The 57671-nt window shown below is 70.3% G+C and carries 49 protein-coding genes and 1 pseudogene (1 of these 50 only partly in view); 39 read left to right on the forward strand and 11 right to left on the reverse strand.

The window, feature by feature from the left end:
* Positions 1 to 471, reverse strand: the start of a protein-coding gene (locus SHK19_RS02250) for a PLP-dependent aminotransferase family protein (protein ID WP_322938666.1). The gene continues 795 nt to the left of window position 1, outside the view; 471 of the gene's 1266 nt are visible here — the first part of the coding sequence; it begins with the start codon at positions 469 to 471; its stop codon lies off the left edge, out of view.
* Positions 472 to 912: 441 nt separating this feature from the next.
* On the opposite strand from SHK19_RS02250, the gene rplJ reads away from it, so the two are divergent.
* The 29 genes from rplJ to SHK19_RS02395 all read left to right on the forward strand — a co-directional run bounded on the left by rplJ (position 913) and on the right by SHK19_RS02395 (position 36570).
* On the forward strand, positions 913 to 1626 hold the full coding sequence (gene rplJ / locus SHK19_RS02255; protein ID WP_322937720.1) for a 50S ribosomal protein L10: 714 nt from the start codon (positions 913 to 915) through the stop codon (positions 1624 to 1626).
* A 77-nt stretch (positions 1627 to 1703) separates the two neighbouring features.
* The gene (rplL, locus tag SHK19_RS02260; protein ID WP_322457658.1) at positions 1704 to 2099 is read left to right on the forward strand and encodes a 50S ribosomal protein L7/L12; all 396 of its coding nucleotides are present in this window, start codon (positions 1704 to 1706) and stop codon (positions 2097 to 2099) included.
* A 263-nt stretch (positions 2100 to 2362) separates the two neighbouring features.
* Positions 2363 to 3331 (forward strand): ABC transporter ATP-binding protein, encoded by a 969-nt coding sequence (locus tag SHK19_RS02265; protein ID WP_322457659.1) that lies wholly within the window; start codon positions 2363 to 2365, stop codon positions 3329 to 3331.
* 8 nt (positions 3332 to 3339) lie between these two features.
* A complete protein-coding gene (locus SHK19_RS02270; protein WP_322457660.1) occupies positions 3340 to 4122 on the forward strand; it encodes an MlaE family ABC transporter permease in 783 nt (260 codons plus the stop codon).
* 7 nt (positions 4123 to 4129) lie between these two features.
* Complete coding sequence (locus tag SHK19_RS02275) at positions 4130 to 4957, forward strand: MlaE family ABC transporter permease (protein ID WP_322457661.1); 828 nt, start codon at positions 4130 to 4132, stop codon at positions 4955 to 4957.
* A 7-nt stretch (positions 4958 to 4964) separates the two neighbouring features.
* Positions 4965 to 6239 carry an MCE family protein gene (locus tag SHK19_RS02280; protein ID WP_322457662.1) on the forward strand — a complete coding sequence of 425 codons (1275 nt, stop codon included), beginning with the start codon at positions 4965 to 4967 and terminating at the stop codon, positions 6237 to 6239.
* Positions 6239 to 7276 (forward strand): MlaD family protein, encoded by a 1038-nt coding sequence (locus SHK19_RS02285; protein WP_322457663.1) that lies wholly within the window; start codon positions 6239 to 6241, stop codon positions 7274 to 7276. Before SHK19_RS02280 ends, SHK19_RS02285 begins: the two co-directional genes overlap by 1 nt.
* On the forward strand, positions 7273 to 8253 hold the full coding sequence (locus SHK19_RS02290; RefSeq protein WP_322937721.1) for an MCE family protein: 981 nt from the start codon (positions 7273 to 7275) through the stop codon (positions 8251 to 8253). The genes SHK19_RS02285 and SHK19_RS02290 overlap by 4 nt, the downstream gene beginning before the upstream one ends.
* Positions 8250 to 9389 (forward strand): MCE family protein, encoded by a 1140-nt coding sequence (locus SHK19_RS02295; RefSeq protein WP_322457665.1) that lies wholly within the window; start codon positions 8250 to 8252, stop codon positions 9387 to 9389. Before SHK19_RS02290 ends, SHK19_RS02295 begins: the two co-directional genes overlap by 4 nt.
* On the forward strand, positions 9386 to 10825 hold the full coding sequence (locus SHK19_RS02300; protein ID WP_322937722.1) for an MCE family protein: 1440 nt from the start codon (positions 9386 to 9388) through the stop codon (positions 10823 to 10825). Before SHK19_RS02295 ends, SHK19_RS02300 begins: the two co-directional genes overlap by 4 nt.
* The gene (locus SHK19_RS02305; protein ID WP_322457667.1) at positions 10822 to 12138 is read left to right on the forward strand and encodes an MlaD family protein; all 1317 of its coding nucleotides are present in this window, start codon (positions 10822 to 10824) and stop codon (positions 12136 to 12138) included. Before SHK19_RS02300 ends, SHK19_RS02305 begins: the two co-directional genes overlap by 4 nt.
* Positions 12135 to 12908, forward strand: coding sequence for a hypothetical protein (locus SHK19_RS02310; protein WP_322937723.1), 774 nt, complete (start codon positions 12135 to 12137; stop codon positions 12906 to 12908). Before SHK19_RS02305 ends, SHK19_RS02310 begins: the two co-directional genes overlap by 4 nt.
* Positions 12905 to 13831: a hypothetical protein gene (locus SHK19_RS02315; protein ID WP_322457669.1), complete on the forward strand. Its 927-nt coding sequence runs from the start codon at positions 12905 to 12907 to the stop codon at positions 13829 to 13831. Before SHK19_RS02310 ends, SHK19_RS02315 begins: the two co-directional genes overlap by 4 nt.
* Before the next feature lie 278 nt (positions 13832 to 14109).
* Positions 14110 to 17598 (forward strand): DNA-directed RNA polymerase subunit beta, encoded by a 3489-nt coding sequence (rpoB, locus tag SHK19_RS02320; protein ID WP_322937724.1) that lies wholly within the window; start codon positions 14110 to 14112, stop codon positions 17596 to 17598.
* A gap of 148 nt (positions 17599 to 17746) precedes the next feature.
* Positions 17747 to 21604, forward strand: a complete 3858-nt coding sequence (locus tag SHK19_RS02325) for a DNA-directed RNA polymerase subunit beta' (protein ID WP_322457671.1) — start codon at positions 17747 to 17749, stop codon at positions 21602 to 21604.
* A gap of 298 nt (positions 21605 to 21902) precedes the next feature.
* On the forward strand, positions 21903 to 22268 hold the full coding sequence (locus SHK19_RS02330; RefSeq protein ID WP_322937725.1) for a hypothetical protein: 366 nt from the start codon (positions 21903 to 21905) through the stop codon (positions 22266 to 22268).
* A 23-nt stretch (positions 22269 to 22291) separates the two neighbouring features.
* Complete coding sequence (locus tag SHK19_RS02335; RefSeq protein WP_322457673.1) at positions 22292 to 23629, forward strand: M20/M25/M40 family metallo-hydrolase; 1338 nt, start codon at positions 22292 to 22294, stop codon at positions 23627 to 23629.
* Positions 23630 to 23676: 47 nt separating this feature from the next.
* Positions 23677 to 24951 carry a geranylgeranyl reductase family protein gene (locus tag SHK19_RS02340; RefSeq protein WP_322457674.1) on the forward strand — a complete coding sequence of 425 codons (1275 nt, stop codon included), beginning with the start codon at positions 23677 to 23679 and terminating at the stop codon, positions 24949 to 24951.
* 50 nt (positions 24952 to 25001) lie between these two features.
* Complete coding sequence (locus tag SHK19_RS02345; RefSeq protein ID WP_322457675.1) at positions 25002 to 25880, forward strand: NUDIX hydrolase; 879 nt, start codon at positions 25002 to 25004, stop codon at positions 25878 to 25880.
* Positions 25881 to 25889: 9 nt separating this feature from the next.
* Positions 25890 to 27161, forward strand: a complete 1272-nt coding sequence (locus SHK19_RS02350) for a hydroxyacid-oxoacid transhydrogenase (RefSeq protein ID WP_322937726.1) — start codon at positions 25890 to 25892, stop codon at positions 27159 to 27161.
* Positions 27162 to 27241: 80 nt separating this feature from the next.
* On the forward strand, positions 27242 to 27766 hold the full coding sequence (locus SHK19_RS02355; RefSeq protein ID WP_322937727.1) for a SigE family RNA polymerase sigma factor: 525 nt from the start codon (positions 27242 to 27244) through the stop codon (positions 27764 to 27766).
* A complete protein-coding gene (locus tag SHK19_RS02360) occupies positions 27763 to 28599 on the forward strand; it encodes a hypothetical protein (protein ID WP_322937728.1) in 837 nt (278 codons plus the stop codon). The genes SHK19_RS02355 and SHK19_RS02360 overlap by 4 nt, the downstream gene beginning before the upstream one ends.
* A 4-nt stretch (positions 28600 to 28603) precedes the next feature.
* On the forward strand, positions 28604 to 31354 hold the full coding sequence (locus SHK19_RS02365) for an FAD-binding and (Fe-S)-binding domain-containing protein (RefSeq protein WP_322937729.1): 2751 nt from the start codon (positions 28604 to 28606) through the stop codon (positions 31352 to 31354).
* Positions 31355 to 31460: 106 nt separating this feature from the next.
* Entirely contained in the window at positions 31461 to 32714 is a 1254-nt protein-coding gene (locus tag SHK19_RS02370; protein ID WP_322457680.1) for a class I SAM-dependent methyltransferase, read from the forward strand.
* The gene (locus tag SHK19_RS02375) at positions 32711 to 33703 is read left to right on the forward strand and encodes an SMP-30/gluconolactonase/LRE family protein (protein WP_322457681.1); all 993 of its coding nucleotides are present in this window, start codon (positions 32711 to 32713) and stop codon (positions 33701 to 33703) included. Before SHK19_RS02370 ends, SHK19_RS02375 begins: the two co-directional genes overlap by 4 nt.
* Positions 33704 to 33745: 42 nt before the next feature.
* Positions 33746 to 34060: a DUF1905 domain-containing protein gene (locus tag SHK19_RS02380; protein WP_322457682.1), complete on the forward strand. Its 315-nt coding sequence runs from the start codon at positions 33746 to 33748 to the stop codon at positions 34058 to 34060.
* Positions 34061 to 34089: 29 nt separating this feature from the next.
* Positions 34090 to 35088 carry a DNA topoisomerase IB gene (locus tag SHK19_RS02385; RefSeq protein WP_322457683.1) on the forward strand — a complete coding sequence of 333 codons (999 nt, stop codon included), beginning with the start codon at positions 34090 to 34092 and terminating at the stop codon, positions 35086 to 35088.
* A 17-nt stretch (positions 35089 to 35105) separates the two neighbouring features.
* Positions 35106 to 35603 carry an O-acetyl-ADP-ribose deacetylase gene (locus SHK19_RS02390; RefSeq protein WP_322457684.1) on the forward strand — a complete coding sequence of 166 codons (498 nt, stop codon included), beginning with the start codon at positions 35106 to 35108 and terminating at the stop codon, positions 35601 to 35603.
* A 4-nt stretch (positions 35604 to 35607) separates the two neighbouring features.
* The gene (locus tag SHK19_RS02395; RefSeq protein WP_322457685.1) at positions 35608 to 36570 is read left to right on the forward strand and encodes a phosphatase PAP2 family protein; all 963 of its coding nucleotides are present in this window, start codon (positions 35608 to 35610) and stop codon (positions 36568 to 36570) included.
* Positions 36571 to 36609: 39 nt separating this feature from the next.
* On the opposite strand, the gene serC is transcribed toward SHK19_RS02395, so the two are convergent.
* Entirely contained in the window at positions 36610 to 37719 is a 1110-nt protein-coding gene (serC, locus tag SHK19_RS02400; protein WP_405030481.1) for a phosphoserine transaminase, read from the reverse strand.
* 128 nt (positions 37720 to 37847) lie between these two features.
* Between serC and SHK19_RS02405 the strand changes: the two genes are divergently transcribed.
* Both SHK19_RS02405 and SHK19_RS02410 read left to right on the forward strand, forming a co-directional pair.
* Positions 37848 to 38330, forward strand: a complete 483-nt coding sequence (locus tag SHK19_RS02405; protein ID WP_322457687.1) for a GNAT family N-acetyltransferase — start codon at positions 37848 to 37850, stop codon at positions 38328 to 38330.
* A gap of 60 nt (positions 38331 to 38390) precedes the next feature.
* A complete protein-coding gene (locus tag SHK19_RS02410) occupies positions 38391 to 38729 on the forward strand; it encodes a hypothetical protein (protein ID WP_322457688.1) in 339 nt (112 codons plus the stop codon).
* Positions 38730 to 38733: 4 nt separating this feature from the next.
* Here SHK19_RS02410 and SHK19_RS02415 read toward each other — a convergent pair whose 3' ends face one another.
* The 3 genes from SHK19_RS02415 to SHK19_RS02425 are packed head-to-tail and all read right to left on the reverse strand — an operon-like array spanning position 38734 to position 40793.
* The gene (locus tag SHK19_RS02415) at positions 38734 to 38967 is read right to left on the reverse strand and encodes a winged helix-turn-helix domain-containing protein (protein WP_322457689.1); all 234 of its coding nucleotides are present in this window, start codon (positions 38965 to 38967) and stop codon (positions 38734 to 38736) included.
* 9 nt (positions 38968 to 38976) lie between these two features.
* On the reverse strand, positions 38977 to 39882 hold the full coding sequence (locus tag SHK19_RS02420) for an ABC transporter permease (RefSeq protein WP_322457690.1): 906 nt from the start codon (positions 39880 to 39882) through the stop codon (positions 38977 to 38979).
* On the reverse strand, positions 39879 to 40793 hold the full coding sequence (locus SHK19_RS02425; RefSeq protein ID WP_322457691.1) for an ABC transporter ATP-binding protein: 915 nt from the start codon (positions 40791 to 40793) through the stop codon (positions 39879 to 39881). Before SHK19_RS02425 ends, SHK19_RS02420 begins: the two co-directional genes overlap by 4 nt.
* A gap of 167 nt (positions 40794 to 40960) precedes the next feature.
* Between SHK19_RS02425 and SHK19_RS02430 the strand changes: the two genes are divergently transcribed.
* From SHK19_RS02430 to SHK19_RS02440, 3 genes are read left to right on the forward strand one after another with little or no spacing between them, the layout of a single operon-like run.
* On the forward strand, positions 40961 to 42070 hold the full coding sequence (locus SHK19_RS02430; protein ID WP_322457692.1) for a sensor histidine kinase: 1110 nt from the start codon (positions 40961 to 40963) through the stop codon (positions 42068 to 42070).
* On the forward strand, positions 42067 to 42717 hold the full coding sequence (locus SHK19_RS02435) for a response regulator transcription factor (RefSeq protein WP_322937730.1): 651 nt from the start codon (positions 42067 to 42069) through the stop codon (positions 42715 to 42717). Before SHK19_RS02430 ends, SHK19_RS02435 begins: the two co-directional genes overlap by 4 nt.
* A gap of 53 nt (positions 42718 to 42770) precedes the next feature.
* Positions 42771 to 43334, forward strand: coding sequence for a hypothetical protein (locus tag SHK19_RS02440; protein WP_322937731.1), 564 nt, complete (start codon positions 42771 to 42773; stop codon positions 43332 to 43334).
* Positions 43335 to 43337: 3 nt separating this feature from the next.
* Here SHK19_RS02440 and SHK19_RS02445 read toward each other — a convergent pair whose 3' ends face one another.
* The 3 genes from SHK19_RS02445 to SHK19_RS02455 form a co-directional block, all read right to left on the reverse strand.
* The gene (locus SHK19_RS02445) at positions 43338 to 43931 is read right to left on the reverse strand and encodes a GNAT family N-acetyltransferase (protein WP_322937732.1); all 594 of its coding nucleotides are present in this window, start codon (positions 43929 to 43931) and stop codon (positions 43338 to 43340) included.
* 79 nt (positions 43932 to 44010) lie between these two features.
* Positions 44011 to 45354, reverse strand: a complete 1344-nt coding sequence (locus SHK19_RS02450; RefSeq protein ID WP_322937733.1) for an HNH endonuclease signature motif containing protein — start codon at positions 45352 to 45354, stop codon at positions 44011 to 44013.
* A gap of 601 nt (positions 45355 to 45955) precedes the next feature.
* The gene (locus SHK19_RS02455) at positions 45956 to 47059 is read right to left on the reverse strand and encodes a citrate synthase 2 (protein ID WP_322457697.1); all 1104 of its coding nucleotides are present in this window, start codon (positions 47057 to 47059) and stop codon (positions 45956 to 45958) included.
* Between the two features lie 62 nt (positions 47060 to 47121).
* Here SHK19_RS02455 and pdxH point away from each other — a divergent pair, with 62 nt between their 5' ends.
* Complete coding sequence (gene pdxH / locus SHK19_RS02460) at positions 47122 to 47775, forward strand: pyridoxamine 5'-phosphate oxidase (RefSeq protein ID WP_322457698.1); 654 nt, start codon at positions 47122 to 47124, stop codon at positions 47773 to 47775.
* 165 nt (positions 47776 to 47940) lie between these two features.
* On the opposite strand, the gene SHK19_RS02465 is transcribed toward pdxH, so the two are convergent.
* From SHK19_RS02465 to SHK19_RS02475, 3 genes are all read right to left on the reverse strand, one after another.
* Complete coding sequence (locus tag SHK19_RS02465) at positions 47941 to 49236, reverse strand: serine/threonine-protein kinase (RefSeq protein ID WP_322937734.1); 1296 nt, start codon at positions 49234 to 49236, stop codon at positions 47941 to 47943.
* Between the two features lie 141 nt (positions 49237 to 49377).
* Positions 49378 to 50262: a GNAT family N-acetyltransferase gene (locus tag SHK19_RS02470; protein ID WP_322937735.1), complete on the reverse strand. Its 885-nt coding sequence runs from the start codon at positions 50260 to 50262 to the stop codon at positions 49378 to 49380.
* A gap of 14 nt (positions 50263 to 50276) precedes the next feature.
* On the reverse strand, positions 50277 to 51176 hold the full coding sequence (locus tag SHK19_RS02475) for a GNAT family N-acetyltransferase (protein WP_322937736.1): 900 nt from the start codon (positions 51174 to 51176) through the stop codon (positions 50277 to 50279).
* A gap of 101 nt (positions 51177 to 51277) precedes the next feature.
* Here SHK19_RS02475 and SHK19_RS02480 point away from each other — a divergent pair, with 101 nt between their 5' ends.
* The 4 genes and pseudogenes from SHK19_RS02480 to SHK19_RS02495 all read left to right on the forward strand — a co-directional run.
* Positions 51278 to 51877 carry a TetR/AcrR family transcriptional regulator gene (locus SHK19_RS02480; protein WP_322457702.1) on the forward strand — a complete coding sequence of 200 codons (600 nt, stop codon included), beginning with the start codon at positions 51278 to 51280 and terminating at the stop codon, positions 51875 to 51877.
* Complete coding sequence (locus SHK19_RS02485) at positions 51871 to 53616, forward strand: ABC transporter ATP-binding protein (RefSeq protein WP_322937737.1); 1746 nt, start codon at positions 51871 to 51873, stop codon at positions 53614 to 53616. The genes SHK19_RS02480 and SHK19_RS02485 overlap by 7 nt, the downstream gene beginning before the upstream one ends.
* A 95-nt stretch (positions 53617 to 53711) precedes the next feature.
* Positions 53712 to 55721 carry an ABC transporter ATP-binding protein gene (locus SHK19_RS02490; RefSeq protein ID WP_322937738.1) on the forward strand — a complete coding sequence of 670 codons (2010 nt, stop codon included), beginning with the start codon at positions 53712 to 53714 and terminating at the stop codon, positions 55719 to 55721.
* Positions 55722 to 56285: 564 nt separating this feature from the next.
* Positions 56286 to 57392 (forward strand): annotated as a pseudogene (locus SHK19_RS02495) (MFS transporter); the annotation flags it as partial.
* Positions 57393 to 57671 lie beyond the last annotated feature (279 nt).

Genomic DNA, 57671 nt, shown 5'->3' on the forward strand with positions numbered 1-57671 from the left:
GTCCGGGCCGTCGTCGTGCATCGGCACGGTCACCATGTCGATGCCGAGCTCGGCCAGCATCGTGAAGTGCCGGTCGTAACCCGGGACAGGGCAGACGAAGGTGACCTTCTCCTCCTGCGACCACGGCCGCGGGGAGTCGGGAGCGCCGTGCAGGAGCAGCCAGGTGACGACCTGGTACATCATCGTCAGGCTCGAGTTCCCGCCGGCAACGACCTGCGCGGTGTCGACACCGAGCAGGTCGGCGAAGACCTCGCGGATCTCGGTGAGGCCCTCGAGGCCGCCGTAGTTGCGCACGTCGGCGCCGGAGCGGTCCCGGTGACCGGTCGGCAGGCTCAGCAGGCCCTCGGACAGGTCGAGCTGGTCGGCGCCGGGCTTGCCGCGGGTGAGGTCGAGCTCGAGGCCCTTCGCCTGGAGGTCCTCGTAGTCGGCGCGCAGCGCGGTGAGGCGCTCGGCGAGCTGGTCGGCGGGCATCGAGGTCAGCGGCTGTGCGGTCGACGAGGTCACGAGGACCATCGTGCCAGTGCACCCGCATCCCTCGGCACCCGGTTTGTCCTGGTTTCGAGACGGCTCGCTCGCCCCGTCGCTTCGCGCCGGCTCGAGCCGAGGCCTCCTCAACCTCCTCGCTGATCGGTGACCGTCCTCGTGCCTCGGACCGTCACCAGCGCTCGGAGATTTGGAGGGATACGACGCAGCGCCGTACGCTCTGCTTCGAAACCTTAAGACCGCCGGTCGTCCGGGCTGCCTCAGCCCTGACCGAAGGTTCCGCGGAAGCGGATGGCCTGCGCAGGGGATCAGAGCATGACCAGCAGTTGCGCCTCCGGGTGCAGCCGATGTCCACGCCCTGAGTGCCTGCGCTCAGGGCGTTCGCCTTTCCGGGGCCTCCAGCCGGTGGTCAGATCCGGAAGGAGACCCATGGCGCGGGCAGACAAGCAGGCCGCCGTCGCGGAGATCGCTGAGTCGTTCGGCGACGCCGCCGGTGCTGTGCTGACCGAGTACCGCGGTCTCACCGTGAAGCAGCTGCAGGACCTGCGGCGCTCCCTCGGCGAGAACGCCAACTACGCCGTGGTCAAGAACACGCTGGCCAAGATCGCCGCCAAGGACGCGGGGATCGAGGGCTTCGACGAGCTCCTCACCGGCCCGACCGCCATCGCCTTCATCACCGGCGACGTCGTCGAGGCCGCGAAGGGTCTGCGTGACTTTGCCAAGGCCAACCCCACCCTTGTCATCAAGGGTGGTGTTCTGGACGGCAAGGCCCTCGAGCCGGCCGAGATCGCCAAGCTGGCCGATCTCGAGTCCCGCGAGGTCCTCCTGGGCAAGCTGGCGGGCGCGATGCTCGCCTCGCTGAGCCAGGCCGTCTACCTCCTCAACGCGCCGCTCGCCCAGGCCGCCCGTCTCGCGGGTGCGCTCCAGGCGAAGGCCGCTGAGGACCCCTCGATCCTCGCAGGTGGTGCTGGTACGCCGGTCGCCGCCGAGGAGGCCGCTGCGAAGGAGGCGCCTGCTGAAGAGGCAGCCGAGACCGCCGAGGCCCCCGCTGACGAGGCTCCCGCCGAGGAGGCGGCTCCTTCGGAGTCCGCCGCCCCGGATGACACGGCTGCCTCCGACGAGGGCGACACCGCCGACGCCTGACCGGCCCGGCAACCACCACCTGAAACCCGGTCCGCCCGTGACTTGCGGGGGACCACCAAACGGAAGGAAACGCCATCATGGCGAAGCTCACCACTGACGAGCTGCTCGACGCGTTCAAGGAGATGACCCTCATCGAGCTCTCCGAGTTCGTGAAGCAGTTCGAGGAGACCTTCGGGGTCACCGCTGCTGCTCCGGTCGCCGTTGCTGCCGCCCCCGCCGCCGGCGGTGCCGCTGCCGGTGGCGACGAGGCCGCTGCCGCGCAGGACGAGTTCGACGTCATCCTCGAGGCCGCCGGTGACAAGAAGATCAACGTCATCAAGGAGGTGCGCGCGCTGACCTCGCTCGGCCTCAAGGAGGCCAAGGACCTGGTCGAGGGTGCGCCCAAGCCGGTCCTCGAGAAGGCCACCAAGGACGCTGCGGAGAAGGCGAAGGAGGCCCTCGAGGCCGCCGGCGCCACCGTCACCCTCAAGTGACGCACTGACGTCACACCTGCACGTTCCGTCAAGAGGCGGGTCCCCGACCGGGGGCCCGCCTCTTGCCCGTTCTGGCGTCGCCGGGCCACCAGATGTACCGGCGAGTAGGACAACATGTCCCAGATACGGACGCGGCGTGACGTGCACCACGGGTTACGCGTAACGTGCGGCCCGCGACTGCGTTGTTCCCACGCAGCCGCTTTGGGTCTGCGGCGCTCCCCGGTGGGGCGTCGGACCGGCAACGGTGGGAGGAAGAGGGCAGCATGGGCGTCGATGTGGCAGTGACGAACTTGACCAAGCAGTTCGGGAAGCAGCTCATCTGGAAGGGCGTATCGCTCACGCTCCCTGCCGGCGAGATCTCCGTGATGCTGGGCCCGTCCGGCACCGGCAAGTCCGTGTTCCTGAAGGCCCTGATCGGCCTGATCAAGCCCGACGAGGGCTCGATCCTCATCGAGGGCACCGACATCGCCTCCTGCTCCGAGAAGGAGCTCTACGAGGTGCGCAAGCTGTTCGGGGTGCTGTTCCAGGACGGCGCGATGTTCGGCTCGATGAACCTCTACGACAACGTCGCCTTCCCGTTGCGCGAGCACACCAAGAAGACCGAGTCCGAGATCCGCGACATCGTCATGGAGAAGATGGACCTGGTCGGTCTCCTCGGCGCCGAGTTCAAGCTCCCCGGCGAGATCTCGGGCGGCATGCGCAAGCGGGCCGGCCTCGCCCGCGCGCTCGTCCTCGACCCGGAGATCCTCCTCATCGACGAGCCGGACTCGGGCCTCGACCCGGTCCGCACGTCGTTCATCAACCAGCTCTTCATCGACCTGAACGCCCAGATCGACGCCACCTTCCTGATCGTGACGCACGACGTCCACAGCGTCCGGGTGGTGCCCGACCAGATCGGCCTGCTCTACCACAAGCACCTCGCGATGTACGGCCCCCGCGAGATGCTGCTCTCCTCCGACGAGCCCGTCGTGCGGCAGTTCCTCAACGCACAGACGGTCGGCCCGATCGGCATGTCGGAGGAGAAGGACGCCGACCAGCTCGCAGCGGAGAAGGACATGGACCTGCCGCCGCTGCCACCGATCCCACTCCAGCTCGAGCCGTCGAACGGCATTCCCCGGCGCAGCCAGCGGCCGCCCGGTGAATGGTGTCGGCAGAACGGCATCACCCCGCCTCCTGGGTCGTTCACCAAAGAGGCCGAGCACGCGACCGGCTCCCAGCAGGCGCGCGGCTGACGGTACCTATGTCATCGACGGTTGCGCGGGCTCTCAGGCCTGTCGGCACCGCCGGCAAGCTCTTCGCCTTCGCCCTTGACGTTGCGCGCGGACTGTTCCGGCGTCCTTTCCAGCTGCGCGAGTTCCTGCAGCAGGCGTGGTTCATCGCGTCGGTCACGATCATCCCGACGGCGCTGGTCGCGATCCCGTTCGGGGCGGTCATCGCGCTCCAGGTCGGCGGCCTGATCAAGCAGTTCGGCGCGCAGTCGTTCACCGGCACCGCCTCCGTGCTGGCGGTGATCCAGCAGGCCGGCCCGATCGCGACCGCGCTGCTCATCGCGGGCGCCGGCGGCTCAGCCATCGCGGCCGACCTCGGCGCGCGGAAGATCCGTGAAGAGCTCGACGCGATGATGGTGCTGGGCATCGACCCGATCCAGCGCCTCGTCGCGCCCCGCGTGCTCGCGTGCATGCTCGTCGCGGTCTTCCTCAACGGCATGGTCAGCGTCGTCGGCGTCGCGGGCGGTTACGTCTTCAACGTCGTCCTCCAGGACGGCACACCGGGTGCCTACCTCGCCAGCTTCACCGCCCTGGCCCAGCTGCCGGACGTGTGGGTCGGAATGATCAAGGCGCTCATCTTCGGCCTGATCGCCGCGATCGTCGCCGCCTACAAGGGCATGAACGCCGCCGGCGGCCCGAAGGGCGTCGGCGACGCCGTGAACGAGTCCGTCGTCATCACCTTCCTGCTCCTGTTCGTCGTCAACTTCATCATCAGCACGATCTACCTCCAAGTCGTGCCTCCGAAGACGGGTTGACGAGGCCATGGCGAACGTGAAGGCGATCTACGAGCGGCCGCTCAAGGGGCTCGACACCCTCGGGCACGAGCTCTCGTTCTACATCCGCGTCATCCTGGCGGTGCCGCGCACCATCTCGCACTACCCGCGCGAGATCGTGCGGCTCCTGGCCGAGGTCACCCTCGGCTCCGGCGCGCTGGCTGTCATCGGCGGCACCATCGGCGTCATCCTCGGCATGACGTTCTTCACCGGCGCCCAGGTCGGGCTGTCCGGCTACGCAGCGCTCAACCAGCTCGGCACCGCGGCGTTCGCGGGCTTCGTGTCCGCCTACTTCAACACTCGTGAGATCGCGCCGCTCGTCGCCGGCATCGCGCTGGCGGCCACGGTCGGGTGCGGCTTCACCGCCCAGCTCGGTGCGATGCGGATCTCCGAGGAGGTCGACGCCCTCGAGGTGATGGCGATCCCCTCGATGCGCTTCCTCGTCGCGACCCGCGTCGTGGCCGGCCTGATCGCGATCGTGCCGCTGTACGTCGTGGGCCTGCTGTCGTCGTACGTCGCCAGCCGGCTGGTCGTGACCGCCTACTACGGCCAGTCGTCCGGCACCTACGACCATTACTTCAACCAATTCCTTCCACCCGGCGACGTCCTGTGGTCGTTCGGCAAGGTGCTGGTGTTCTCGGTCGTCGTGATCCTGATCCACTGCTACCACGGCTACACCGCGTCCGGCGGCCCCGCCGGGGTGGGAGTCGCGGTGGGCCGGGCGGTGCGGACCAGCATCGTCGCGATCAATGTCATCGACCTGTTCCTGTCGATGGCCATCTGGGGCACCACAACGACCGTCAGGTTGGCGGGGTGATGCGCGGATGATGGACAAGGCCCTCGCGGCGTACAAGACCCTCGGCGTGATCTTCATCTGCCTGCTGATCGTCGGTGTCTGGCTGACGTACGCCATCTTCACCAAGAAGTTCGCCGACTACGAGGAGATCAAGCTGGAGACGACGTCGGTCGGTCTCCAGCTCCCCAGCCGCGCCGACGTGAAGATCCGCGGCGTGATCGTCGGCGAGGTCCTCGAAGCCGACACCGGCGAGCAGGGCGCCGAGCTGAAGCTCGGCATCTACCCGGACGAGCTGGACAGCATCCCCGCCAACGTCACCGGCGCGATCGTCCCCAAGACCCTCTTCGGCGAGAAGTACGTCTCTCTCGTCATCCCCGAGAGCGGACCGCAGGGCCAGATGAAGGCCGGCACCACGATCACCAAGACCGACATGGGCACCGAGGTCGAGGAGGTCCTCAACGACCTCTACCCGCTGTTGGAGGCGGTGCGGCCCGCCGACCTCAACGCGACCCTGTCCGCACTCGCGACCGCGCTCGAGGGCCGGGGTTCCCAGCTCGGCGAGAACCTCGAGACCGTCGACTCCTACCTGAAGCGGATCAATCCCGAGATCCCCGCGCTGCTCGAGGACCTGAGGCTGACGGCCCAGGTCTCCGACCTGTACGCCGACATCCTTCCCGAGGTCGCGCAGATCCTCGACGACACGATCGTCACCACGGGCACGCTGGAGGAGAAGGAGGCGACGCTCAACAGCGCGCTGCGCGACATCCGCTCCTTCGCCGACACGGCGCGGGGCTTCCTCGCCCGCAACGGTGGTCTGATCAAGGAAGCCAACGACCTCACCGCGACCCAGCTCGACCTGCTCGCCCGGTACGCGCCGGAGTTCCCCTGCTTCTTCAAGGGCCTGACCAACATCGCTCCCCGGATCGCCTCGATGTTCCGGGGCTTCGAGCTGCACATCGTGCTCGAGGCGCTGCCCCAGCAGCCGCGGCACTACACCGTCGCCGACCGGCCGAAGTTCGGCGACTTCACCGGCCCCCGGTGCTACAGCCTGCCGAACCCGCCGTGGAGCCAGGAGAACCCCTTCACCAACGTGCCCAACTTCGACGACGGCGTCGACGAGCCGACCGGCAAGGGCACGATGCGCGTCGCGCCGGGCTTCGACAACCCGGTGGGCTACCGCGGGACGCCCGAGGACGTGGCCATGCTGAGGCAGCTGCTCAGGGGGACGTACGGCGAGGGCGCGGACTCCGGGCTCGGCGTGCTGCTGGCGGGGCCGATCGTCGCCGAGGCGGGTGATCGCTGATGGCGCTCACGCTCGACAAGAAGACGACCGGCGACCTCGTCCGGCTGCTGATCTTCATGATCACCACCGGCCTGGCGACCGGCCTGCTGGTGATCACGATCGGCAACATCTCCTTCGGCGCCACGACGACCTACAAGGCCGAGTTCGTCGACGCGACCGGCGTCGTCAACGGCGACGACGTCCGGGTGGCGGGCGTCAAGGTCGGCACCGTCAAGGACATCGAGATCATCAAGAACAACCGTGCGCTGGTGACCTTCACGGTCGACGCGGAGACCCGCCTCGACGACGCGACCCACGCGACCATCCGCTTCCGCAACCTGATCGGGCAGCGCTACATCGCGCTCACCCAGGAGGGCCAGCCCGGTGACGAGCTGGAGGAGGAGGACACGATCCCGGTCGCGCGCACCCAGCCTGCGCTCGACCTGACCGTGCTGTTCAACGGGTTCAAGCCGTTGTTCGAGGCGCTCTCGCCCGACGACATCAACAAGCTGTCCTACGAGATCGTGCAGGTGTTCCAGGGCGAGGGCGGCACCCTCGAAAGCCTCCTCTCGAGCACGGCCTCTCTGACCCAGACCCTCGCCGACCGCGACCAGGTCATCGGCGAGCTCCTGGACAACCTGACCCACGTCCTCGACCACGTCGCCGACCGTGACGAGCAGCTCGGGCAGCTGATCGTGAGCTTCCAGGACCTCGTGAGCGGGCTCAAGGAGGACCGTCAGGCGATCCTCTCCTCGCTCGACGGGATCTCCTCCCTCGCGGTCGAGACCGCCGGCCTCATCGACGACATCCGCGAGCCGTTCGTCCGTGACATCAAGGTGGCGCGCGAGCTGCTGGCGCGACTCGACCGCCAGAAGGGGGAGATCGACCGCGTGCTCCAGGTGATGCCGATCAAGATCAACAAGTACGGCCGCACCGGCACCTACGGGTCGTGGTTCAACTTCTACCTGTGCCACTTCAAGGGGGAGATCCAGATCGGCGGCGACGTCGTGGTCCCGATCCCCTACTCCACCAACGCGGGCAGGTGCTCGCTGCCATGAGCATGAAGCCGTTCCGGGAGCGCAACCCGGTCGTCATCGGAGCCGCGAGCTTCGCCGTGCTGGCGCTGCTCTTCGTGGTCGCGTTCCGTGCCCAGGACCTCCCGCTCATCGGCGGGGGCGACACCTACTACGCGGAGTTCGAGGAGTCCGGCGGCCTCAAGGTGAACGACGAGGTGCGGGTGGCCGGTGTGCGGGTCGGCAAGGTGAACTCGATCGAGCTCGAGGACGGCAAGGTCAAGGTCGGTTTCCAGATCAAGACCGATGCGGAGTTCGGCGACGAGACCCGCGCCGCGATCAAGGTGAAGACCATCCTCGGCTCGATGTTCCTCTCCGTCGAGCCCGCCGGCGACGGCGACCTCGAGGAGGAAGGCACCATCCCGGTCGAGCGGACCAGCTCGCCGTTCGACGTGGTCGAAGCGTTCGAGGGCCTGGCCGAGACGTCCGCCGACATCGACACCGACCAGCTCGCGGCATCGCTGACGACCCTGGCCGACCTGACCCGCAACACCCCGGAGGAGTTCCGGGCGGCGCTCGAGGGCGTGTCCGCGTTGTCGGAGGTCGTTGCCTCCCGCGACGAGGAGATCAACACCTTGCTCGTCAGCCTCCGGCGGGTGTCCACCGTGCTCGACGCGCGGGACGAGGACATCATCCAGCTCATGGCCGACGCCGACGTCCTGTTCCGGGCCCTGATCCAGCGCCGCGCCGCGATCCACAACATCCTGGTATCGACGGTCACGCTGAGCCAGGAGCTCACCGCGCTGGTGCGCCAGTCCCGCGCCGACCTCAAGCCGGCCCTGCGTCACCTGGAGTCGGTGCTGGCCGTGGTCCACAAGAACGAGGACAACCTGGACCGGTCGCTCGAGCTGATGGCGCCGTTCTACCGGGTCTTCGCCAACGTCTTCGGCAACGGCCCCTGGTGGGACACCTACATCGCGAACTTCCCGCCGGTGCCGAACGTGGTGGGTGGTCGCCCGTGAACCCCACGCTTCTGCAGCGGGTCGTGCCCCTCGTGGTGATCGGTCTGCTCATCGTCGCCGGAGCAGTGTGGTTCTTCGGCACCGGCACCGAGACGAAGACCGTGACGGCGTACTTCCCCCGCACCGTCTCCCTCTACGAGGGCAGCGACGTCCGCGTGCTCGGGGTCCCCGTGGGCAAGGTCGAGGAGGTCAACCCGGAGGGCACCCAGGTCGAGGTCGTCATGCACTACGACGAGGAGGTCGAGATCCCCGCCGACGCGCAGGCCGTCATCGTGTCGCCGTCGGTCGTGGGCGACCGATACGTCCAGCTGACGCCGGCCTACGAAGACGGCGCGGTCCTCGAGGACAACACGGTCCTGGAGGCGGACCGCACCGCGATCCCGCTCGAGCTCGACGAGATCTACGGCAGCCTCGACGAGCTGACCGTCGCGCTCGGTCCCAACGGCGCCAACTCCGAGGGCGCGCTGACCGACCTCCTGGAGCAGACCGCCCGGAACTTCGGTGGCCAGGGCGCCACGTTCAAGCAGACGATCGAGGACTTCGGCGACCTCAGCACCACCCTCGAGAACAACAAGGAAGAGCTGTTCTCCTCGGCCGAGCGGCTCCAGGCCTTCATCGAGACCCTGGCCGACAACGACACCACCGTCCGCCGCTTCAACCAGTCCCTGGGCAACGTGTCCGAGCTGCTCTCGGCCGAGAGCGACGAGCTCACCGCCGCGCTGGCCAACCTCGGCGTGGCGCTCGACGTCGTCGGTGACTTCGTCCAGGAGAACAGGGCATCGCTCGGCCGCAACATCCGCGGCCTCAACCGGGTCGCGAAGGTCCTGGTCAGGCACCGCGAGGACCTCAACATGATCCTGCGCGCCGGCCCGTTGGCCCTCAACAACCTCGGTCTCGGGTACAACCCGCAGGCCGGCACCCTCGACTCCAACGCCAACATCGGCAACCTGTTCGAGCAGGACCCGAAGGAGCTCCTGTGCGCGCTGGTGTCGGCGAACGACCCCAATTCCACCATCTGCGACCTGATCAACAACCTGCCGCTGCCGCGCAGCGCGCCGTTCGGTCCAGGCACCGGTTCGCGGACCGACGACACCTACGACCCGACGCTCAACGGTCTGGTGGAGGCGTCCCGATGAACCGCCGTCTGCGCGCAGGCGCCACCCTCCTCGCCGGAGCGATCCTGCTGACCGGCTGCGACTTCGACGTCTACGCGCTCCCGTTGCCGGGCGGCGCCGACGTCGGCGACGACCCGATCACGGTCGAGGTCGAGTTCGAGGACGTGCTCGACCTGGTGCCGAAGTCGTCGGTCAAGGTGAGCGACGTGACCGTCGGCCAGGTCACCGACATCGACCTCGACGGTTACCACGCCGTGGTGAAGCTGGAGCTCCGCAACGACACGGGCCTGCCGGACAACGCGGTCGCGACGATCCGCCAGACCAGCCTGCTGGGTGAGAAGTTCGTGTCGCTCGCGCCGCCGGACACGGGGGCGTCCGAGGAGCCTCTCGGCGAGGGCGACGAGATCCCGCTCGAGCGCACGGGCCGCAACCCCGAGGTCGAGGAAGTGCTCGGCGCGCTGAGCCTGCTGCTCAACGGCGGCGGCGTCGCCCAGCTGAAGACGATCGCCACCGAGCTGAACCTCGCCCTCGAGGGGCGTGAGGACTCGGCGAAGTCGGTGTTCCGCCAGGTCGAGTCCCTCATGTCGCAGCTCGACGACCACAAGGCCGACATCGTCAACGCGATCGAGTCCCTCAACCGGTTGGCCATCAGCGCCCGCGGCCACCAGGACAGCATCGACGCCGCGCTGGAGGAGCTGCCGAGCGCGCTCGACTCGATCGGGCGTCAGCGGCGCGACCTGGTGCGGATGCTGGAAGGTCTCGACCGGCTCAGCACGGTGGGCGTGCGGGTGATCCGCCAGACGAAGTCGTCGACGGTCGACGTCCTCCAGCAGCTCTTCCCAGTGGTGACGGCCATCAACGACGCCGGTGACGACTTCGTCGAGTCGTTCCACCTCTTCGCGACCTTCCCGTTCTCCGACGACGTCATCGGTCGGGACCCGGCCCTCGCCAAGAGCCTGCACTTCGGCGACTACGTGAACCTCTCGATCGAGCTCGACATCAACCTCGACGACATCACCGGGCTGGCCTGCATCCCGTTCAGCCTGCTGCCGCCCGACACCCCGCTCAAGAAGCTGGTCAACCTGCCGGGGCTGTGCGCCGGCGTCCTGACCGCCCTGCAGGACTGCCTGGGTCCGCCGCCGCAGCTGGCTGCCTGCACCCGGTTGCTCCCCCACCTGGGAGAAGCGGTCTGCGACTCGGTGCCGATCCTGGCGCCGGTCCTCTGCCCGGGTGGGAGGGCGCCGTCCGGCACCGGCGGTACCACCGGCCAGACGGACAACCCGGTCGGCACCGTCGAGGACCTGCTCGACGGGGTCGTCGGCAACCTCGGCCTGCCCCGTTCCGCGCCGCTCACCGGCGACCAGCGTGAGCAGTGGGACGAGCGGTTCGGTCCGTACGACGCCGACCTGGCGCTGTTCCTGGCCGCCCCTGTGCTGGAGCAGGAGGTAGCGCCGTGATCACCCGCCGCACCAAAATCCAGCTGCTCGCGTTCGCGATCATCACGCTGCTGGGTGTGACCTTCGTCGGCGCCCGCTACGCGCAGCTCGACCGGCTGTTCGTCGACCAGACCTACACCGTGGTCGCGCACTACCCGATGTCGGGCGGCATCTTCGCCGGCGGTGAGGTCACCTACCGCGGTGTCCGCATCGGCGAGGTCAGCGAGCTGGAGCTGACCGACGACGGCGTGGACGTCTACCTCGAGATCGACAACGAGTGGGACAAGATCCCCGAGGACACCCGCGCCCTCGTCGGGAACCGGTCGGCGCTCGGCGAGCAGTACGTCGAGCTCCAGCCGAACGTCGAGGTCGACGGGGACGGCCCCTTCCTCGACGACGACTCGGAGATCACCGACGTCGCGATTCCCATCGCCACCGAGAAGCTGCTCGGCGACATCGCCGCGACCGTGTCGAGCGTCGACCAGGACGCGCTGCGGACCACCGTGGAGGAGCTCGGCATCGCCTTCAACGGCACCGGCGAGGACCTCCAGCGGATCATCGACACCGGCAATTCCTTCATCGAGACCGCCAACGAGAACTTCGACGTCACGACGGCCCTGATCCGCGACTCCAACACGGTGCTCCAGACCCAGATCGACTCGCAGAGCTCGCTGCGCCAGTTCGCCAACCAGCTGAGCATCTTCTCCGGCGCGATGGTGGGCGCCGACGACGACCTCCGCAGGGTCATCGACAGCGGGTCGTTCACGGCCAACCAGCTCCGGACCTTCCTGGAGCAGAACGAGGCCGAGGTCTCCGACCTGCTCAAGAACGTCATCCTCACCGGGCGGGTGGCGGTCGCCAACATCGACGGCTTCCGCTCCCTCCTCATCGCCTACCCGATCCTGCTCGAGGGCTCGTTCACCGTTGTCGACAAGAACGAGAACACCCCCAATTACGAGACCCACGTCGGCCTGATCCTGACTACGACGAAGCCCTGCCACGCGGGTTACGAGTCCACCGACACGCGGGGTCCCCAGAAGGTCGACGACCGGCCGTTGAACCAGGACGCCAAGTGCACCGAGCCGCCGACGCAGAGCAACCCGCGGGGCTACCAGAACCTCCCGCGTGTGCGGCCGGACCTCGACGGCGTCCCGGACGGCAACGAGACGATCATCGGGACGTACGACGCTGAGACCGGCACCTTCGAGGCCGGCGACGGGCGCACCTCTCCGACCAAGGCCTTGGCGCCGAGCGGTAACGTGGCGCCGCCGCCGCTCGGAGAGGACTCATGGAAGTGGCTCTACCTCGAACCTCTGCTGGACACCCAGGGGTGATCGAGTCGCCTTCTACCCGGCGCGCGATCCTTGCGGTGCTGGTCCTGCTGGTCGTCGCCTGCCTGGGCATCGTCGTGTTGATCGTCATGACCCGGAGCACTGGTGACGGTCTCGGCGAACGGCTGAGCTCGCTCCAGGACGACGCCGTCCCCGGTGCCAGCGTGAGCGAGAACCGTGAGCAGCTGCTCAGCATCTCCCGCACGTTCGCCACGCGGTTCAACACCTACGACGAGTCGATGCTGGACGCCGAGGGCCACCTGACGGAGTACGCCGAGGTCGAGGACCTGATGACGCCGAAGTTCGGCGGGGTCTTCGCCGACAACGTCGGCTACGCCGAAGAGACGGTCAGCCAGCTCGGGGTGGCCAGCAACGGCACGGTCTACGCCGTCGGCGTGGTCTCGCAGGACGAAGACTCCGCCGCGGTGCTGGTCGCCGGCACCATCGAGCTCTCCTACCCCGTGCCGGACGAGGGCGGCGGTGACGGCGAGGAGTCCGAGGAGGACCCACCGGCCGACGGCGAGCGCCTCTCCACGGGTCCGCAGCGGTTCCGCTACGAGCTCTCGCTGGTGAAGGTCGAGGGCAACTGGCTCGTCGACGACGTCGACGACATCGACGACGGCTTGCCGCCGTTCTCCCAGCCCTCGATCCCCGAGACGGAGCCCGGCGAGACGCCGCCGACCAACCTGCCGCCGACCAACCTGCCGACGACGCCGCCGTCCGACGCCCCGTCGACCGAGTCGACCGAGTCGACCGAGGGGGGCGAACAGTGAGCGTGAGTCTCTACGACCTGCTCGACGTCGACGAGGACGCGACGCCGGAGCAGATCCGCGCGGCGTGGAAGGCGGCGATCGCCGACCTCGACCCGACCGACCGCCGGTTCCGGGCGTTCAACGACGCGGCCGGGGTGCTGCTCGACGCCGACAAGCGGGCGGCGTACGACGCCGAGCTCGCTGCCGGACGCACGGACGCCGAGGTGGAGGAGACCCCTGCCGAAGACGTCGAGGCCGCCGCGCCCGCGCCGAAGATGAAGGCGGAGGCCGAGCCCGAGCCCGAGGCCGACCAGCCCGATGTCGACGAGCCCGACGAGCGCGACGAGCGCGACGAGCGCGCCGAGGACGTCGGTGCGGACGCGGGATCCGGAGGACCGCCGACCTGGACGCTCCTGGTCGCCGCCGGCGCCGCTGCCCTGTCGCTCGCGCTGCTCATCGTCGTGCTCACCTGGCCCGGAAGCGTGGGCGGGACGTCCCCGGCCGACCAGGAGGAGCAGGCGGAGGCCGCGGAGGCCGCGGGCCTCTCCGCCGCCGACTCGGCGGAGGCGGCGGTCGAGCCCGTGCTCTCCTACGACTACCGGACCCTCGACGCCGACTTCGCCGAGGCGGAGACCTACCTCACCGACGAGTTCGCCGACAAGCGCAACGCGCTCTTCGACCAGCAGGCCGAGTCGGGCATGACCCTGCGTGAGCAGGTCGTCAGCGACAAGGTCGTCGTCGCCGCGCGCGTCTCCGCCTCCCCCGGTCTCACCCGGGTGTCCGAGGACGGTGACCGGGCGACGGTGGTCGTCTACGTCGACCAGGACAGCCAGAAGGGGAATGACGCACCACGCTCACTGCGGATGTGGGCGACCATGAGCATGGTCGCGGACGGCGACGAATGGCTCCTCGACGACATCTGCACCGAGGACGATTGCTCGTAAAATCCGTCCGAGCGGGTGTCCGCTCCGCGGGGGACGGCTGCCGCCCCGCTCGGCCGTGACGCTTGACCTGATGGCGGTTCGCACAGCATGATCCCGTGAGGGCTCGTCCCTGGCCGGGAAAGTCGTGGCTAGCGGGTGGTTGCCAGTATTGGTTTGCGCCCTGATTTCGTGTATCGTGGCGCTTTGCGCCTGCCCTCAGATGCGCTTCGGCCTGCCCGGTGGCCGATGACGTGGTGGGACGGCGAATCTCAAAGAGCGAAACCGTCGAAGGACACCTCTTGGCCGCGCGCACCTCCCCCGGTAAGCCCCGCATTTCTTTCGCAAAGATCAAGGAAACACTCGAGCTCCCGCAGCTCCTCTCGCTCCAGACCGACAGCTTCGACTGGCTGGTCGGCAACGAGGCCCACCAGGCCCGGGTGACGTCGCGCCGAGCAGCCGGCGAGGACGTCTCCGACAAGTCCGGCCTCACCGAGATCTTCGAGGAGATCTCCCCCATCGAGGACTTCTCCGAGACGATGTCGCTCTCGTTCGAGAACCCCGTCTTCTACGACCCGAAGTACACCGTCGACGAGTGCAAGGAGAAGGACCTCACCTACTCCGCGCCGCTCTACGTCTCGGCCGAGTTCACCAACAACGAGACCGGTGAGATCAAGGGCCAGACGGTCTTCATGGGCGACTTCCCGCTGATGACCCCCAAGGGCACCTTCGTCATCAACGGCACCGAGCGTGTCGTCGTGTCCCAGCTGGTTCGGTCGCCCGGCGTCTACTTCGAGCGCACCGCCGACAAGACCTCCGACAAGGACATCTACACCGCCAAGCTGATCCCGAGCCGCGGCGCCTGGCTGGAGTTCGAGATCGACAAGCGCGACATGGTCGGGGTCCGTCTCGACCGCAAGCGCAAGCAGAACGTCACCGTCCTGCTCAAGGCGCTGCAGGCCATCGCCGAGGACACCGGCGAGGCCTACGACTACGACGCCGTCATGGCCGACCTGCGTCAGTTCGAGTCGATCCAGCTGACCGAGGAGAAGGACAACACCCAGGGTCCGGACGACGCGCTACTCGACATCTACCGCAAGCTCCGTCCCGGCGAGCCGCCGACGCGTGAGGCTGCGCTGACGCTGCTGCGCAACTACTACTTCAACCCCAAGCGTTACGACCTCGCGAAGGTCGGTCGCTACAAGATCAACAAGAAGCTCGGCCAGGACCAGCCGTTCGACCAGCAGACCATGACCATCTCGGACATGGTCGCGACGATCCGCTACATCGTCGCGCTGCACGACGGTCGCGCCGACCTGGAGACCCCGCAGGGTCGCATCGAGATCAGCTCCGACGACATCGACCACTTCGGCAACCGCCGGATGCGGACCGTCGGCGAGCTGATCCAGAACCAGCTGCGCACCGGTCTCGCCCGGATGGAGCGGGTCGTCCGCGAGCGGATGACCACCCAGGACGTCGAGGCGATCACGCCGCAGTCGCTGATCAACATCCGCCCGGTCGTCGCGGCGCTGAAGGAGTTCTTCGGCACCTCGCAGCTGTCGCAGTTCATGGACCAGACCAACCCGATCGCCGGTCTGACCCACAAGCGCCGGCTCTCGGCCCTCGGGCCCGGCGGTCTGTCCCGTGACCGCGCCGGCATGGAGGTCCGCGACGTCCACCCGTCGCACTACGGCCGGATGTGCCCGATCGAGACGCCGGAAGGCCCGAACATCGGCCTGATCGGCTCGCTCGCTTCGTACGGACGGATCAACCCCTACGGCTTCGTGGAGACGCCGTACCGCAAGGTCGTCAAGGGCGTGGTCACCGACCAGATCGAGTACCTCACCGCCGACGACGAGGACCGCTACGTCATCGCCCAGGCGAACGCCGCGCTCGACTCGAAGAACCGCTTCGCCGAGGAGCGGGTGCTCGTGCGCCTGCGCCAGGGCGAGGTCTCCGAGATCCCGGGCAACGAGGTCGACTACATGGACGTCTCGCCGCGCCAGATGGTGTCGGTCGCGACCGCCCTGATCCCGTTCCTCGAGCACGACGACGCCAACCGCGCGCTGATGGGCGCCAACATGCAGCGTCAGGCGGTCCCGCTGATCCGCAGTGACAGCCCGATCGTCGGCACCGGCATCGAGTTCCGCGCCGCGGTCGACGCCGGTGACGTGCTGGTGGCCGACAAGGCCGGTGTGGTGCAGGGTGTCTCGGCCGACGTGGTCGAGGTCATGAACGACGACGGCTCCTACCAGACCTACAAGCTGGCCAAGTTCCGTCGCTCCAACCAGGGCACCTGCATCAACCAGCGTCCGCTCGTCGCGGCCGGCGACCGGCTCGAGGTCGGTTCGCCGATCGCCGACGGTCCGTGCACCGACCAGGCGGAGATGGCGCTGGGCACCAACCTGCTCGTCGCGTTCATGCCGTGGGAGGGCCACAACTACGAGGACGCGATCATCCTCAGCCAGCGTCTGGTGCAGGAGGACGTCCTCACCTCGATCCACATCGAGGAGCACGAGGTCGACGCCCGCGACACGAAGCTGGGCCCGGAGGAGATCACCCGCGACATCCCCAACGTCAGCGAGGAGATGCTCGCCGACCTCGACGAGCGCGGCATCATCCGCATCGGCGCCGAGGTCACGACCGGCGACATCCTGGTCGGCAAGGTCACCCCGAAGGGTGAGACCGAGCTGACCCCGGAGGAGCGGCTGCTCCGTGCGATCTTCGGTGAGAAGGCGCGCGAGGTCCGCGACACCTCGATGAAGGTGCCCCACGGTGAGTCCGGCACGGTCATCGGCGTCCGCGTGTTCGACCGCGAGGACGGCGACGAGCTGCCGCCGGGCGTCAACCAGCTGGTGCGGGTCTACGTCGCGCAGAAGCGGAAGATCTCGGTGGGCGACAAGCTCGCCGGCCGCCACGGCAACAAGGGCGTCATCGCGAAGATCCTGCCGGTCGAGGACATGCCGTTCATGGAGGACGGCACCCCGGTCGACGTCGTGCTCAACCCGCTGGGTGTGCCGCGACGGATGAACATCGGCCAGATCCTCGAGCTGCACCTCGGCTGGCTCGGCAAGCAGGGCTGGGACCTCAACCTGTCCGGCGACCCCGACAGCTCGGAGTGGAAGAAGCGGCTGATCTCGATCGGCGCGGAGAAGGCGGAGCCCAACACCAAGCTGGCGACGCCGGTCTTCGACGGCGCCCGCGAGGACGAGATCACCGGCCTGCTCGGCGCGACCCTGAAGAACCGCGACGACGTCCGGATGATCGAGTCCGACGGCAAGGCCCGGCTCTTCGACGGCCGCTCCGGCGAGCCGTTCACGGACCCGGTGTCGGTGGGCTACATGTACATCCTCAAGCTCCACCACCTCGTCGACGACAAGATCCACGCACGGTCGACCGGCCCCTACTCGATGATCACCCAGCAGCCGCTCGGCGGTAAGGCTCAGTTCGGTGGCCAGCGCTTCGGTGAGATGGAGGTCTGGGCGATGGAGGCGTACGGCGCCGCTTACGCCCTGCAGGAGCTGCTGACGATCAAGTCCGACGACGTGCCGGGCCGGGTCAAGGTCTACGAGGCCATCGTGAAGGGCGAGAACATCCCCGACTCCGGCATCCCCGAGTCGTTCAAGGTGCTCGTCAAGGAGATGCAGTCGCTCTGCCTCAACGTGGAGGTGCTGTCGCAGGACGGCACGGCCATCGAGATGCGCGACGCGGAGGAGGACGTCTTCCGTGCCGCCGAGGAGCTCGGCATCGACCTGTCCCGCCGCGAGCCCAGCTCCGTCGAAGAAGTCTGATGATCTCGATACGGCCTCGCGCTGCGCGCTCGGCCTACTCGATCACCGAGTTTCGGTTGTCGAGTAGCCCGAGCCGCTAGGCGAGGGCGTATCCAGACACAGTCCCCAGCCTCACTTTTCAAGAAACTAACGAAGGACAGCAGCCATCGTGCTCGACGTGAACTTCTTCGACCAGCTTCAGATCGGCCTGGCCACCGCGGACGACATCCGCACGTGGAGCCACGGCGAGGTCAAGAAGCCGGAGACCATCAACTACCGCACGCTCAAGCCCGAGCGTGACGGCCTCTTCTGCGAGAAGATCTTCGGTCCCACCCGGGACTGGGAGTGCTACTGCGGCAAGTACAAGCGGGTCCGCTTCAAGGGCATCATCTGCGAGCGCTGCGGCGTCGAGGTGACCCGCTCGAAGGTGCGGCGCGAGCGGATGGGCCACATCGAGCTCGCCGCCCCCGTCACCCACATCTGGTACTTCAAGGGTGTCCCGAGCCGGCTCGGCTACCTGCTCGACCTGGCCCCGAAGGACCTCGAGAAGGTCATCTACTTCGCGGCGTACATGATCACCGCCGTCGACGAGGACGCGCGCCATCGCGACCTGTCGTCGCTCGAGGCCAAGGTCGGCCAGCAGCGCAAGATGCTGCAGGACCGCCTCGACCTCGCGATCGCCGACCGCTCCAAGAAGTTGGAGGGCGACCTCGAGACGCTGGAGTCGGAGGGTGCGAAGGCCGACCAGAAGCGCAAGGTCAAGGACGGCGCGGAGCGCGAGATGGCGCAGATCCGCAAGCGGTCCGAGGCCGAGATCGCCCGCCTCGAGGAGGTCTGGGAGACCTTCAAGAGCCTCAAGGTCCAGGACCTCATGGGTGACGAGGTGCTGTACCGGGAGATGAAGAACTGGTTCGGCAAGTACTTCGAGGGCCACATGGGCGCCACGGCGATCCAGAAGCGCCTCGAGAGCTTCGACATCGAGGCCGAGGTCGGGTCGCTGCGCGAGACCATCGCGACCGGCAAGGGCCAGCGCAAGGTCCGTGCCCTCAAGCGGCTCAAGGTCGTCGACGCGTTCCGCAAGACCGGCAACAAGCCCCAGGGCATGGTGCTCGACGCCGTCCCGGTCATCCCGCCCGACCTGCGCCCGATGGTGCAGCTCGACGGCGGCCGGTTCGCGACGTCGGACCTCAACGACCTCTACCGCCGCGTGATCAACCGGAACAACCGGCTCAAGCGGCTGCTCGACCTCGGCGCCCCCGAGATCATCGTCAACAACGAGAAGCGGATGCTCCAGGAGGCCGTCGACTCGCTGTTCGACAACGGCCGTCGTGGTCGTCCCGTCACCGGCCCGGGCAACCGGCCGCTGAAGTCGCTGTCCGACATGCTCAAGGGCAAGCAGGGCCGGTTCCGCCAGAACCTGCTCGGCAAGCGCGTGGACTACTCGGGCCGTTCGGTCATCGTCTCCGGTCCGCAGCTCAAGCTGCACCAGTGCGGTCTCCCGAAGCAGATGGCGCTCGAGCTGTTCAAGCCGTTCGTCATGAAGCGGCTCGTCGACCTCTCGCACGCGCAGAACATCAAGTCCGCCAAGCGGATGGTGGAGCGGGCCCGCCCGGTCGTGTGGGACGTCCTCGAAGAGGTCATCACCGAGCACCCGGTGCTGCTCAACCGTGCGCCCACGCTGCACCGTCTCGGCATCCAGGCGTTCGAGCCGCAGCTGATCGAAGGCAAGGCGATCCAGATCCACCCGCTCGTCTGCACCGCGTTCAACGCGGACTTCGACGGGGACCAGATGGCGGTGCACCTGCCGCTGTCCGCCGAGGCGCAGGCCGAGGCGCGGATCCTGATGCTGTCGACCAACAACATCCTGAAGCCGTCCGACGGCCGACCGGTCACCATGCCGACCCAGGACATGATCATCGGGCTGTTCTTCCTCACCACCGAGCGCGAGGGCTCGATCGGCGAGGGCCGGGTGTTCTCGTCGCCCGCCGAGGCGATCATGGCGTTCGACCGGGGCGAGATCCTGCTGCAGAGCAAGGTCCGGATCCGGTTCGACGACGCTGTCGTCGAGGGTGCGGCTCCGGGTGAGCCGATCATCCTCGAGACCACGCTGGGCCGCTCGCTGTTCAACGACACCCTGCCCGCGGACTACCCCTTCGTGAACTTCGAGGTGGGCAAGAAGCAGCTCGGCGCGATCGTCAACGACCTCGCGGAGCGCTACGGCAAGGTCGAGGTGGCCGCGTCGCTGGACGCCCTCAAGGACACCGGCTTCCACTGGGCCACCCGGTCCGGCGTGACCGTGTCCATCGCGGACGTCACGACCCCGCCCAACAAGCTCGAGCTGCTCTCGGGCTTCGAGGCGAAGGCCGCGAAGATCCAGACCCAGTTCGAGCGCGGCCTGATCACCGACGACGAGCGTCGCCAGGAGCTCATCGAGATCTGGACCGAGGCCGGCAAGCAGGTCGGTGACGCGATGGAGAAGGCGTTCGACAAGACGAACCCGATCTTCATGCAGGTCATCTCCGGCGCCTCCGGTAACTTCAACCAGATCCGCCAGGTCGGCGCCATGCGTGGCCTGGTGGCGAACCCGAAGGGCGAGATCATCCCGCGGCCGATCAAGGCGAACTTCCGCGAGGGTCTCTCCGTGCTGGAGTACTTCATCTCCACGCACGGCGCCCGCAAGGGTCTGGCCGACACCGCGCTTCGCACCGCGGACTCGGGTTACCTCACCCGTCGTCTGGTCGACGTGTCGCAGGACGTCATCATCCGCGAGGACGACTGCGGCACCGAGCGTGGTCTGCCGAAGGTCATCGGTGAGCGCAACGCCGAGGGCACGGTGGTCAAGCACGAGAACGCCGAGACCGCGGCGTACGCCCGCACCTCGGCCGTCGACATCGCCCACCCCGACACCGGCGAGCAGCTCGCTGCCGCCGGCGACGACCTCGGCGACGTCAAGATCGCCGAGCTGATCGAGGCCGGGATCGAGGAGGTCGTGGTCCGCTCCGTGCTGACCTGCGACGCCAAGACCGGCACCTGCGCGAAGTGCTACGGCCGCTCGCTGGCGACCGGCAAGCTCGTCGACATCGGCGAGGCGGTCGGCATCATCGCTGCCCAGTCGATCGGTGAGCCCGGCACGCAGCTGACGATGCGGACCTTCCACACCGGTGGTGTGGCGTCGGCCGACGACATCACGCAGGGTCTGCCGCGTGTGGTCGAGCTGTTCGAGGCCCGCACCCCGAAGGGTGTCTCTCCGATCTCCGAGGCCGCCGGCCGGGTGCAGATCGAGGAGACCGACAAGGCCCGCAAGGTCCTGGTCACCCCGGACGACGGCAGCGACGTCAAGGAGTACGCCGTCTCGCGCCGCTCGCGGCTGCTGGTCGCCGACGGCGACCACATCGAGGTCGGCCAGATGCTCACCCAGGGCACCCCGGACCCGAAGGAGGTGCTGCGGATCCTCGGTGTCCGGCGGACCCAGCAGCACCTCGTCGACGAGGTCCAGGAGGTCTACCGGAGCCAGGGCGTGTCGATCCACGACAAGCACATCGAGATCATCGTGCGGCAGATGCTGCGCCGGATCACGGTGCTCGAGTCGGGCGAGACCAACCTGCTGCCGTCCGACCTGGTCGACCGCGGCAAGTTCGAGGAGGAGAACCGGCGCGTGGTCTCCGAGGGCGGCAAGCCGGCCTCGGGACGTCCGGAGCTGATGGGCATCACGAAGGCCTCGCTGGCCACGGAGTCGTGGCTCTCGGCCGCCTCCTTCCAGGAGACCACCCGGGTGCTCACCGACGCCGCGATCAACGCTCGCTCCGACTCGCTGCGCGGTCTGAAGGAGAACGTCATCATCGGCAAGCTGATCCCCGCCGGCACCGGCCTGGAGCGCTACCGCGCGATCCGGGTCGAGCCGACCGAGGAGGCGCGCCAGGCGGCCTACGCCGTCACCGGCTACGAGTCCTACGACTACGAGTTCGGTGCCACCGGCGGCCAGGCCGTCGCGCTCGACGACTTCGACTTTGGCTCGTACCAGAACTGAGCTTGCGAAGTTCTGGAGTAAGAGCCAGATCGAGTAGCACCAGCCCCTCCCGAGCTTGCTCGGGAGGGGCTTTGTGCGTATCGAGATCCGGTGACGTGCCCATCGGCCGTGGGACGGCCGCAGCCAGGTTGCGGCGTCTCGATACGCCCTCGCCTGGCGGCTCGGGCTACTCGACGACCGGGCGGCGGGGGCTAGACGACCGGGCGGCGGGGGCTACTCGAAGACCTAGCGGCTCGGGCTACTCGACCAGCGACGGGGTACCGCCCCCTGGTCGACACCCGATCGAGAGGAGCACGGCATGGCCAGCGAACCCTCTGACGCGGAAGCTCGCGACGAGGCCCAGGACGAAGCCAAGGACCAGGATCAAGCCGGCGGCGCCAGGGACGACGAGGTGCAGGACTACCCGGGTGTGGAGGACTTCTCCAAGGAGGGCGACAAGATCAAGGCGCCCGAGGGCGAGTTCTCCGTTGACGACAAGGGCCTGGACGGATCGCCGGTGGACGAGATCCTGGAGGACCGCAAGGAGCGCCTGGACCCCGAGAACCGCCCGGAGACCACCGAGGTCAGCAACGCGGGCCGTGACTTCGACGGTGAGAAGGGGATGTTCACCGACGAGGAGGGCTTCGAGGAGGCCGAGAAGCAGTACACGCTCGACGAGACCTGACATCCGAGCGCACTCTTGGTCGCATGACGTCGGCGACACCGGAACTGCTCCAAGCCCTGATCCGCAACCAGTGCGTCAACGACGGCACCCCGGAGTCCGGAGGGGAGTCGCGCAACGCGGACGTCCTCGCTGCGGTGCTCGAGGGGCCCGGGGTGGAACTCGAGCGGTACGAGTCACTGCCGGGCCGCGCGAGCCTGGTCGCGCGGATCGACGGCAGCGACCCTGCTGCCCCGTCGCTCCTGCTGATGGGCCACACGGACGTCGTGCCGGCCAACGCCGAGAACTGGCGACACGACCCGTTCGGCGGTGAGCAGATCGACGGCGAGATCTGGGGTCGCGGCGCCGTCGATATGCTCAACCACACCTCGTCGATGGCGATAGCGATGAGGAGGCTCGCGGACTCCGGGTTCCGGCCGCGGGGCACGCTGGTCTACCTCGCCGTTGCCGACGAGGAAGGCGGCGGCACGTACGGCGCCGAGTGGCTGCTCGAGCACCAGCGGGAGTCCGTGGCCGCGGACTACGTGATCACGGAGACGGGTGGGATGTCGCTGCCGGTGCCGGGTGCGACCGAGACGCTGCTGCCGGTCATGGTCGGCGAGAAGGGATTCGGCTGGGTGACCCTCGTGGTGCGCGGCACGCCCGGCCACGGCTCGATGCCGCTGCGGACGGACAACGCGCTCGTCAAGGCGGCGGAGGTCGTGCAGCGGGTCGCCGCGATCCAGAGCACGCCCCGGGTCGAGGGGCAGTGGCGAGACTTCGTCGAGGCCTGTCGACTCCCGGAGGACGTCGAGCGGCTGTTCCTCGACGCCGACGCCCTGACGGCGTACTGCACCAGCGAGGACGCCGACCTCCAGCTGGCTCGGCTCATCCACGCCGCGACGACCACCACCATCGCTCCGACGATGGTGCGGGGCGGCGTGAAGACCAACGTGATCGCCGACCGGGTCGAGATCGAGCTCGACATCCGGACCCTGCCGGGCGTCACGGCCGACGACCTCGTGTCCGCGATCGCGGCCGCGGTGGGTGAGGAGCTGATGGCGTCGGTCGATGTGCAGGTCGGCAAGTTCCAGGAGGCCTCGCTCTCCTCCCCCGAGTCGCCGCTGTGGGACTCGCTGGCCAAGGCCAGCTCGGCGCTGCTGCCGGGATCACGTCCGGTCCCGTTCCTGCTGGTGGGCGTCACCGATGCCCGGTTCTTCCGCGGCGCCGGCTCCACCGCCTACGGATACGGGCTCTTCAGCGACCGGATCTCGTTCCGCGACTTCGCGTCGATGTTCCACGGCAACGACGAGCGGATCGACATCGAGTCGCTCCGTCTCTCCACCGAGCTCTGGTCGGCGGTAGCGCAGGACTTCCTCGATTGAGTGGACCGCCTCGCCGGCCCGGTCCCGGCGGCTGAGAGAATGGCGGGGTGACCACCCCGCAGCGCACCGACGTGCTCGTCGTGGGAGCGGGCCCCGCGGGCTCCGCCGCCGCGGCGTGGGCGGCGCGCCTGGGCGCGGACGTCGTGCTCACGGACGCGGCGGTGTTCCCCCGCGACAAGACGTGCGGTGACGGGCTGACGCCACGGGCGATCGACGAGCTGGGGCGGCTCGGCCTCACCGACTGGGTGCGGGCCCACACCGTCAACCAGGGCCTCCGCGCGCACGGGTTCGGACAGACGCTGCACCTGCCGTGGCCCGGCGGGCACCTGCCCGACTGGGGCAGCGCGATCGCGCGCACCGAGCTCGACGACTACCTGCGCACGACGGCGATCAAGGCGGGGGCGACCGGCATCGACGGTGCGCGGGCGGTCGACGTCCGACGTGAAGGCGGGCGGGTGACCGCCGTCGTCTTCGAGCGGGGTTCGCGCGGCGGTGACCGGTTCGAGATCGAGTGCGAACGCCTGGTCGTCGCCGACGGCGTCCGCTCGCCGCTCGGCAAGGTGCTGGGCCGCGAGTGGCACCGCGACACCGTCTACGGCGTCGCCGGCCGGTGCTACGTCTCCTCGACCAAGCCGGACGACCCCTGGATCAGCTCCCACCTCGAGCTGCGCGGCCCCTCGACCGGATCGGGGGGCGCGGGGGAGATCCTGTCCGGCTACGGCTGGATCTTCCCGCTCGGCACCGACGCCGGTGGCGTCAACCTCGGTGTCGGCACCCTCGCCACGGCCAAGCGGCCGGCGGACGTCGCGATCAGGCCGCTGATGAGCTTCTACGCCGAGGAGCGCCGCGAGGAGTTCGCTCTCGGCGACGAGCTTCGGATGCCGACCTCGGCACTGCTGCCCATGGGCGGCGCGGTGTCCAACGTCGCCGGGCCCAACTGGGCGCTGATCGGCGACGCGGCAGCGTGCGTCAACCCGCTCAACGGCGAGGGCATCGACTACGGCCTCGAGACCGGCCGGCTGGTGGCCGAGCTGATGACCGAGCAACCCCGGAGCGACCTCGGGGTCGTCTGGCCGGCGGTGCTCAAGGAGCACTACGGCGAGGCGTTCTCGATCGCACGCCGGCTCGCCGGGCTGGTGACGGTGCCGCGGCTGCTGCCCGCACTGGGGCCGGTCGGCATGCGGTCCGACCTGCTGATGACGTTGGCGCTGCGATGGATGGGCAACCTGGTCACCGACGACGACCGCGACCGGGCGGCTCGCGTGTGGCGCTGGGCCGGCCGGCGCTCGCTCGCCCGGGACGCCCGGCCCCCGTTCAGCTGAACCTCGTCCGACGACCGGTCCTTTAGGGTGAACGACGCGAGGAGGACGCCATGGGGCAGCAGGTGCAGCGGCTGGGGGCGTATGCCGTCGTCGTCCGCGGCGACCGGATCCTGCTCACCCGCCTCGCGGAGCGGGTCACCAAGCAGGAGCTGTGGACGCTGCCGGGCGGCGGTGTCGACCACGGCGAGGACCCGCGGGCAGCAGTGGTTCGTGAGATCTACGAGGAGACCGGTCTGCGGGCCGAGGTCGGCGAGACCGCCCACGTCTTCTCGATGCACCTGTCCGACACCTGGCGCCGCGGTCGCCGGGTGGACGCGCACTCCGTACGGATCGTGTACGACGGCTGGGTGGCCGCCGACGCTCCGGACCCGCGCGTCGTCGAGATCGACGGGTCGACCGCGGACGCCGCGTGGCAGCCGATCGGCGCGGTGCTCGACGGATCGCTGCCGACGGTCGGGCTGGTGACCGAGGCGCTCGCCGAGCTCCGTCCGCAGCAGCGGCAGCGGGTCGCGGCGTACGCCTATGTCGAGCGGGACGGCGCGCTGCTGCTCACGCGCAACTCGGCGCTCGGACCGCACCCCGGGGTGTGGACGCTGCCCGGCGGTGGCATCGACCACGGCGAGTCCCCGGCGGACACCGTGCTGCGGGAGCTGCACGAGGAGTGCGGTCTCGAGGGGGAGCTCGGGGAGCTGCTGACCGTCGACGACCACCACTTCACCGGCACCGCGCCGATCGGCCGGAGGGAGGACTTCCACGCGATCCGGATCGTCTACCGGGCGTCCGTGCCCGCGGACGCCGAGCCACGGGTGGTCGAGGTCGACGGCACCACCGACGCGGTCGCCTGGGTGCCGCTCACCGAGGTCGCGACCGACGCGGCGAGGTTCAGCAGCCTGGTGCGGGCCGCGATCACCGCGGCCGGCGGTCGCTAGGTTGGGCGGGTGAGCGAGACCGTCTTCACCTATGCGGCGCCGGCCCTGAAGTTCGGGCGGGGGGCGTCCCGCGAGCTGGGCTACGACCTGTCCACGTGGGGGGCGCGGCGCGTGCTCCTGGTGACGGATCCGGGCGTCGCCGCGGTCGGGCACCCCGCGACCGTGGCGGAGGGCCTGGCGAAGCACGGCCTCGCCGTGACGACGTACGACGAGACCCATGTCGAGCCGACCGATGCGTCGCTGACGCACGCGGTGGAGTTCGCCCGGGCCGAGGGGCCGTTCGACGCGGTGGTCGCCGTCGGGGGCGGGTCGTCGATCGACACCGCGAAGGCGGTCGCCCTGCTGGTGACCAACCCCGGCGAGCTGATGGACTACATCAACGCACCGGTGGGGAATGCACGCGCCCCGGAGCACGCCCTGCTGCCGCTGGTCGCCGTACCGACGACCACCGGCACCGGCAGCGAGAGCACCACCATCTGCGTCATGGACGTGCTCGCGCTCAAGGTCAAGACCGGCATCAGCCACCCCGCGCTCCGGCCCCGGCTCGCGGTCGTCGACCCCGACCTCAGCGCCACCCAGCCGCCCGGCGTCACCGCGGCCGCCGGGATGGACATCCTGTGCCACGCGCTCGAGAGCTACACCGCGCGCTGGTACGCCGACTTCGACGCCAAGTCGCCCGAGCAACGGGTGCCCTACTGCGGCGCCAACCCGATCGCCGACCTGTGGTCCGAACGCGCGCTCGGGCTGCTCGCCGGTGCCTTCCGGTCCGCGGTCCGCGAGGGCGGGATGGCTCCGGAGGTGGCCGAGCAGATGGCGATGGCCGCGACCTTCGCGGGCCTGGGCTTCGGGAACGCCGGCGTGCACATCCCGCACGCCAACGCCTATCCGATCGCGGGTCGCGTGCGCGACTTCCGGCCGGCCGGCTATCCCGCGGGCGAGCCGATCGTGCCGCACGGCATCGCGGTCGCCCTCACGGCCCCCGAGGCGTTCCGGTTCACCTACGACGCCGCGCCGGACCGCCACCTGCGCGCCGCCCGGCTGCTGGACCCCGCAGCCGACGGCTCCGGTCCGGACGTCCTGCCGCGGACGCTGGCGACCCTGATGCGCGACATCGGGCTGCCCAACGGGCTGGGCGAGGTCGGCTACGGCGAGGCGGACGTCGACGACCTGGTCGCGGGTGCGGTCCAGCAGCAGCGGCTGCTCGCCACCGCGCCGAAGCCGGTCACCGAGGACGACCTCGCCGGCATCATCGGCTCCTCCCTGCGCCACTGGGCCGATTGAGTCGCGCGAGCGAGCAACCTCGGGGCATCCGGCGCGTCTTCTAGGTATGGGGAAGGGCATTGAGCAGACGGAGATTCGGGATGCGCAGGCTGGCGGTGATCGGCGAGGTCGGGACTGGTCCCGAGCACCTGGCCGCTGACCTGTACGCCGCGCACCGGCTCAACCTGGTGCGGCTGGCGGTGCTCCTCGTCGACGACCTCGGGTCTGCCGAGGACGTCGTGCACGACGTGTTCGCCGGGCTGCTGACCGGCGACAAGCAGCTGCGCGATCCGGACGCAGCCGTCGCCTACCTGCGGCGCGCGGTCGTCAACCGGGCTCGCTCGGCCTTGCGTCGCCGCCGTACCGCCCGGGCCTACACGCCGCCCGAGGAGGCGTCCCGAGCCGGCCCCGACGACCTGGCGCTGCTGAGCGAGGAGCACCGGGAGGTGTCCGCAGCCCTGCGGACCCTGCCGGCCCGACAGCGGGAGGTGCTGGTGCTGCGCTACTGGAGCGGCCTGTCGGAGATCGAGATCGCCGAGGCGCTCGGGATCTCCCGGGGCACCGTGAAGTCGACCGCGAGCCGCGCGCTCGCTTCTCTGGAGAAGAAGCTGGAGGGTGGGCGATGAGCGACATCGAGCTGCGTCTCCGCGACGCCCTGGCCGCTCGGGCCGAGCTGGTCCGACCCGAGGACCTCACCCTGGCGCCCGACCTCGAGCCGGGCGAGCCCGAGCCCGGAGCGTGGTGGCAGCGGCCCTCCGGCTACCTCCTCGTCGCGGCGATCGCGGTGATCGTGGTCGTGCTGCCGCTGCTCGCCCTGGCGGCGATCGACCCGGACGGCGAGAAGAGCCCGTCGGACCCGGCCACGGACCCCTCCGGCACGTTCACGATGACCGACCCGGTCCGGACCCTCGTCGCTCAGGACAAGGCCGACGTCGACGGCGACAGCGCGCTCGACGACGTCCGGGTGATGTCGCTCGAGGAGCCCGACGCGGTGCTGCCCGACTTCGACGTCGAGGTCGAGCTCTCGGCGAGCGGCGAGTCGGTGAGCTACCAGGTCGGCCAGGCCCGGGACGTCAAGATCGGGGCGACGGCCAACCTGGACGGCCGGGAGGGCGAGGAGATCGTGCTCGCACTCGACGCCGACACGGTCGACCTGCACCGCGCCCAGCCGCTGGTGGTCAGCCTCCGTGACGGCGAGCTGGTCTCGATCCTCACCGGGGATCTCCGCGCGCGCGGTCGGCCGGGCAGCGACGGCACCCGCACCTACTGGTGGGTGCACGACGGCCAGCTGTGGTGGTGGCGCAGCCAGGAGCCGGTGGCGGACGGCGAGGAGTCGCCGTACGCCGTCGAGGTGCTCCGGTTCCCCCGCGAGGCGATGCTTCGCGGGGTCGACCACGGCACCTGGTGCGTCACGAGTCTCGCGTCGACGCGGCTGCTCGAGTGCGCAGCACTAGATTGAGCGGGTGAGCTCCGCCGACGACCTGGTTGCCGAGCTGGCTCGCCGGGGCGTCGACGCCGACGACTCGACGCTCACCCGGGCGCTCTACTCCTCCGACGCCTCCCTCTACCGGGTGCTCCCGGCTGCCGTTGCCCGGCCGCGGCACCGCGACGACCTGGAGGCGGTGCTCGAGGTGGCCGCGGCTGCCGGGTCGTCGGTGACCATGCGCGGAGCAGGTACGTCGATCGCCGGCAACGCCGTGGGCGAGGGCATCGTGGTCGACACCCGCCGGCTGGACCGGGTGCTGGAGATCGACACCCTGGCCCGGACGGCGCGGGTCGAGCCCGGCGTCGTGCACGCCCAGCTCCAGAGAGCCGCGGCGGCCGTGCCCTCGGGGGGACTGCGCTACGGGCCGGACCCCTCCACCCACACCCGCTGCACGATCGGCGGCATGGTCGGCAACAACGCGTGCGGATCCCGCGCGCTCGGCTACGGACGCACCGCCGACACGATCGTCGAGGTCGACGTGCTCTGGGGCGACCGAACCGCCCGCACCGGCGAGGTCGAGACCCGGCTGGCGGCAGTGGTGGCGCGCGAGCTCGCCCACGTCCGGACGTCGTTCGGACGGTTCTCACGCCAGGTGTCGGGGTACTCGTTGGAGCACCTGCTGCCCGAGCGGCTGGCGGTGCCGCAGTTCTTCGCCGGGTCCGAGGGCACGCTCGGGCTGCTGCGTGAGGTCGTCGTGTCGCTGGTGCCCGAGGAGGCGCGGGACCTGCTGGTGCTCGGGTACCCGTCGATGGTCGACGCGGCGGACGCGGTGCCGGCGATCCTCGGAGGCGTCGCGGGTGACGCCCGGATCGTCGCCTGCGAGGGGCTCGACGCGCGGATCGTCGAGCTGGTGCGTGCCCGCGGCGGGGCGGTGCCGGAGTTGCCGCGGGGGAGTGGGTGGCTGTTCGTCGAGGTCGCCGGTCCGGAACGGGCCGGCGCGCTGTCATCGGTCGTCGCTGTGGCCGGCGCGCTCGACGCCCGGGTGGTCGGGTCGGTCGCGGAGGCGGCCGCACTGTGGCGGATCCGTGAGGACGGCGCGGGGTTGGCCGCGCGCAGCCTCGGCCGGCCGGCGCACTCGGGCTGGGAGGATGCCGCCGTCCCGCCCGACCGGCTCGGCGCCTGGCTGCGCGACTTCGACGCCCTGCTGCGGGAGCACCGGCTCGACGGCGTGCCCTACGGCCACTTCGGCGACGGCTGTGTGCACGTGCGGATCGACTTCGACTTCTCCGGCGGACCGCAGGCGTTCCGGGAGTTCCTGGTCGCCTGTGCCGAGCGGCTGCGGGAGCACGGCGGGTCGCTGTCGGGGGAGCACGGCGACGGTCGGGCGCGGTCGGAGCTGCTGCCGCTGATGTACGACGAGACGTCGCTCGCCCTCTTCGCCGCGGTCAAGCACGCGTGCGACCCGGAGGGGCTCCTCAACCCCGGCGTGCTGGTCGATCCCCGGCCGTTCGACGCCGACCTGCGGCCGGTGCGGCCCGTCCTGCTCGCCCCGGACCTGGCCGCGGAGGTGCACCGGTGCACCGGCGTCGGGAAGTGCGTGGCGCCCGCTCCCGCCGGGGTGATGTGCCCGTCGTACGTCGCCACCCGGGACGAGAAGGACTCGACCCGCGGGCGCGCCCGGGTGCTGCAGGAAGCGGTCACCGGCGCGCTGCCGGGCGGCCTCGCCGACCCGGCGGTGCACGAGGCGCTCGACCTCTGCCTGTCCTGCAAGGGCTGCCTGTCGGACTGCCCGACCGGCGTCGACATGGCGGAGTACAAGTCCGAGGTGCTGCACCAGACCTACTCCCGCCGCAGGAGGCCGCGCTCCCACTACGCCCTCGGTGCGCTGCCGCGGTGGGCACGGTGGGGCGCGCCGCTGGCGAGGCTCGGAAACCCGGCGCTGCGCGGCGGGCCGCTCGCGAAGCTGGCCAAGGTGGTGGCGGGCGTGGACGAGCGGCGGTCGCTGCCGGTGCTGGCGTCGCCGCGGTTCAGGAAGGCGTCGGCGGTGGTGACGGGAAGGCTTTCGGCCGGCGGGGGTCTCGATACGCCCTCGCCTAGCGGCTCGGGCTACTCGAGCACCGAGACCCCCGACGTATGGGTGTGGGCGGACTCGTTCACGGAGTACTTCCGCACCGGTCCCGGGCTCGCGGCGATCGGGTACCTCGAGGGCGCCGGCCTCACGGTGCGGGTGATCGACGAGCCCGCGTGCTGCGCGCTGACCTGGACGTCGACGGGACAGCGCGACACCGCGCGCAAGATCCTGGACCGCACCCGGGAGGTCCTGACGCCGTACGTCGACAGCGGGGTGCCGGTGCTGGGCATCGAGCCGTCCTGCACGGCCGCGCTGCGGTCGGACGCCGGCCTGGGCGTCGTCACCTTGGGCGAGCTGGTGACCCGGCTCGACCTCCCGCTGCCGGACCTCAACGGGGTGAGCGTCGTCGCCCAGCCCCACTGCCACCACTCGTCGGTGCTCGGCTGGGCCACCGACCACGCGCTGCTCGAGCGGGCCGGCGCGACCGTGACGGTGGTGCCCGGCTGCTGTGGGCTGGCCGGCAACTGGGGGGTCGAGAAGGGCCACTACGAGGCTTCGGTCGCCGTCGCCGAGTCCCACCTGCTGCCGGCGGTGCGCTCGGCTCTCGAGGCCGACCCCGCGACCGTCGTCCTCGCCGACGGCCTGTCGTGCGCGCTCCAGCTCGACGACCTCGCACAGGTGCAGGCGCTGCACCTCGCCGAGCTGCTGGGTCGGTAGATTGACCGGGTGAACCCCCGCCAACGTCGACTCGTCATCCCGGTCGCGCTGGTGGCACTGCTGGTGATCGTCGTCGTCGCGGCCATCCTCAAGTGATCGGTCTCCCATGAGCTCCACCACCGAGCCGCTGGCCGAGGGCCTCGCCCGGATCCGGGACCACCTGCTCGACCCGGACTCACTGGTGCGCGGGCTGGGATCGGGCCGGCAGAAGGGTCAGCAGCCGCGGTGGCGTCGCGCCGAGCTGCGGTGGGTGGACCTGAAGGCGGGACGGCACCTGCAGGTCACGACGTACGACGCCACCCAGGCCTACGTCGCCAACCACCTGGTCGGCGACGCGGCCGGTGCCGCAGTGGATGCGCTGCTGGCCGAGCCGTTCGGCAACTGGCACGTCGAGACCACGACCGAGGTGCACCAGCTGAGGGTGACCAAGAAACTCGACGCGATCACCCACACGTCCGGTCGGGCGGCACCGGTCGAGGCCGTCCGGGCCCACGACCGGGAGAAGGAGCGGCTCCTGCCCGGCGACGACCCGGTGCTGGCGGCGCTCGGGCTGGCCGACGCGCAGGGTCGGATCAAGCCGAGCCGGCAGGCGAAGTACCGCCAGGTCGAGGAGTTCGTGCGGATCCTCGACGCGTCGATCACCGAGGCGCTCGGCAACCAGCTGCGCACGCCCACGCCGGACGACCCGCTGCGGATCGTCGACCTGGGGTGCGGCAACGGCTACCTGACCTTCGCCGCACACCGTTACCTGACCCAGCAGCGCGGGCTGCCGGTACGGCTGGTCGGCGTCGACGTGAAGCAGCAATCGGCCGAGCACAACGGACGGGTGGCCGACGACCTCGGCATCGTCGCGGACTTCGTGGTGGGCACCATCGCCGGCGCGATCCTTCCGGAGCGCGACCAGCAGCCGGACGTCGTCCTGGCTCTGCACGCGTGCGACACCGCCACCGACGAGGCACTCGCCCGTGCGATCGAGTGGCGGGCGCCGCTGGTGCTGGCCGCGCCGTGCTGCCATCACGACGTCGCCGCCCAGCTGCGCAAGGCGCCGGCCCCGGCGCCGTACTCGTCCCTCACCCGGCACGGCATCCTCCGTGAGCGCTTCGCGGACACCTTGACCGACGCGCTGCGGGAGATGCTCCTGCGGCTGTCCGCCTACCGCGTCGACGTCATGCAGTTCGTCGAGAGCAAGCACACGCCGCGCAACACGCTGCTGCGCGCCGTCCGGACCGGCGCCGCGGCGGACCCCGCACTGCGGCAGGACTACGACGACCTGGTCGCGACCTGGCAGGTCACGCCGCGGCTCGCCGTCCTGCTCGGGTCCGCCGGGGTCTCGACCGGTTCGATCGACGAGGTGGGGTGAGCCGGTTGGAGAAGGTCCTGGCGGCACTGGCGGTGCTGCCGTTCGGTCTCGGGTTCACCGCCAGCGAGAGCAGGCCGGGCGCCGAGGTGGTGTTCTCGTTCGCCGACCCCGAGATCGTCGAGTCGAGCGGGCTGGCGGTCCAGAACGGCCTGTTCGCGACGGTCAACGACTCCGGCGACGTGGGGCGGGTGTTCACCGTCGACCCGGCCGACGGCAGCACCGTGGCGGTGACGTCGTGGGACGGCGAGCCCGAAGACGTCGAGGCGATGTCGCTGCTGCCGGGCGGTGACGTCCTGGTCGGCGACATCGGGGACAACCTGGCGCAGCGGGACTCGGTCGAGGTGCTCCGGATGCCGTTCGGCGAGGACGGCTCGGTCGACCCGGCCACCTACGAGCTGACCTATCCGGACGGTCCCCACGACGCCGAGGCGCTGCTGGTGCACCCCGGCACGGGGCAGGTGCTGGTCGTCGCGAAGGAGTTCATCGGCCGCATCTACGCCGCGCCGAAGCGGCTCGACCCCGACCGTCCGAACCGGATGCGGCTGCTCGGCGAGGTACGGCCGATCGCGACCGACGGGGCCTTCCTCCCGGACGGCGAGGCCTTCGTGCTCCGCGGCTACGACACCGCCACGTTCTACCGCTGGCCGTCGCTGGAGGAGGTCGGCGAGATCCCGCTCCCCGACCAGGAGCAGGGCGAGGGCATCGCCGTCGACAGGGACGGCGCGGTCTTCGTCAGTTCCGAGGGCCAGCACAGCGAGGTGCTGCGGATCGCGCTGCCGCGATGGCTGCGGTCCGCGCTCGAGCCGAAGGACCCCCCAGGGGACGGCTCAGGGGAGGGCCCGACGACCGACGACGGGGATCCGGTGACGGCCACCGACAGGGACGAGCCGGCGGAGGAGATCGAACGGCCGTTCTGGCCGTGGGCGGTCGGCGGCATCGTCGGGGTCGTCGTCATCCTGGTGCTGGTCCGCGCGCTCCGCCCGCGCTGATCCCGCGCCGCATAGGGCGGAGTGTCGGCGCGGGCTGACACGATGACCGGCGTGACGACCTACGACTTCGCGGCACCGCTGTGGCGGTGGGAGGCGAAGGACGAGGGGACGTCGGGGGCGTGGTACTTCCTGAGCCTGCCGTTCGACGTCTCCGACGAGATCGAGGCGATCGCCGGCCCGGGCAAGGGGTTCGGCAGTGTCCGGGTCGAGGTCACGGTCGGCGCGAGCACCTGGCGGACGTCCGTCTTCCCCAGCGGTGAGCGCAAGACCTACGTGCTGCCGGTGAAGAAGGCGGTGCGCGTCGCCGAGGGGCTCGACGAGGACAGCGAGGCGACCGTGCGCCTGTCGCTGGTCTGAACCCACCTGCAACCGGCTATCTTCAGCCCGTGCTGCTGCGCCGGACATCTCCCGACCAGGCGGGCTGGACCCGCCGTCGGGCCGGGAAAGGCTTCGTCTACCTCGACGAGCGCGGTGAGCGGCTCGGGGAGGAGGACGCCGCGCGCTGTCGCGCGCTGGTGATCCCGCCCGCATGGCGGGACGTGTGGATCTGTCCCTATCCGCGGGGCCACCTCCAGGCGGTCGGGACCGACGAGGCGGGCCGGCGGCAGTACATCTACCACCCGGCGTGGGTCGAGCAGCGTTCGGCCGAGAAGTACGACCGGGTGATGCGGTTCGGTCGCCGGCTGCCCCGTGTGCGGCAGCGGGTGCTCACCGACCTGGCCCTCGGCGACGTGTGCGAGGAGGTCGGCTGCGCGCTCGCCGTACGGCTGCTCGACCTCGGCTACTTCCGGATCGGCAACGACGTCTACGCCATGGAGAACGGCTCGTTCGGGCTGACCACCTTGGAGCGCAGGCACGTGCGACGGCAGCGCGACGTGCTCGTCTTCCAGTTCACCGGCAAGTCCGGCGTCGAGCACCGGACCGAGGTCGACGACCCGGTCGTCGTCGAGCTGCTGGACCGGATGCGGCGCCGTCGCTCGAGCTCGGACCCGAGCCTGCTCTGCTTCCGCGTCGGTCGGCGCTGGCGCTCGCTCACCCCCGAGCTCGTCAACGAGTACCTCCGCGAGGTCAGCGGGCTCGACGCATCGGCCAAGGACTTCCGCACCTGGCACGCGACCGTGATCGCTGCGGCCGCGCTCGCCGAGGCGCCGGGCCCGGAGGCGAGCAAGACCGCGCGCAAGCGGGCCGTGGCCGCGACCATGCGGGAGGTCGCGGAGTACCTCGGCAACACCCCGACCCTGGCCCGGTCGGCATACGTCGATCCGCGGGTGATCGACGCCTACGACGAGGGCCGCACCATCCGGAGCGCCGTCCGGCGGACGTACGAAGACCCCGACCAGCGCCAGGCCGGATTGGAGCGCGCCCTCCTGCGTCTGATCGGGTGAGATGGCAGGCTCGGGCCATGGAGATCGATGTCGTCGAGGGAGACATCACCCAGCAGGACGTCGACGCGGTCGTCAACGCCGCCAACATCCGGATGCGCGGGGGCGCCGGTGTCGACGGCGCGATCCACGCGGCCGGCGGGCCGGCGGTCCTCGAGGACTGCGTACGTCGCTTCCCCGACGGCCTCGCCACCGGTGACGCGGGCTGGACCACCGCCGGGCTGATGGCCGCACGCTGGGTGATTCACGTGGTCGGCCCCAACTACAACGCGGGACAGCGGGACCGCTCCCTCCTGACGTCCTGCTACCGCCGTGCGCTCGAGGTCGCCGACGAGCTGGGAGCGACGACGATCGCCTTCCCGCTGATCAGCGCAGGGGTCTACGGCTGGCCGCGCGACGACGCGATCGACGCGGCCCTGGAAACGCTCCGAACCACCCCCACGAACGTGGAGACCGCCCGTATGGTGGCGTTCGGCCGGTCGGCGTACGACCGGATCCGCAGCAGGATGGAGGACTGACCGCGTGGGCGTGGACATGGCCGACGAAGCACTGGAGCCGGCAGCGAGAGTCGCCGTCGATGGGCCGCGGGTGGCCGGCGTCCTCGGCTACGTCGCCGCACTCGCGACGTACATGTACTTCTGGGGGCTTCCCAAGCAGGCGGTCGAGGTCGTCGGCTGGATCTGGCTGGGGACCGTGGCGTGGGACGTGCGGCGACCGGTGCGCGAACATCTCCGGTTCCTCCGTGACTGGTGGCCGCCGTTCGCCGTCCTGCTGGTGTACCTCTACAGCCGCGGCCTCTCCGACGACCTCGGAGTCTTCAGCGTCCATGTCACCGAGCCGATCGAGGCCGAACGGTGGCTCTTCGGCGGCACCCTCCCCACCGAGTACCTCCAGGCCGAGCTCTGCGGCGTCCCGTGCGACCGGTCGATGCCGCCGCGGTGGTACGACGTCGTGCTCACCACCGTCTACTACTCCCACTTCTTCGCGGCGCTCGGAGTCGCCGCGTACCTCTGGAAGCGCAACCGCCCGCAGTGGGTGCGCTACATGCGGCGCTACCTGCTGATCATCAGCTCAGCGGTGGTCTGCTTCATGGTCTACCCGATGGCGCCGCCGTGGATGGCTTCTCGTGACGGCTACATCACCGAGGACATCTCGCGGATCACCGGGCGCGGCTGGTTCGACCTCAGCAAGTCGACCGGCGGCACTGCCCACCAGAGCATCTCGGCGGTCGGCAACCAGGTCGCCGCGATGCCGTCGCTCCACGCCGGTCTCGCCATCTTCGTGGCATGGTGGGGGATCTCCCGGCTCCGCAGTGGCTGGCGGTGGCTGCTGCTCCTCTATCCGCTCGCGATGTCCTTCATGCTCGTCTACTACGCCGAGCACTACGTCATCGACGCCATCGCGGGTGGGCTGCTGGTGGCAGCGGCGATGGGCGCCTGCGCGCTGTGGGAGAAGCGACGACCTACGCCGCCGGTGGTCGAGTAGCCCGAGCCCCGCTCGCCGAGCGCCGCTCGGCGTGCAACCTCAGAGGTTCTCGACGACCCAGTCGATGCACCGGGTGAGCGCCTCGACGTCGGCCGGGTCGACGGCGGGGTACATCGCGATCCGCAGCTGGTTGCGACCCAGCTTGCGGTAGGGCTCGGTGTCGACGATGCCGTTGGCGCGAAGCACCTTGGCGACCTCGGCCGCGTCGATCGCCTCGTCGAAGTCGATGGTGCCGATGACGAGCGAGCGATGGCTCGGGTCGGCGACGTACGGCGTGGTGTACGACGTCCGCTCGGCCCAGCCGTAGAGCGTGTTGGACGACTCGGTGGTGCGCTCCACCATCCCCTTGAGCCCGCCGAGGCTGTTCATCCAGTCCAGCTGCTCGGCCATCAGGAAGAGGGTGGCGACCGACGGGGTGTTGTAGGTCTGGTTCTTCGCCGAGTTGTCGATCGCGGTCGGCAGGTCGAAGAACGCCGGGATGTGCCGGTCGCTCGCGCCGATCCGGGCAGCCCGCTCGAGGGCGGCCGGCGACATCAGGGCGACCCAGAGGCCACCATCGGAGGCGAAGCACTTCTGCGGGGCGAAGTAGTAGGCGTCGACCTGGGCGAGGTCGACCGGCAGGCCGCCCGCGCCCGAGGTCGCGTCGACGAGGACCAACGCACCGTCGTCGGCACCCTGGGGCCGCACGACCGGCGCCATCACGGCGGTCGAGGTCTCGTTGTGTGCCCAGCCGTAGGCGTCGACGCCAGGCTCGGCGACCGGGTCCGGGCGGGTGCCCGGGTCGGACTTGATGACCGACGGGGTCTCGAGCCACGGCGCCAGCTCGGCGGCCTTGGCGAACTTGGACGAGAACTCGCCGAAGCTGAGGTGCTGGCTCTTCCTCTCGATCAGGCCGAACGTCGCGATGTCCCAGAACGCGGTGGCGCCGCCGTTGCCCAGCACGACCTGATAGCCCTCGGGCAGGTCGAACAGCGCGGCGAGGCCCTCGCGGACGCGGCCGACGGTGTTCTTCACCGGGGCCTGGCGGTGGGAGGTGCCCATCAGGTCGGCACCGGTCGCGGCGAGCGCGTCGAGGTGGCTGGTCTGGATCTTCGACGGGCCGGCGCCGAACCGGCCGTCGGCGGGCTTGAGGTCCTCGGGCAGTGTCATCGAGGGGGCGAGGGCGTCGGTCACTTCATCAACCTTCTCATCGAGGGACGATCGCTGACGACGCTGTCAGAGGTACCAGTGTGACAGCCGCGTGACGACGGTGATAAATCGGTAGCTGTGATGGACGGATGACCGACGTGGTGCTCGACCTCCGGATTGCGGCGTACGGCGACGCCGACGCGACCGCGCTGGTCGCCCGGGTCCAGGAGGAGTACGTCGATCGCTACGGCGGGCCCGACGAGACGCCGCTCGATCCTTCGATGTTCGACCCGCCGAACGGGCTGTTCCTCGTCGCCTACCTCGACGGCGTCCCGGTCGGCACGGGTGCCTGGCGACGGACGTCGGTCCTCGCGCTGGGCGGCTCGCTCGGCGCCGAGATCAAGCGGATGTACGTCGTACCCGAGCACCGAGGCAGGGGACTCGCCCGCCGGATCCTCGCCGAGCTCGAGTCGACCGCGGCCGCCGCCGGCTACGACCTGCTCGTCCTCGAGACCGGTCTGATGCAGCCGGAGGCGATCGGGCTCTACGAGTCGTCCGGCTACCTGCCGATCGAGCGCTTCGGGCACTACCGGGACAGCGAGGTCAACCGCTGCTTCGGGAAGCGATTGTGACGCACCAGAGGTTTGCCGGTCCTCCGAACGGTTACCGCCCACAGAACCAAGGAGGGACTCATGGACACCTGGATCTGGATCCTGATCGCCGTGGTGGCGCTGGTGATCATCGCCGCGGTCGTGGTGATGGCACTGAAGAAGAAGCGTGAGGTCGGCCGCGAGCGGGCGGTGGCCATCCGCACCGAGGCCGCGCAGCACGACCCCGAGCTGCGCAAGCGTGAGGCCGAGGCGCAGACTGCGGCAGCGGAGGCGGAGCGGATGCGGGCCGAGGCCGACCAGCTCGAGATGATCGCCCAGGAGCAGCACGAAGAGGTGGCGGACGACCGGAGCACGATGGACGAGCGGCTCCGCGAGGCGGACCGCCTCGACCCCGACGCGCCGAAGCACAGGGACGCCTGATCGACTAGGAGCCGGCGATCGCGCGCAGCGCCTCGAGGTGCGCGGCGTACGCCTTGCGACCCGCCTTCGTCAGCGACAGCCAGGTGCGCGGCCATTTGCCGACGTGTCCCTTGCGGACCTTGACGTAGCCGGCGCCCTCGAGCACGCGCGTCTGCTTGGAGAGCGCCGAGTCGGAGATCTCGACCCGGTCGCGCACCACGCGGAACTCGGCCTCGTCGACCGACGCCAGCGTGGCCACGAATTCTCGTCAGGCCACGTCGCGCCGCCGGACGACGACGACGCTGACCGCGACTGCGACCACGATGTAGATCGCTACGGTGATCGCGGCCTGCGTGCCGGAGACGGTGTCGAGCACACCCGGCGGCGTGTCGACGCCGTCGACCCCGACGATCGAGCCGATCAGAGAGCCGCCGGCGGTGCCGGGCAGCACGGTGGTCAGGCTCTCGATCCACCCGAGGAGCTGGCCCACGCCGCGCAGCAGGTTCTCCACGACCAGCGCCCAGACCAGGCCGAGTCCGACCGAGAGCGCAGGGCCGCGGGCGATGGTGCCGAGCGCGAAGCCGATCAGCGCCCACATCTCCATCAGCAGGAAGCCGGCGCCGGCTGCCTCGCCTACCGAGGCGAGCGACGGCATCACGATGTCCTGGGACTCGGTCGTCGCGACCAGCAGCGACAGCCCAAGGTCCAAGGCGAACGACGCCACCAGGGTCGCGACCACGAAGACGGTCAGCGCGCCCAGCGAGCCGAGGATCGCACCCGACCGGTGCGCGCCCAGGGAGAACACGGTCTTCCAGGTCCCCCAGCCGTAGCCGTTGCCGGCCACGATCGCACCCAGCACCATCACCAGCGCGCCGCCGAACATCGGCATGCCCTGGAGGAACACGTTCGGAGCGTTCGCCGGCATCATCTCGGCCAGCAGCGCCGCCTGGCTCGCGCCCTCGTTGGTGAACGAGTTGTCGCCGGTGGCGTAGGACAGGTAGTTGAACAGGTAGCCGAACATCAGGCTCAACGTCAGCCAGGTGCCGAGCGTGATCCAGACCGCCGGCCACTTCCGCAGCCGGAGCAGCTCGGCGCGGGTGCTCCGGCCGACGCCGGTCAGCAGGCCGCCAGTGGCAGGTGCGGTGGGGGTAGGCGCGGGTGCGGTGGTGGTCATGACACGGGCTCCTTGTCGACGGAGGTCGGGGCTGGGACGGTGGTCATCTCGAAGAAGACCTCTTCGAGGCTGCGCTCGGCGGGCGTGACCTCGAGTACGTCGACGCCGGCCTGGACCAGCTCGCGGACCACGTGGGGAGCGGCGTCGGCGGGGAGGTCGAGCGCCAGCCCGGTGGGGGTGCGCCGTACGCCGTCGTCACCGGCCAGCCGCATCGCGACCGCGAGCGCCTCCGGCTCCGGGGTGGCCCGGACCCGCAGCGACGAACCGCCGCGCATCTCGGCCACCGTCGACTCGCGCAGCAGCCGGCCGTTGTTGATGACGCCGACCCGGTCGCAGATCTCCTGGACCTCGGCCAGCAGGTGGCTGGAGAGCAGCACGGTCTGCCCGCCGCGGGCGAGGTCGACGACCAGCGCCCGCATGTCGGCCATGCCGGCCGGGTCGAGCCCGTTGGTCGGCTCGTCGAGCACGACCAGCTCCGGGTCGCCCATCAGCGCGGCGGCGACGCCGAGCCGCTGCTTCATGCCGAGCGAGTAGCCCTTGTACTTGTCGGTGGCCCGTCCTGCCAGGTCGACCCGCTCGAGCACGCGCTCCACCTCCGCGTCGGCGAACCCGCGGAACCGGGCGACCGTGCGCAGGTTGTCGCGTCCGGACAGGTAGGGATGGAAGCCGGGTCCCTCGATCAGGGCGCCGACCCTGAGGTCGGGGTGGGGGCGCCCGGCGGGGCGTCCCAGGATGCTCGCGGAACCGGCGGTGGGCCGGACCAACCCGAGCAGCATCCGCAGCGTGGTGGTCTTGCCGGCCCCGTTGGGGCCGAGGAAGCCGTACACCTCGCCGCGCCGCACGGTCATGCTGACGTTGTCGACGGCGACGCGATCGCCGTACCTCTTCGTCAGCGCTTCGGTGGTGACCACGGGGGTCTGGCTAGTTCTCATCTCTTGGCGGTCCATGGCTCCACCGTGCCGTCGGCGCGGCCGCAGCGCGTCCGTCGTCGCGCGGCTCCCGGCTACGCGGTTCTGCGTACGGCGACCGCTCCCCGCGCCGTACGACGGACCGGAGGAGCCGGTCTAGCCTCGCTGTCATGTCCCACCTGACCGCGGCCGACCTCTCGCGCGCCCACCGGTCGTGGTGGCCGTGGGCGGTCCTGGTGATCGTGCTCCTGGGGACGGCGGCCACCAACCGGCGCTCCGACCTGGACTACCCGGTGTTCGGCGGGGTGCTGCTCGCGGTGCTGGCAGCGGCACCGGCGGTGCTTCCCGGCCTGACCGGTCGCCGAGCGGTCGCTGCGCTCCCGATCTCCGGTGCGCTCTGCGGGCTGTACTTCGCCGCAGGCTACAGCGACGGCCCGATCTTCCTGGCGCTGCCGACGGTGACGTTCATGGTCGCGACCGCGGTGCCGGTGCGGTCGTGGCTGCCTCCCGCGCTCGCGGCTTGTGCCCTGATGGGGACCGGACTGTGGCTGCGGTGGCTGTGGTGGTCCGACGAGCCGCACAAGAGCCTGTGGCAGGTCGTCGGCATGCTCGGGATCGTCATGGCCGCGGGCGCCGTCGCGACCGCGACCCGCAACCGGTTCGAGGCGCGTGCCGAACGGGCCGAGCGGACCGTCACCGAGGAGCGGCTCCGGATGGCGCAGGACCTGCACGACGGTGTCGGACACGGGCTGGCCGTGATCGCGATGCAGGCGGGCGTGGCGCTGCACGTCCTCGACCGGGACCCGGCGAAGGCTCGGGCCAGCCTCGAGGCGATCCGGGACACCAGCCGGGAGTCGCTCGAGGCGCTGCGATCGGAGCTGGCGGCGATGGCGGGGAGCGCTCCACGTCGACCGTCCGCCGGGCTGGAGGACCTGCCCGCCCTGCTCGAGCGGGTGCGGGCCGCGGGCCTGCGTGTCGACGTCGCGGGGGGCCCCGGTCAGCTGCCCGACCCGGTCGCCCAGGTCGCCTACGTCGTGGTGCAGGAGGCGCTCACCAACGTGCTGCGGCACGCGGCCGCCACCAGCGCGACCGTCGAGTGGACCCGCGGGGTCGACCGGGTGGTGCTGGCCGTGCGCGACGACGGGCGCGGCGGCGCGGTGCAGGATGAGGGCATGGGCATCAGCGGGATGCGCGCGCGGGTGACCGCGCTCGGCGGCTCGCTCCGGGCGGGGCCGGTCGCGGGCGGCGGGTTCGAAGTCGTCGCGGAGCTGCCCGGATGACGATCCGGGTGGCGCTCGTCGACGACCAGCCCCTGGTGCGGATGGGCCTGGCGACCCTCATCGACGCCGAGCCCGATCTCGAGCTGGCCGGGGAGGCGGGGGACGGCCGGGAAGCCCTCGGCATGCTGCGTCGTACCCGGCCCGACGTGGTGCTCTGCGACATCCGGATGCCGGTCCGCGACGGTCTCGAGCTGCTCGCCGACGTGACCGCGGACCCGGACCTCCGGGACGTGAGGGTGGTGATGCTGACGACGTTCGAGCTCGACGAGTACGTCTTCGAGGCGCTCCGGCACGGCGCCAGCGGCTTCCTGCTCAAGGACGCCGAGCCGGCCGACCTCCTGGGCGCGATCCGGGCCGTCGCCGACGGCGGCTCGCTGCTGGCGCCGTCGGTCACCCGCACCGTGATCCAGCACTTCGGCTCCCGCCCGGCCACCCGGCCGCACCCGCGGATCGACGACCTGACCGAGCGCGAGCGGGAGATCCTCGGCTGGGTCGCCACCGGCCGGTCGAACGCCGAGATCGCCGACGAGCTGGTGGTGAGTCCGGACACCGTCCGCACCCACGTCAGCCGGGCGATGGTGAAGCTAGGTGCGCGCGACCGAGCTCAACTGGTCGTTTGGGCTATCGAGTCCGGCCTTTCGTACTGACCTCCGGCGATCCCCTGACGCCGCCGTCCACCCGACCTACGGTGGGGCGCCTGATGAACGCTCGAATCCTCTCCCCGCTGCTTGCCGTCGTGACGACGGTTGCCTGCGCCCTCCCGGCGGCCGTGGCGTCGACGCCCATCGAGGACTATCCGTCGTACCAACCGGCCACCCGGTGCGCGCCGCACGCGAAGCCCGGCACCGCCATGCTGGGGCGCTGGATCGTGCGCAGGTACGGCGGCGGCTTCGGCGGGATCTCGCGTTCGTGCCGGCGGCACGGTACGTCCGAGCACCACGAGGGGCGGGCGTTCGACTGGTCGGTGTCGGCGACCAAGGCAGCCGACCGAGAGCGGGTACGCCAGTTCCTGCGTCACCTCTTCGCAACCGACAAGGCGGGCAACACCGACGCCCGCGCCCGCCGGATGGGCGTCATGTACGTCATCTGGAACGACCACATGTACTCGGCGTGGGACGGCTACGAAGCCGAGCCCTACAAGAGCTCGAGCTGTCGTCGGATCCGGACCTGCTCGCCGACTCTTCGTCACCGCGACCACGTGCACATCTCGCTCACCCGGAAGGCGGCGCGAGGAGAGACCTCCTGGTACGTCAGCCGGCGCTGACCGTCACCTCGACGGATCGGGCCCGGGTCCGCCCGGGCGGAGGATCTCGTAGACGACCTCGCCGAGCTCGGAGCCCGGCAGCGGATCGCGCCACTCCTCGTAGATCGTGTCGACGTGCCTCAGGCCGGCCTTCTCGAGCACCCGGCGGGAGGCAGCGTTGACAGCCATGGTCGAGGCCACGACCCGTTCGACGCCCGGCACGGTGAAGGCGTAGGCCACCATCGCGCGGGCGCCCTCGGTCGCCAGACCGGTGCCCCAAGCCGCTCGCCGCAGGCGGTAGCCGAGGCCCGCGAGGTCCGGCCGCCCAGTGAACGAGCTGGCGGACCACCAGCCGACGAATCCGGCATCGGTGAAGCCGGCCCAGTAGCCCAGCCCGCGCGCGACGTCGGACTGCGGGCCGCGACGCAGCAGCCACTCGTCCGCCGTCTCGGCGGCGGTACGTCCGCGGCCGCAGATGTAGCGCATCACCTCGGCGTCCGCGTTGAGCTCCACCAGGAACTCGAGATGGTGGTCGCCGACGGGCTCGAGACGGAGTCGCTCGGTCGTCAGCACCGGCGCCGCGCCGTCCGACACCGCGATGCGGTCGCCGACATCCATGGCGTCACCGTATCGACCACGGCCACGGCACGCGGACGTGCCTTTGGCCCCGCCGGTGGCGGGGTGTGGGGCGGGGTAGCTAGTCCTCGGGCGGCGGTGTGGCGGTGAGTTGGTGGGTGCCGGTGGGGTCGACCAGGTAGGTCCCGGTGGGGAGGGTCCAGTGGTAGGTGCCGGGGGTGAGCATCCGGTAGCTGGTTCGGCCCGAGGTTTTGTACCGGTGGTGGCCGCGGCAGGCCGGGGAGAGGTTGCAGGCGCAGGTCGGCCCGCCGCCGGCGTGGGGGGTGATGTGGTCGAGGTCGCAGGCTTCGGCGGGTTTGGTGCAGTAGGGGAAGCCGCAGTGGTGGTCGCGTCCGGTGACCTGGCGGCGGATCCGGTCGGGGATCTCATAGGAGTCGACCGGTTGGTGGCCGGCGAGGTCGACCACCGGCCGCACGATCACAGTGGTGTGGGGGGTGTTGAGCCATTCCTTGACCTGCTCCACCGAGATGGGGGTGCGGGTGTTGCCGAACCGGCCCACGGTCTGGTCGGTGGCGGAGAGGTGGAGAGTGAGCTCGGTCTTCCGCCCGGGAATGGTCCTAGTGATCTCTCCGGAGTCGGGGTCGGCGACCTCGAGGTCGAGGACCAGGTCCTCCCGGGCGATCTCCCCGAGTGCTTTGGCCCGCCGGATGTCCAGGGTGTCGGTGTCGCCGAGCTGGCCGGCGAGCTTGGCGCGGCGGGCGATCGCGTGTTCGAGGTCGAGGGCATCCGCGGCGTCCAGGGTGGCGTCGACCTGGGCGGTGCCGTTGTAGCCGACCCGGTCCAGACCGGTGTGGACGTGTCGGTGGTCCCGGGACTCCCGGCGCCGTTCCTCCGCAGCATTCGGGTCGTACCGCACGAGGGCTTCCTCGACCAGCCGGTCGACCTGCGCCCAGGTGACCCCGTGCGCGAACGGTGCCAGGTGGGTGTCGACGAACCCGACAGCATTCTGCGGTAGGAGGCGGGTGGCGTCGGCGACCCGGAGTGCCTTCCACACCGGCACCTGCCCGTCGAGGAGGCGGGTCCAGGTCTTGGGGAGGCGGTGGGCGAGCTCGAGGACCTGGCCGACGTAGCTGCGCCCCGAGTCCAGCGACCGCCCCAACAACGCGGAGAGCTCCATCACCGCGAAGTCACTGATCAGCGGTGCGCCGGGCCCGGCCAGCGGGAGCCCGGTGTCCAGACCCCGCTCGGTCAACGTCGCCACATCCGCCGCGTCCTCGGCCACGACATGCTCGGCAGCCCATTCGGCGATCTCGCGGACGGTGGCGATCTCCTGATCGGCAATGACCGTGCGGCGCTGCTTGATGCTGGCCAGCAGCGCCTGGGACCGGGTGCGGACCGCGGGTTCGGCGACCTGGGTCACCGCCGGTGCGGCGAGGTCGAAGAGGGGTGCGGTCCCGAGATCCATGAGGCCTATTCAACCCCGACCCTCCGACACAACGAAACGCTCAGAACCCCCCTGTGGACAGGCGATCCGCCGTTCTTGGGTTGTGGACGGAAGGTGGTCCGGGCGGCTTGGTTTCGAGGCTCGGCGCTAGCGCGCCTCGCACCTCAACCAGCGGCCGGGGCGTACCACCGTGAGCCGGCCGCGGCGAGGAATCGACAGCCCTCCGCGTCCTCGTCCAAAGCCTGTCGGTCGCAACCATCCGCGGCGCGCAACCGGCGGACAGAGGGGTCGCGAGAGGGTCGCGAGCGCGACCTCCTCGACCACCGATCGCTCGCCAGACCGTGAGCCGGCCGCGGCCCGCAACCAATGGCCCTCCGCTCCCCGTCCAAAGCCTGTCGGTCGCAACCCCTGCGGGCCGCAGCGAGGGCACAGAGGCCAGGGGGTCGCGAGACGGTCACAGCGCGACCTCCTCGACCAGCGGCGCTTCCGAACCCACCGTGAGCCGGACGCGGCCCGCAACCAGCGGCCCTCCGCTCCCCGTCCAAAGCCCTGTCGGTCGCAACCACCCGCGACCCGTAACCCGCTGCCAGAGGTGGTGACCCAACAGCGGCAGCGCGGGCTCCTACCTCGCCCACTCCGCGTTCCAGCCGTCGACCTCGTCGGCCTTGCGCGCGGAGGGCCCGGTGTAGATCGCCGAGGGACGGATCAGCCGGCCGGTGAGCTTCTGCTCGAGGATGTGCGCCGACCAGCCGCCGGTGCGGGCACAGGTGAACATCGACGTGAACATGTGGGCAGGCACCTCGGCGAAGTCGAGGACGATCGCCGCCCAGAACTCCACGTTGGTCTCCAGCACCCGGTCGGGACGGCGCTCGCGGAGCTCGGCGAGAGCGGCCTGCTCGAGCGCCTCGGCGACCTCGTAGCGCGGCGCGGCGAGCTCGCGGGCGGTGCGGCGCAGCACCCGGGCGCGCGGGTCCTCGGCGCGGTAGACGCGGTGGCCGAAGCCCATCAGCCGCTCGCCGGAGTCGAGCAGGCCCTTGACGTAGGCACGTGCGTCGCCGGACTTCTCGACGTCCTCGATCATCCCGAGCACCCGCGACGGCGCCCCGCCGTGAAGAGGTCCGCTCATCGCGCCGATCGCGCCTGAGAACGCTGCGGCGACGTCGGCGCCGGTCGAGGTGATCACCCGCGCAGTGAACGTGGAGGCGTTCATGCCGTGCTCCGCGGCACTGCTCCAGTAGGCGTCGATCGCCTTGACGTGCCTGGGGTCGGCCTCGCCCTTCCAGCGGATCAGGAACTTCTCGGCCAGCGTCGTCCCCTCGTCGACCGCACGCTGGGGGACGACCGCCTGGTGGAGCCCGCGGGCCGACTGCGCGGCGTACGAGAGCACCATCACGGCCACCCGGCCGAGGTCCTCGCGGGCCTGCTCGTCGCTGATGTCGTAGGTCTGGCCGAAGCCGAACGCCGGCGCGAGCATCGCGACCGCGGCCTGGACGTCGACCCGGACGTCGCCGGTGTGCACCGGCAAGTTGTAGGGCTCGGCGGGCGCCAGCCCTGGGGAGTAGCTGCCGTCGATGAGGAGGCCCCACACGTTCTCGAAGGGCACCCGACCCACCAGGTCCTCGATGTCGACGCCGCGGTAGCGGAGTGCGGACCCCTCCTTGTCGGGTTCAGCGATCTGCGTCTCGAACGCGACGACGCCTTCCAGTCCGTGGTGTACCTCAGGCATCCGCAGTCTCCTTCGACTTGAGAGAATCACCGGCATTCTGCCGCACCGACTACGGTCGGCCTATGCCTGGTGCTGACGAGCCCGACCTGGCCACGCTCCGCAGGGAGTACGGCGCGGCCGGGCTGGACGAGGCCATGGCCGACTCGGACCCGCTGGTGATGTTCCGCCGCTGGTTCGCCGACGCCGAGGCAGCGCACCTGCACGAGCCGAACGCGATGATCGTCGCGACCGTCTCGCCCGACGGCCAGCCAGCCGCCCGGACCGTGCTGCTCAAGGGCCTCTCCTACGACGGGTTCGCGTTCTTCACCAACACCGCCTCGCGCAAGGGCGGCGACCTGGCGCACGAGCCACGCTGTGCGCTGCTCTTCCCGTGGCACCCGCTGGAGCGCCAGGTGCGGATCGAGGGCGTCGCGTCGCGGCTGACCGACGACGAGGTGTCGGCGTACTTCTCCGCGCGGCCGCGGGGCAGCCGGCTCGGCGCCCACGCGTCACCGCAGTCGCAGGTCGTCGCCGGTCGCGCGGAGCTGGACGCACGGTTCGCGGAGGCGGAGGCGCGGTACGCCGGCGCCGAGGTGCCGGTGCCGGCGGACTGGGGCGGCTACCGGGTGCGCCCCGAGACGTTCGAGTTCTGGCAGGGACGGCCCGGCCGGATGCACGACCGGCTGCGCTACCGCCGTACGGCGGCGGGCTGGGTGCTCGAGCGCCTGGCTCCGTGACGCACTAGACGAGTAACTCCAAGGTCTCGCACGCTGCGCGACGCTCATCATCCGCGCTGGCGGCGTTGCCGACGCTCGAAAGACGTCCAGTCTGCCTTCGCATCGGCGCCTTGCCAGCGCGGCGCTGAGCGCCGCTCGCTCGCGCGATCCCTTGGAGTTACTCGTCTAGATGGCGCGGGACCGGTCCCTCTGGTCATCGACCGCGCCCGGGCACAGGTAGCGGATCGGCGCGGATGCCCGGGCTCCATTGACCACGGCGACGACCTCCCCGATCAGCTGCTCGCGACCGGTCAGGGTGAGGTCGATCGCCGCGCGCAGCACGGTCCTCCCGCCGTCGACGGTGAACGACTGCGGGTCGGCGTCACTGCCGTCGGGGAGCCGCCAGCGCAGCTCGAGATCTCCCGGACCCCCGTCGGCGACGATCGTCGCGGTGACGTGCAGCGCGGCGTACGGGCAGAGCGCCTGCGGCGGCGTGACCGACAGCGAGATCCGGCGCACGTGCGGCGGGTCCGCGGCCGGGTCGCTCGCGGACGGGCTGGGGGCGAAGAGCAGCCAGGCGCCCGCAGCGCCCCCCGTGAAGACGGTCGTCAGGCCGAGGAAGATCACGAACGGCCCGAGGATCCGCCGGAACAGGCTCCTTCTCACCGGCGGCGGGACGATCCTGACCTCGATCGGTCTCGGCCCGACCGGTCGGTCGGGGACAGGCCGCTCGTCGGCGGGTGGCTCTTCGGCGGGCGGCGGCTCGGCGGAAGCCGGCTCGACGGGCGGCGCGAGACGAGCGGGGGCCGGCCGCTCCGGTGGGGACAGCGGGGGAGTGGTGGCGACGGGTGCCGGCGCGGGCGGCTGCGACGGCGGCCGGTGCAGTCCGTTGGTCGGCCAGTCCTCGGCCGGGATGGCGTCGAGCGCCACCATCAGCGCGTGCGGCAGCGGGCGCCGGTCGGGGTCGATGGTGAGGGTGAGCTCGAGCACGTCCGCCGCCGCCCTCGGCAACATCGGGAGCGAGCTCGCCATCGCCACCGCGTCGCGCGGTAAGAGCGGGTGGACGCCGGTGAGCAGCTCGAAGGCGAGGACCGCGAAGTCGTGGGCATCGGTCGGCCGGTCCGGCTCGCGGTCGGCCGCCCGGGGCCTGGCGAGCGCCGAGCGTCCGTCGGGAAGGATGAAGACGGTGGACGGCCGCACGTCGCCGTGGGCGAGGCCGCGGTCGTGCATCGCCTCGAGCGTGGCCGCGACGTCGCGCAAGGCGTGGAGGGCGGCCGCCGCCGGCAGCGGAGAGATGCTGACCAGGTCGTCCAGGGTGAGGTCGGGCAGGTCCCCGGTCATCAGCGTCGGTGTCGCCGCGCACCGGTCGATCTCGAAGGCGGGAGCCAGGTCCGGCGTCCATGTCGGGTCGATGAGCCGTGCTTCTCGGCGCAGGCGACGCAGGGTGTTGCAGCCGTAGTGGCTCATCTCGAGGACGGTCATGTTGGGCGCCTTGGTTCCGGTCCTCCCCCGTGCGCACAACGGTAGGACGGTGCCGGCCCGCTGGGAACCGATCCTGATAATTCGATCGCCCCGATCCCGCAATTCATCCGTCCGGATGACCGGGCGCGGGCTACCGGGCGCTCAGCGCGCTCGCCGGACCCGGTAGTCGCCGGCGACGACCTGGTAGCCGAGCTTCGCGTTGATGTGGCGGATGCCGGCGTTGCCGGCCTCGTTGGTCGTGTAGCTCCGGGTCGCGCCGGACGCGGCCGCCTGGAGATGGGCCGCCTGCTTGAGGAGCAGGCCGAGGTTGCGACCTCGGAAGGCCTGGCCGACGCCGGTGTAGTGGATGAGCAGGACGCCGTCCTTGATCTCGCCGGTGATGATCGCGGCCGGCGCGCCGTCCACCCGGGCGAGCACGGCGAACGGGTGCTCGAGCTCGGCCTGCTCGACCCGCGCGTCCGCCAGCCGCGCGCGGATGCCGTTCTCGACCGCCTCGGGGTTGGTCTGGCTGTCGACGATCATCGCGTCGACCGCCTCCTCGTCCGGGAACTCGAGACCGGTGGCGTCCTCGATCGTCACGCCCGCCGGCAGCTCCGGCTCCGGGAGGTCGACCAGGTCCAGCGTCGAGTTGATCCCGTGCTGCCCGACCGCGTAGCCCCAGTGCTTCGCGACCGACAGGGCGCGCTCGTCGAGGTCGTCGACCAGGGCGACGAGCGTGGCGGCGGCGTCCGGGAGGGTCGTCGTCAGCTCCGCGCGCAGCGCGCTGCCGATGCCGCCGCCCTCGTGAGCAGCGGCCACCGTGACCGAGAGGACCGCCCAGTCCGGCGGAAACACGTGCGGGCGCGCGGTGAAGCCCCAGCCGACGAGCTCGTCGCCGGCGTACGCCGCGCGGAAGTTGCGGAACGCCCAGATGTCGACCTGCGTGAAGAGACCGGCCGTCGCCGCCCGCTCCCAACGACGCATCCGCGCGAGCTGGAGGTCGAGCATCGCGTCGTACGTCGTCGGGTCGGGCGTCACGATCTCCATGCGCTGATCCTCGCTCAGCCGACCAGCTCGCGGCGAGCGCGCAGCCGGTAGGCGCCGCCGACGACCTGGTAGCCGAGCTTGGCGTTGATGCGCCGAATGCCGACGTTGCTCTCCTCGTTCATGGTGTGGCAGACGGTGGCACCCGCCTCTGCGGCGAGCACGTGCCCGTACTGCTTGAGCGTGAACGCCAGGTCCCGACCGCGGTAGGCACGCCCCACGCCGGTGTAGGCGATGCCGAGGACGCCCTGCTCGATGTCGCCGATGATGATCGCGGCCGGCGCCCCGTCGACCCGGGCGAGGGCCGCGATCCCGTGCTCCGCCTTCGCGGAGATCTCGCGGAAGCTGCCGAGCGTGCTGACGAACCCCTCGGCGGCTTCGGGGTTGGTCTGGCTGTCGCGGAGCAGCGCCTCGACGGCATCCTCGTCGGGGAACTCGAGCGACGACACGTCTTCCAGGGTGACACCCGCGCCCGGCTGCGGCTCGGGCAGGTCGACCAGCTCCAGCTCGGACTCAATGCCGTGCTGGGTGACCTCGAACCCGTGCGTGCGGGCGATGTCGAGAGACTCGGTCTCCGCGTCGTCGATAGCTGCGCCGATCGTCTCGATCTCGGGTGGCAGCGATGCGAGCAGGGTGCGGTAGAGCGCGCCGCCGACCCCTCGCCGCTCGTGCTGCCGCGCCACGGTGACACTGATCATGGCGATGCCCGGGGGGAACCACCGGCCGCGCAGGGCGTTCGCCCACCCGACCAGCGCGCCTCCGTCGTACGCCGCTCGGAAATCGAGGTAGGCCATCTCCTCGGCGTGGACGAACGGCCACTCGGCCTGCGCTCGTCGTACCCGCGGCAGGCGGTCCACCCGCAGCTGGACGAGCGGTTCGTACGACGACAGGTCGGGTTCGCGGATCTCGACGGCCATGCCTGATCGTCGGCGCTCGGGCCCAGGAAGGGCAATCGGATAGTCACCCCCTCGGCCGCGTCCACTTGTGAGTGAGCACTCACTCACTTACTCTTGGGGCCATGCCGCCCCGCGCCGCGCCGCTCCCGCCCGAGGACCGGCGGGAGGCCCTGATCCGGGCCACCCGACCGCTGCTCTACGAGCACGGACGCGCCGTCACCACCCGGCTCATCGCCGAGGCGGCCGGGGTCGCGGAGGGCACGATCTTCCGCGCGTTCGCCTCCAAGGACGACCTCATCGACGCCACGATCGCCCGCGCCTTCGAGCCCGGCGACGTCCTCGAGCGCCTCGACGACATCGACCCGGCGCTCCCGCTGCGCGACCGGATGCTCGCGATGACCACGATCCTCCAGCAGCGGTTCCTGGCGATCTTCCAGCTCATGCGGGCCCTGGGCGCCGTCGGGCCGCCGCAGCACCTCCACGGCCGGCCCGAGATTGTCCGTGGCCTGGAGGAGGTACGCCGCCGCCTGCTCGCGCTCATCGAGCCGGACGCCGACCGCCTCGCGCTCCCTCCTGAGCGGGTGCTGCACGTGTGGCGGCTGCTGACCTTCGCGGGCTCCCACCGGGAGATCGCGGACGGCAACCTGCTCACCCCTGAGGAGATCGTCGACACCGTCCTGCGCGGCGTCGAACGAGTCGAGAGGAACGACGGATCGTGTTGATGCGACTCCTCCGCGAGTACCTCTCGCCCTACCGCGGCTGGCTGTCGGCGATCGTCGTCCTTCAGTTCACGGCGACGGTCGCGATGCTCTACCTGCCGAGCCTCAACGCCGACATCATCGACAACGGCGTCGCCCAGGGTGACACCGGCTACATCGTCCGCGTCGGGGCGGTCATGCTCGTCGTCGCGCTGGTGCAGGCCGCCTGCTCGATGTCGTCGGCGTGGTACGGCAGCCAGGCAGCGATGGCGTGCGGTCGCGACCTGCGCGCCGCCGTGTTCGGGAGGATCGGCACCTTCTCGAGCCGCGAGGTGGCGTCGTACGGCGCACCGTCACTGATCACGCGGGCGACGAACGACGTCCAGCAGGTGCAGATGCTGGCGATGATGACCTGCCTGATGGCGGTGACCATCCCGATCATGATGGTCGGCGGCGTCGTGATGGCGATGCGGGAGGACTTCGGGCTCTCCTGGTTGGTGGTCGCGGTCGTGCCGGTGCTGTTCGTCTGCATCGGCGTCGTGGTCTCGCAGATGATCCCGGCGTTCCGCTCGGTCCAGGAGCGGCTCGACGACGTCAACCGTGTGCTCCGCGAGCAGATCACCGGCATCCGGGTGGTCCGGGCGTTCGTCCGGGAGCCGCACGAGACGAAGCGGTTCGCCGCGTCCAACGACGACCTCACCGCGATGTCGGTGCGTGCCGGTCGCTGGATGGCCGCGATGTTCCCGCTGGTGATGGTGGTGTCGAACGTCGCGAGCGTCGGCGTCATCTGGTTCGGCGGCCACCGGGTCGACAACGGGCAGATGGAGGTCGGCGCGCTGACGGCGTTCCTCGCCTACCTGATGCAGATCCTGATGTCGGTGATGATGGGCACGTTCATGCTGATGATGGTGCCGCGGGCATCGGTCAGCGCCGACCGGATCGCCGAGGTGATCGACACCGACTCCTCGATCGCACCGCCGGTCGACCCGGTGCGGGAGGTCTCGCTCGCCGGTCACCTGGATCTCGAGGACGTGGGCTTCACCTACCCCGGGGCGGAGGCGCCCGTGCTCGACGGGGTCTCGGTGTCGGTGCGGCCCGGCCGGACGGTCGCCGTGATCGGATCGACGGGTGCCGGCAAGACGACGCTGGTCAACCTGGTCCCCCGGCTGCTCGACGCGACGACGGGCCGGGTCCTCGTCGACGGCGTCGACGTGCGCGACCTGGATCCCGAGCTGCTCTGGTCGCGGATCGGCCTGGTCCCGCAACGCGCCTACCTCTTCACCGGCACGGTGGCCTCCAACCTGCGCTACGGCAGTCCCGACGCCTCCGACGACGAGCTGTGGGGGGCGCTCGAGGTCGCCCAGGCGGCCGACTTCGTGCGGGCGATGCCGGAGCAGCTGGAGGCGCCGATCGCCCAGGGCGGCACGAACGTCTCCGGCGGCCAGCGGCAGCGGCTGGCGATCGCGCGGGCACTGGTGAAGCGACCCGAGATCTATCTCTTCGACGACGCGTTCTCTGCGCTCGACGTCGCGACCGACGCGCGGCTGCGGGCGGCGCTCCGGGCCGAGGTGGTCGCGGCCGGTGACGCCGCCATCGTCATCGTCGGGCAACGCATCGCCACCATCCGCGACGCCGACGAGATCCTCGTGCTCGAGGACGGCCGGGTCGTCGGCCGCGGCACCCACGACCAGCTGCTCGACGACAATCCGACCTACCGGGAGATCGCCGCCAGTCAGGGCATCATCGCCGGAGCAGCAGCATGAATACCCCACGGAGTTCTTCTCCTCCAATCGGTCCGCACTCTGGAGGGAACCCGCACCTTCAATCCCCCAAACAACTCCGCGGGGACCCCAAAAACATGACCGCCACGAAGCCCGACACCTTGAAGCAGACCGAGCGGGTCGTGCAGGGGCCCGGGTTCGGCCGTGGCCCGATGGGCGGCGGCATGGTGGGCCAGAAGGCCCACGACTTCCGGGCCTCCGGCCGGCGGCTGCTCGGGCTGCTGCGGCCGGCACGCTGGCGGGCGGTCGCCGTGCTCCTGCTGGCCGCCGGCAGCGTTGCCTCCGTCGCCGTCGGGCCGTGGCTGCTCGGCAAGGCCACCGACATCGTCTTCAACGGCTTCGTCGGCGAGCAGCTGCCCGAGGGGACCACCAAGGCCGACGCCGTCGCCGCGGCCGAGGGGCGCGGCGACCACCAGCTCGCCGACTTCCTGCGCGGCCTCGACATCGTGCCCGGGCAGGGCGTCGACTTCGGCGAGGTCGGGCAGGTGCTGTTGCTGGTGCTCGCGATCTATGTCGTCGGCCAGGTGCTCGGCTTCCTGCAGGGCTGGCTGGTCAACGACGTCGTGCAGGAGACCGTCCGCCGGATGCGGTCGGACGTCGAGGAGAAGATCCATCGGCTGCCCCTGTCGTACTTCGACCGGCAGCCGCGCGGCGAGCTGCTCAGCCGGGTCACCAACGACATCGACAACGTCGCGCAGAACCTCCAGCAGACGATGAGCCAGCTGCTCACGTCGTTGATGCTCGTCGTCGGCGTGCTCGGGATGATGTTCTGGGTCTCGCCGCTGCTCGCGATGATCGCACTGGTCTCGGTGCCGCTCGCGATGGTCGTGACCGGCCAGATCATGAAGCGCTCGCAGAGCCAGTTCATCAACCAGTGGCGCCAGACCGGCCGGCTCAACGGGCAGGTCGAGGAAGCGATCTCCGGGCACGCGCTGGTGACCGTGTTCGGCCGCCGGAAGGCGGTCGAGGCGGAGTTCGCCGAGGCCAACGAGCAGCTCTACGAGTCGTCCTATCGCGCGCAGTTCGTCAGTGGCCTGGTGATGCCGGTGATGATGTTCATCGGCAACCTCAACTACGTCGTGATCGCCGTGATCGGCGGCCTCCGGGTGACCAGCGGCACGATGACGCTGGGGGAGGTGCAGGCGTTCATCCAGTACTCGCGGATGTACACCCAGCCGATCACCCAGATCGCCTCCATGGCCAACCTGCTGCAGTCCGGTGTCGCCTCCGCTGAGCGCGTCTTCGAGCTGCTCGACGCCGAGGAGGAGGTGTCGGACAAGGGTCTCGTGACGCCACCACCGCAAGGTGACCGTGCCACCCGCCAGCCGATGGCCTCCTCGACCGACGAGGCTGGCGAGGTTCGCTTCGAGGGTGTGTCCTTCTCCTACGACCCGGCCGAGCCGCTGATCGAGGACCTGTCCCTGGTCGCCCGGCCGGGCGAGACGGTCGCGATCGTCGGGCCGACGGGCGCGGGCAAGACCACGCTGGTCAACCTGATCATGCGGTTCTACGAGCTCGACGCCGGCCGGATCACCCTCGACGGCGTCGACATCACGGCGATGCCGCGCGCGGACCTCCGGAGCCGGATCGGCATGGTGCTCCAGGACACCTGGCTGTTCGAGGGCACGATCCGCGACAACGTCGCCTACGGCCGGCCCGACGCGACCGAGGAGGAGATCCGCGAGGCCGCGCGGGCGACGTACGTCGATCGCTTCGTGCACTCGCTGCCCGAGGGCTACGACACCCGCGTGGACGACGAGGGCTCGAACCTCTCCGCCGGTGAGCGTCAGCTGGTCACGATCGCGCGGGCGTTCCTCGCCCAGCCGGCCCTGCTGATCCTCGACGAGGCGACGTCGTCGGTCGACACCCGCACCGAGCTGCTGCTGCAGCACGCGATGGCGGCGCTGCGGACCGACCGGACGTCGTTCGTCATCGCGCACCGGCTGTCGACCATCCGCGACGCCGACCTGATCCTGGTCATGGAGCACGGCCGGATCGTCGAGCAGGGGTCGCACGCCGAGCTGCTCGAGCGGGACGGTGCCTTCGCCCGGCTGCACGCAGCCCAGTTCGCCGCGGCTGGGGTCTGACTGGGTCTAAATCACTTTGTTTCTGACCATCGGCGACCTACCTTCTTCGTACACGAGAAAGGAGGTGATCCGAGGAATGTATTCCTATAGGACGCGTGAGGTGGTTGCCGGTTAGGCGACCCCAGCGACGGGGTGGGATCACCCCGATCTCTGAAGCCGGGCTGCCGGCCAATCCACAGCAGCCACCCGACCCGCAGGTGAACCGGGCACGTCCCCCGGTGCGGTCCTCCCGGACCACGCCTGCGGGTCGCCGGCGTTTTCACACCCCTCCGGCCGAGCCTGCGAGGCCGGAGACCGGGGTGGGAGGTCGAGTAGGCGACGGGCGTATCGAGACCCGGTGCCCTCGGTCGCCCGCGATCCTCCGCTCACGGCGTCTCGAGTAGCGGTGACAAGTTGACGACGTCAACCAATCTCGAATATGGTTGACTCTAGCAACCAATCATCCGAGTGGACCGAGGCGACGCCAGCGTGACCCAGCCAGCCGCCGCCGAGCAGCACGGCCAGATGTCGCACCGCGAGATCATGGAGGCCCTGACCGGGCTGCTGCTCGCGATGTTCGTGGCGATGCTGTCGAGCACCGTCGTCACCAACGCGCTGCCGGCGATCGTGACCGACCTCCAAGGGAGCCAGACCGGCTACACCTGGGTCGTGGTCGCCACCCTGCTGACGATGACCGCGACCACTCCGATCTGGGGCAAGCTCGCCGACCTGACCAGCAAGAAGCTGCTCGTCCAGGCGGCCCTCGTCATCTACTCGCTGGGCTCGCTGGTCGCTGCCTTCGCGCCGAACATGGGCGTCCTGATCGGCGCCCGCGCGATCCAGGGGCTCGGCATCGGCGGCCTGACCGCGCTGGTGCAGGTCGTGATCGCGTCGATGGTGTCGCCGCGGGAGCGAGGCCGCTACAGCGGCTACATCGGCGCGGTGTTCGCGACGGCCACGGTCAGCGGACCGCTGCTCGGCGGCGTGATCGTCGACAGCCCGCTGGGCTGGCGGGGCTGCTTCTTCGTGGGTCTCCCGATCGCGGTGCTCGCGTTCGTCGTACTGCAGAAGACGCTGCACCTGCCCGTCCTGCGCCGTGACGACGTCTCGATCGACTACGTCGGCGCGACGCTGATCATGGCCGGGGTCAGCGTGATCCTGGTGTGGGTGTCGCTGGCCGGCACCGACTTCGCCTGGCTGTCGGGAACGACGGCGCTCATGGTCGGCGGAGGACTCGCGCTCGTCGCGACGGCGTTGTACGTCGAGGCGCGGGTCGCGAGCGAGCCGGTGATCCCGCTCCGGCTGTTCAAGGACCGCACCATCGCGCTGGCGACGGCAGCGTCCGTGATGATCGGCGTGGCGATGTTCGGCGCGACGGTCTACCTCGGTCAGTACTTCCAGCTGGCGCGCGGGATGACACCGACCGAGGCCGGCCTGATGTCGATCGCGATGGTGGGCGGGCTCCTCGTGTCGAGCACGCTGACCGGACGGCTGATCACCGCGACCGGCCTGTGGAAGCGCTACCTCGTCGGCGGCACCGTGCTGGTCATCATCGGCCTCGCGCTGCTGGCGACCATCGACGCGGAGACTCCGCTGACCGTCGTCGCCGGCTCCATGCTCGTGGTCGGCCTCGGCATCGGCGCCACCATGCAGAACCTCGTGCTGGCCGTGCAGAACACCGCTCACCCGAAGGACCTCGGCGCCGCCAGCTCCGTGGTCGCGTTCTTCCGCTCGATGGGCGGCTCGATCGGTGTCTCGGCGCTCGGCGCGGTGCTCGCCCACCAGACCTCCGCGCAGGTCAAGGACGGCATCGCCACGCTGGCGGCCGACGGCAAGCTGAGCCCCGAGCAGCTGTCCGGCCTGGAGCACTCCACCGGAGACATCCCCGACCTCGATGCCCTGCCGACCCAGGTCCAGGCCCTCTACGAGGCGGCGATGGGCACCGCGACCGGGCACCTGTTCCTCATCGCC

Origin of the sequence: Nocardioides bizhenqiangii (assembly GCF_034661235.1) — a bacterium.
Taxonomy (GTDB): domain Bacteria; phylum Actinomycetota; class Actinomycetes; order Propionibacteriales; family Nocardioidaceae; genus Nocardioides; species Nocardioides bizhenqiangii.

Coding starts and splice junctions, on each gene's coding strand:
- SHK19_RS02405 (WP_322457687.1), top strand. CDS start 37,848: ATGACCGACGTGGTGCTCGACCTCCGGATTGCGGCGTACGGCGACGCC.
- SHK19_RS02270 (WP_322457660.1), top strand. CDS start 3,340: ATGTCATCGACGGTTGCGCGGGCTCTCAGGCCTGTCGGCACCGCCGGC.
- SHK19_RS02285 (WP_322457663.1), top strand. CDS start 6,239: ATGGCGCTCACGCTCGACAAGAAGACGACCGGCGACCTCGTCCGGCTG.
- SHK19_RS02410 (WP_322457688.1), top strand. CDS start 38,391: ATGGACACCTGGATCTGGATCCTGATCGCCGTGGTGGCGCTGGTGATC.
- SHK19_RS02445 (WP_322937732.1), bottom strand. CDS start 43,931: ATGGATGTCGGCGACCGCATCGCGGTGTCGGACGGCGCGGCGCCGGTG.
- SHK19_RS02355 (WP_322937727.1), top strand. CDS start 27,242: ATGCGCAGGCTGGCGGTGATCGGCGAGGTCGGGACTGGTCCCGAGCAC.
- SHK19_RS02265 (WP_322457659.1), top strand. CDS start 2,363: ATGGGCGTCGATGTGGCAGTGACGAACTTGACCAAGCAGTTCGGGAAG.
- SHK19_RS02465 (WP_322937734.1), bottom strand. CDS start 49,236: ATGACCGTCCTCGAGATGAGCCACTACGGCTGCAACACCCTGCGTCGC.
- SHK19_RS02475 (WP_322937736.1), bottom strand. CDS start 51,176: ATGGCCGTCGAGATCCGCGAACCCGACCTGTCGTCGTACGAACCGCTC.
- SHK19_RS02480 (WP_322457702.1), top strand. CDS start 51,278: ATGCCGCCCCGCGCCGCGCCGCTCCCGCCCGAGGACCGGCGGGAGGCC.
- SHK19_RS02430 (WP_322457692.1), top strand. CDS start 40,961: ATGTCCCACCTGACCGCGGCCGACCTCTCGCGCGCCCACCGGTCGTGG.
- SHK19_RS02345 (WP_322457675.1), top strand. CDS start 25,002: ATGGGGCAGCAGGTGCAGCGGCTGGGGGCGTATGCCGTCGTCGTCCGC.
- SHK19_RS02455 (WP_322457697.1), bottom strand. CDS start 47,059: ATGCCTGAGGTACACCACGGACTGGAAGGCGTCGTCGCGTTCGAGACG.
- pdxH (WP_322457698.1), top strand. CDS start 47,122: ATGCCTGGTGCTGACGAGCCCGACCTGGCCACGCTCCGCAGGGAGTAC.
- SHK19_RS02335 (WP_322457673.1), top strand. CDS start 22,292: ATGACGTCGGCGACACCGGAACTGCTCCAAGCCCTGATCCGCAACCAG.
- SHK19_RS02435 (WP_322937730.1), top strand. CDS start 42,067: ATGACGATCCGGGTGGCGCTCGTCGACGACCAGCCCCTGGTGCGGATG.
- SHK19_RS02360 (WP_322937728.1), top strand. CDS start 27,763: ATGAGCGACATCGAGCTGCGTCTCCGCGACGCCCTGGCCGCTCGGGCC.
- SHK19_RS02330 (WP_322937725.1), top strand. CDS start 21,903: ATGGCCAGCGAACCCTCTGACGCGGAAGCTCGCGACGAGGCCCAGGAC.
- SHK19_RS02370 (WP_322457680.1), top strand. CDS start 31,461: ATGAGCTCCACCACCGAGCCGCTGGCCGAGGGCCTCGCCCGGATCCGG.
- rplL (WP_322457658.1), top strand. CDS start 1,704: ATGGCGAAGCTCACCACTGACGAGCTGCTCGACGCGTTCAAGGAGATG.
- serC (WP_405030481.1), bottom strand. CDS start 37,719: ATGACACTGCCCGAGGACCTCAAGCCCGCCGACGGCCGGTTCGGCGCC.
- SHK19_RS02490 (WP_322937738.1), top strand. CDS start 53,712: ATGACCGCCACGAAGCCCGACACCTTGAAGCAGACCGAGCGGGTCGTG.
- SHK19_RS02420 (WP_322457690.1), bottom strand. CDS start 39,882: ATGACCACCACCGCACCCGCGCCTACCCCCACCGCACCTGCCACTGGC.
- SHK19_RS02450 (WP_322937733.1), bottom strand. CDS start 45,354: ATGGATCTCGGGACCGCACCCCTCTTCGACCTCGCCGCACCGGCGGTG.
- SHK19_RS02290 (WP_322937721.1), top strand. CDS start 7,273: ATGAGCATGAAGCCGTTCCGGGAGCGCAACCCGGTCGTCATCGGAGCC.
- SHK19_RS02390 (WP_322457684.1), top strand. CDS start 35,106: ATGGAGATCGATGTCGTCGAGGGAGACATCACCCAGCAGGACGTCGAC.
- SHK19_RS02440 (WP_322937731.1), top strand. CDS start 42,771: ATGAACGCTCGAATCCTCTCCCCGCTGCTTGCCGTCGTGACGACGGTT.
- SHK19_RS02275 (WP_322457661.1), top strand. CDS start 4,130: ATGGCGAACGTGAAGGCGATCTACGAGCGGCCGCTCAAGGGGCTCGAC.
- SHK19_RS02280 (WP_322457662.1), top strand. CDS start 4,965: ATGATGGACAAGGCCCTCGCGGCGTACAAGACCCTCGGCGTGATCTTC.
- rplJ (WP_322937720.1), top strand. CDS start 913: ATGGCGCGGGCAGACAAGCAGGCCGCCGTCGCGGAGATCGCTGAGTCG.
- SHK19_RS02380 (WP_322457682.1), top strand. CDS start 33,746: ATGACCGGCGTGACGACCTACGACTTCGCGGCACCGCTGTGGCGGTGG.
- SHK19_RS02300 (WP_322937722.1), top strand. CDS start 9,386: ATGAACCGCCGTCTGCGCGCAGGCGCCACCCTCCTCGCCGGAGCGATC.
- SHK19_RS02470 (WP_322937735.1), bottom strand. CDS start 50,262: ATGGAGATCGTGACGCCCGACCCGACGACGTACGACGCGATGCTCGAC.